Origin of the sequence: Bradyrhizobium barranii subsp. barranii (assembly GCF_017565645.3) — a bacterium.
Taxonomy (GTDB): domain Bacteria; phylum Pseudomonadota; class Alphaproteobacteria; order Rhizobiales; family Xanthobacteraceae; genus Bradyrhizobium; species Bradyrhizobium barranii.
Window position 1 is genome coordinate 5,036,754 of sequence record NZ_CP086136.1, and the last position, 52,788, is coordinate 5,089,541.

Annotated in this window: 69 protein-coding genes (2 of these 69 running past the window's edge); 42 read left to right on the forward strand and 27 right to left on the reverse strand. The window is 63.8% G+C overall.

From position 1 onward, the window contains the following. Nucleotides 1-492 carry the start of an IS1380-like element ISBdi2 family transposase gene (locus J4G43_RS23950; protein ID WP_208084195.1) on the reverse strand. 852 nt of this gene lie to the left of the window's left edge, so the window shows 492 of its 1,344 coding nt (coding positions 1-492); the start codon lies at nucleotides 490-492; its stop codon lies beyond the left edge, outside the window. Between the two features lie 768 nt (nucleotides 493-1,260). On the opposite strand from J4G43_RS23950, the gene J4G43_RS23955 reads away from it, so the two are divergent. The 3 genes from J4G43_RS23955 to J4G43_RS23965 all read left to right on the forward strand — a co-directional run bounded on the left by J4G43_RS23955 (nucleotide 1,261) and on the right by J4G43_RS23965 (nucleotide 4,553). Beyond that, complete coding sequence (locus J4G43_RS23955; RefSeq protein ID WP_225005054.1) at nucleotides 1,261-2,415, forward strand: acyltransferase family protein; 1,155 nt, start codon at nucleotides 1,261-1,263, stop codon at nucleotides 2,413-2,415. Between the two features lie 166 nt (nucleotides 2,416-2,581). Further along, the gene (locus J4G43_RS23960; protein WP_166352935.1) at nucleotides 2,582-3,067 is read left to right on the forward strand and encodes a hypothetical protein; all 486 of its coding nucleotides are present in this window, start codon (nucleotides 2,582-2,584) and stop codon (nucleotides 3,065-3,067) included. Nucleotides 3,068-4,328: 1,261 nt separating this feature from the next. Beyond that, nucleotides 4,329-4,553: a hypothetical protein gene (locus tag J4G43_RS23965; RefSeq protein WP_038945789.1), complete on the forward strand. Its 225-nt coding sequence runs from the start codon at nucleotides 4,329-4,331 to the stop codon at nucleotides 4,551-4,553. A 6-nt stretch (nucleotides 4,554-4,559) separates the two neighbouring features. Here J4G43_RS23965 and J4G43_RS23970 read toward each other — a convergent pair whose 3' ends face one another. Then, nucleotides 4,560-5,054, reverse strand: a complete 495-nt coding sequence (locus J4G43_RS23970) for a hypothetical protein (RefSeq protein ID WP_157790362.1) — start codon at nucleotides 5,052-5,054, stop codon at nucleotides 4,560-4,562. Nucleotides 5,055-5,155: 101 nt separating this feature from the next. Then, entirely contained in the window at nucleotides 5,156-5,578 is a 423-nt protein-coding gene (locus tag J4G43_RS23975) for a helix-turn-helix transcriptional regulator (RefSeq protein WP_157790361.1), read from the reverse strand. 122 nt (nucleotides 5,579-5,700) lie between these two features. Here J4G43_RS23975 and J4G43_RS23980 point away from each other — a divergent pair, with 122 nt between their 5' ends. The 7 genes from J4G43_RS23980 (at nucleotide 5,701) to J4G43_RS24010 (ending at nucleotide 8,621) form a co-directional block, all read left to right on the forward strand. Then, on the forward strand, nucleotides 5,701-5,883 hold the full coding sequence (locus J4G43_RS23980; protein ID WP_038945786.1) for a hypothetical protein: 183 nt from the start codon (nucleotides 5,701-5,703) through the stop codon (nucleotides 5,881-5,883). Between the two features lie 191 nt (nucleotides 5,884-6,074). Beyond that, nucleotides 6,075-6,272 carry a hypothetical protein gene (locus J4G43_RS23985; RefSeq protein WP_208086518.1) on the forward strand — a complete coding sequence of 66 codons (198 nt, stop codon included), beginning with the start codon at nucleotides 6,075-6,077 and terminating at the stop codon, nucleotides 6,270-6,272. Further along, nucleotides 6,265-6,570, forward strand: coding sequence for a hypothetical protein (locus J4G43_RS23990; protein WP_038945784.1), 306 nt, complete (start codon nucleotides 6,265-6,267; stop codon nucleotides 6,568-6,570). Before J4G43_RS23985 ends, J4G43_RS23990 begins: the two co-directional genes overlap by 8 nt. Next, complete coding sequence (locus J4G43_RS23995) at nucleotides 6,567-6,734, forward strand: hypothetical protein (RefSeq protein WP_157790550.1); 168 nt, start codon at nucleotides 6,567-6,569, stop codon at nucleotides 6,732-6,734. The genes J4G43_RS23990 and J4G43_RS23995 overlap by 4 nt, the downstream gene beginning before the upstream one ends. Then, nucleotides 6,731-6,934, forward strand: coding sequence for a hypothetical protein (locus J4G43_RS24000; protein WP_208086519.1), 204 nt, complete (start codon nucleotides 6,731-6,733; stop codon nucleotides 6,932-6,934). The genes J4G43_RS23995 and J4G43_RS24000 overlap by 4 nt, the downstream gene beginning before the upstream one ends. Continuing rightward, nucleotides 6,931-7,395 carry a DUF2493 domain-containing protein gene (locus J4G43_RS24005; protein ID WP_208086520.1) on the forward strand — a complete coding sequence of 155 codons (465 nt, stop codon included), beginning with the start codon at nucleotides 6,931-6,933 and terminating at the stop codon, nucleotides 7,393-7,395. The genes J4G43_RS24000 and J4G43_RS24005 overlap by 4 nt, the downstream gene beginning before the upstream one ends. Then, a complete protein-coding gene (locus tag J4G43_RS24010; protein WP_208086521.1) occupies nucleotides 7,305-8,621 on the forward strand; it encodes a hypothetical protein in 1,317 nt (438 codons plus the stop codon). Before J4G43_RS24005 ends, J4G43_RS24010 begins: the two co-directional genes overlap by 91 nt. On the opposite strand, the gene J4G43_RS24015 is transcribed toward J4G43_RS24010, so the two are convergent. Further along, nucleotides 8,596-8,814 carry a hypothetical protein gene (locus tag J4G43_RS24015; protein ID WP_155257990.1) on the reverse strand — a complete coding sequence of 73 codons (219 nt, stop codon included), beginning with the start codon at nucleotides 8,812-8,814 and terminating at the stop codon, nucleotides 8,596-8,598. The genes J4G43_RS24010 and J4G43_RS24015 overlap by 26 nt on opposite strands. A gap of 233 nt (nucleotides 8,815-9,047) precedes the next feature. Continuing rightward, complete coding sequence (locus tag J4G43_RS24020) at nucleotides 9,048-9,209, reverse strand: hypothetical protein (protein WP_157790359.1); 162 nt, start codon at nucleotides 9,207-9,209, stop codon at nucleotides 9,048-9,050. On the opposite strand from J4G43_RS24020, the gene terL reads away from it, so the two are divergent. From terL to J4G43_RS24120, 20 genes are all read left to right on the forward strand, one after another. Further along, nucleotides 9,208-10,653, forward strand: coding sequence for a phage terminase large subunit (terL, locus tag J4G43_RS24025; RefSeq protein ID WP_208086522.1), 1,446 nt, complete (start codon nucleotides 9,208-9,210; stop codon nucleotides 10,651-10,653). The genes J4G43_RS24020 and terL overlap by 2 nt on opposite strands. Continuing rightward, complete coding sequence (locus tag J4G43_RS24030; protein WP_208086523.1) at nucleotides 10,650-12,746, forward strand: portal protein; 2,097 nt, start codon at nucleotides 10,650-10,652, stop codon at nucleotides 12,744-12,746. Before terL ends, J4G43_RS24030 begins: the two co-directional genes overlap by 4 nt. Nucleotides 12,747-12,970: 224 nt before the next feature. Then, nucleotides 12,971-13,843: a hypothetical protein gene (locus tag J4G43_RS24035; RefSeq protein WP_208086524.1), complete on the forward strand. Its 873-nt coding sequence runs from the start codon at nucleotides 12,971-12,973 to the stop codon at nucleotides 13,841-13,843. A 36-nt stretch (nucleotides 13,844-13,879) separates the two neighbouring features. Continuing rightward, nucleotides 13,880-15,067 carry a phage capsid family protein gene (locus tag J4G43_RS24040; RefSeq protein WP_166352957.1) on the forward strand — a complete coding sequence of 396 codons (1,188 nt, stop codon included), beginning with the start codon at nucleotides 13,880-13,882 and terminating at the stop codon, nucleotides 15,065-15,067. A gap of 71 nt (nucleotides 15,068-15,138) precedes the next feature. Further along, on the forward strand, nucleotides 15,139-15,564 hold the full coding sequence (locus J4G43_RS24045; RefSeq protein ID WP_208086525.1) for a hypothetical protein: 426 nt from the start codon (nucleotides 15,139-15,141) through the stop codon (nucleotides 15,562-15,564). Nucleotides 15,565-15,633: 69 nt separating this feature from the next. After that, complete coding sequence (locus J4G43_RS24050; protein ID WP_208086526.1) at nucleotides 15,634-15,897, forward strand: hypothetical protein; 264 nt, start codon at nucleotides 15,634-15,636, stop codon at nucleotides 15,895-15,897. A gap of 67 nt (nucleotides 15,898-15,964) precedes the next feature. After that, nucleotides 15,965-16,372 (forward strand): hypothetical protein, encoded by a 408-nt coding sequence (locus J4G43_RS24055; protein WP_208086527.1) that lies wholly within the window; start codon nucleotides 15,965-15,967, stop codon nucleotides 16,370-16,372. Continuing rightward, nucleotides 16,372-16,713, forward strand: coding sequence for a hypothetical protein (locus tag J4G43_RS24060; protein WP_208086528.1), 342 nt, complete (start codon nucleotides 16,372-16,374; stop codon nucleotides 16,711-16,713). Before J4G43_RS24055 ends, J4G43_RS24060 begins: the two co-directional genes overlap by 1 nt. Then, a complete protein-coding gene (locus J4G43_RS24065) occupies nucleotides 16,713-18,131 on the forward strand; it encodes a packaged DNA stabilization protein (protein ID WP_208086529.1) in 1,419 nt (472 codons plus the stop codon). Before J4G43_RS24060 ends, J4G43_RS24065 begins: the two co-directional genes overlap by 1 nt. Beyond that, nucleotides 18,128-18,370 (forward strand): hypothetical protein, encoded by a 243-nt coding sequence (locus J4G43_RS24070; protein ID WP_028152237.1) that lies wholly within the window; start codon nucleotides 18,128-18,130, stop codon nucleotides 18,368-18,370. The genes J4G43_RS24065 and J4G43_RS24070 overlap by 4 nt, the downstream gene beginning before the upstream one ends. 1 nt (nucleotide 18,371) lies before the next feature. Continuing rightward, nucleotides 18,372-19,184: a hypothetical protein gene (locus J4G43_RS24075; protein WP_038945233.1), complete on the forward strand. Its 813-nt coding sequence runs from the start codon at nucleotides 18,372-18,374 to the stop codon at nucleotides 19,182-19,184. Nucleotides 19,185-19,194: 10 nt separating this feature from the next. Beyond that, a complete protein-coding gene (locus J4G43_RS24080; protein ID WP_028152235.1) occupies nucleotides 19,195-21,168 on the forward strand; it encodes a hypothetical protein in 1,974 nt (657 codons plus the stop codon). 2 nt (nucleotides 21,169-21,170) lie between these two features. After that, nucleotides 21,171-22,727, forward strand: coding sequence for a hypothetical protein (locus tag J4G43_RS24085; protein ID WP_208086530.1), 1,557 nt, complete (start codon nucleotides 21,171-21,173; stop codon nucleotides 22,725-22,727). A 33-nt stretch (nucleotides 22,728-22,760) separates the two neighbouring features. Continuing rightward, nucleotides 22,761-23,738 (forward strand): hypothetical protein, encoded by a 978-nt coding sequence (locus J4G43_RS24090; RefSeq protein ID WP_208086531.1) that lies wholly within the window; start codon nucleotides 22,761-22,763, stop codon nucleotides 23,736-23,738. Between the two features lie 6 nt (nucleotides 23,739-23,744). Further along, nucleotides 23,745-24,086, forward strand: coding sequence for a hypothetical protein (locus J4G43_RS24095; RefSeq protein ID WP_038953507.1), 342 nt, complete (start codon nucleotides 23,745-23,747; stop codon nucleotides 24,084-24,086). Beyond that, nucleotides 24,083-25,264: a hypothetical protein gene (locus tag J4G43_RS24100; RefSeq protein WP_038953506.1), complete on the forward strand. Its 1,182-nt coding sequence runs from the start codon at nucleotides 24,083-24,085 to the stop codon at nucleotides 25,262-25,264. Before J4G43_RS24095 ends, J4G43_RS24100 begins: the two co-directional genes overlap by 4 nt. 380 nt (nucleotides 25,265-25,644) lie before the next feature. Then, nucleotides 25,645-26,289: an SGNH/GDSL hydrolase family protein gene (locus J4G43_RS24105; protein WP_225005755.1), complete on the forward strand. Its 645-nt coding sequence runs from the start codon at nucleotides 25,645-25,647 to the stop codon at nucleotides 26,287-26,289. Beyond that, complete coding sequence (locus J4G43_RS24110) at nucleotides 26,286-27,089, forward strand: hypothetical protein (protein ID WP_208086533.1); 804 nt, start codon at nucleotides 26,286-26,288, stop codon at nucleotides 27,087-27,089. Before J4G43_RS24105 ends, J4G43_RS24110 begins: the two co-directional genes overlap by 4 nt. A gap of 15 nt (nucleotides 27,090-27,104) precedes the next feature. Continuing rightward, nucleotides 27,105-28,007, forward strand: a complete 903-nt coding sequence (locus tag J4G43_RS24115) for a hypothetical protein (protein WP_157790282.1) — start codon at nucleotides 27,105-27,107, stop codon at nucleotides 28,005-28,007. A gap of 8 nt (nucleotides 28,008-28,015) precedes the next feature. Then, on the forward strand, nucleotides 28,016-28,249 hold the full coding sequence (locus J4G43_RS24120) for a hypothetical protein (protein WP_038943588.1): 234 nt from the start codon (nucleotides 28,016-28,018) through the stop codon (nucleotides 28,247-28,249). Between the two features lie 56 nt (nucleotides 28,250-28,305). Here J4G43_RS24120 and J4G43_RS24125 read toward each other — a convergent pair whose 3' ends face one another. Beyond that, nucleotides 28,306-28,887: an ATP-dependent DNA ligase gene (locus tag J4G43_RS24125; RefSeq protein ID WP_225005057.1), complete on the reverse strand. Its 582-nt coding sequence runs from the start codon at nucleotides 28,885-28,887 to the stop codon at nucleotides 28,306-28,308. Between the two features lie 128 nt (nucleotides 28,888-29,015). Here J4G43_RS24125 and J4G43_RS24130 point away from each other — a divergent pair, with 128 nt between their 5' ends. Together J4G43_RS24130 and J4G43_RS24135 are read left to right on the forward strand one after the other, a co-directional pair. Next, nucleotides 29,016-29,351, forward strand: coding sequence for a hypothetical protein (locus J4G43_RS24130; protein WP_208086535.1), 336 nt, complete (start codon nucleotides 29,016-29,018; stop codon nucleotides 29,349-29,351). Between the two features lie 626 nt (nucleotides 29,352-29,977). Continuing rightward, a complete protein-coding gene (locus tag J4G43_RS24135) occupies nucleotides 29,978-30,241 on the forward strand; it encodes a hypothetical protein (RefSeq protein WP_028182107.1) in 264 nt (87 codons plus the stop codon). On the opposite strand, the gene J4G43_RS24140 is transcribed toward J4G43_RS24135, so the two are convergent. The 11 genes from J4G43_RS24140 to J4G43_RS24190 all read right to left on the reverse strand — a co-directional run bounded on the left by J4G43_RS24140 (nucleotide 30,242) and on the right by J4G43_RS24190 (nucleotide 35,962). After that, nucleotides 30,242-30,529: a hypothetical protein gene (locus J4G43_RS24140; protein ID WP_208086536.1), complete on the reverse strand. Its 288-nt coding sequence runs from the start codon at nucleotides 30,527-30,529 to the stop codon at nucleotides 30,242-30,244. Next, nucleotides 30,526-31,350 carry a hypothetical protein gene (locus J4G43_RS24145; protein WP_208086537.1) on the reverse strand — a complete coding sequence of 275 codons (825 nt, stop codon included), beginning with the start codon at nucleotides 31,348-31,350 and terminating at the stop codon, nucleotides 30,526-30,528. Before J4G43_RS24145 ends, J4G43_RS24140 begins: the two co-directional genes overlap by 4 nt. A gap of 16 nt (nucleotides 31,351-31,366) precedes the next feature. Continuing rightward, entirely contained in the window at nucleotides 31,367-31,714 is a 348-nt protein-coding gene (locus J4G43_RS24150; RefSeq protein ID WP_208086538.1) for a helix-turn-helix domain-containing protein, read from the reverse strand. Nucleotides 31,715-31,745: 31 nt separating this feature from the next. Then, nucleotides 31,746-32,069 (reverse strand): hypothetical protein, encoded by a 324-nt coding sequence (locus tag J4G43_RS24155; protein ID WP_208086539.1) that lies wholly within the window; start codon nucleotides 32,067-32,069, stop codon nucleotides 31,746-31,748. Nucleotides 32,070-32,085: 16 nt separating this feature from the next. Next, nucleotides 32,086-32,427, reverse strand: a complete 342-nt coding sequence (locus tag J4G43_RS24160) for a helix-turn-helix domain-containing protein (RefSeq protein WP_208086540.1) — start codon at nucleotides 32,425-32,427, stop codon at nucleotides 32,086-32,088. A gap of 27 nt (nucleotides 32,428-32,454) precedes the next feature. Continuing rightward, the gene (locus J4G43_RS24165; protein ID WP_208086541.1) at nucleotides 32,455-32,748 is read right to left on the reverse strand and encodes a hypothetical protein; all 294 of its coding nucleotides are present in this window, start codon (nucleotides 32,746-32,748) and stop codon (nucleotides 32,455-32,457) included. After that, nucleotides 32,726-32,935, reverse strand: a complete 210-nt coding sequence (locus J4G43_RS24170) for a hypothetical protein (protein ID WP_028180804.1) — start codon at nucleotides 32,933-32,935, stop codon at nucleotides 32,726-32,728. The genes J4G43_RS24165 and J4G43_RS24170 overlap by 23 nt, the downstream gene beginning before the upstream one ends. Beyond that, nucleotides 32,935-33,192 (reverse strand): hypothetical protein, encoded by a 258-nt coding sequence (locus J4G43_RS24175; RefSeq protein ID WP_208086542.1) that lies wholly within the window; start codon nucleotides 33,190-33,192, stop codon nucleotides 32,935-32,937. The genes J4G43_RS24170 and J4G43_RS24175 overlap by 1 nt, the downstream gene beginning before the upstream one ends. Then, nucleotides 33,189-33,572: a helix-turn-helix domain-containing protein gene (locus J4G43_RS24180; RefSeq protein ID WP_225005059.1), complete on the reverse strand. Its 384-nt coding sequence runs from the start codon at nucleotides 33,570-33,572 to the stop codon at nucleotides 33,189-33,191. Before J4G43_RS24180 ends, J4G43_RS24175 begins: the two co-directional genes overlap by 4 nt. 255 nt (nucleotides 33,573-33,827) lie before the next feature. Continuing rightward, nucleotides 33,828-34,226, reverse strand: a complete 399-nt coding sequence (locus J4G43_RS24185; protein ID WP_208086543.1) for a helix-turn-helix domain-containing protein — start codon at nucleotides 34,224-34,226, stop codon at nucleotides 33,828-33,830. 329 nt (nucleotides 34,227-34,555) lie between these two features. Then, nucleotides 34,556-35,962 (reverse strand): tyrosine-type recombinase/integrase, encoded by a 1,407-nt coding sequence (locus J4G43_RS24190; RefSeq protein WP_166352995.1) that lies wholly within the window; start codon nucleotides 35,960-35,962, stop codon nucleotides 34,556-34,558. Nucleotides 35,963-36,269: 307 nt separating this feature from the next. On the opposite strand from J4G43_RS24190, the gene J4G43_RS24195 reads away from it, so the two are divergent. From J4G43_RS24195 to J4G43_RS24205, 3 genes are all read left to right on the forward strand, one after another. Then, the gene (locus J4G43_RS24195) at nucleotides 36,270-37,253 is read left to right on the forward strand and encodes a DUF2778 domain-containing protein (RefSeq protein WP_208089400.1); all 984 of its coding nucleotides are present in this window, start codon (nucleotides 36,270-36,272) and stop codon (nucleotides 37,251-37,253) included. A 64-nt stretch (nucleotides 37,254-37,317) separates the two neighbouring features. Beyond that, nucleotides 37,318-37,575 carry a hypothetical protein gene (locus J4G43_RS24200; RefSeq protein WP_014495671.1) on the forward strand — a complete coding sequence of 86 codons (258 nt, stop codon included), beginning with the start codon at nucleotides 37,318-37,320 and terminating at the stop codon, nucleotides 37,573-37,575. 177 nt (nucleotides 37,576-37,752) lie between these two features. After that, on the forward strand, nucleotides 37,753-38,844 hold the full coding sequence (locus J4G43_RS24205; protein WP_028151794.1) for a TRAP transporter substrate-binding protein: 1,092 nt from the start codon (nucleotides 37,753-37,755) through the stop codon (nucleotides 38,842-38,844). Nucleotides 38,845-38,973: 129 nt separating this feature from the next. Here the strand turns inward: J4G43_RS24205 and J4G43_RS24210 are convergent, their stop codons facing one another. From J4G43_RS24210 to J4G43_RS24235, 6 genes are all read right to left on the reverse strand, one after another. After that, nucleotides 38,974-39,756, reverse strand: coding sequence for an ABC transporter ATP-binding protein (locus J4G43_RS24210; protein WP_208086544.1), 783 nt, complete (start codon nucleotides 39,754-39,756; stop codon nucleotides 38,974-38,976). Beyond that, complete coding sequence (locus J4G43_RS24215; RefSeq protein ID WP_208086545.1) at nucleotides 39,744-40,799, reverse strand: dihydrodipicolinate synthase family protein; 1,056 nt, start codon at nucleotides 40,797-40,799, stop codon at nucleotides 39,744-39,746. The genes J4G43_RS24210 and J4G43_RS24215 overlap by 13 nt, the downstream gene beginning before the upstream one ends. A gap of 6 nt (nucleotides 40,800-40,805) precedes the next feature. Next, complete coding sequence (locus tag J4G43_RS24220; protein WP_208086546.1) at nucleotides 40,806-41,627, reverse strand: GNAT family N-acetyltransferase; 822 nt, start codon at nucleotides 41,625-41,627, stop codon at nucleotides 40,806-40,808. After that, the gene (locus J4G43_RS24225; protein WP_208086547.1) at nucleotides 41,614-42,651 is read right to left on the reverse strand and encodes an NAD-dependent epimerase/dehydratase family protein; all 1,038 of its coding nucleotides are present in this window, start codon (nucleotides 42,649-42,651) and stop codon (nucleotides 41,614-41,616) included. Before J4G43_RS24225 ends, J4G43_RS24220 begins: the two co-directional genes overlap by 14 nt. Before the next feature lie 30 nt (nucleotides 42,652-42,681). Then, nucleotides 42,682-43,452 carry an ABC transporter permease gene (locus J4G43_RS24230; RefSeq protein WP_208086548.1) on the reverse strand — a complete coding sequence of 257 codons (771 nt, stop codon included), beginning with the start codon at nucleotides 43,450-43,452 and terminating at the stop codon, nucleotides 42,682-42,684. Nucleotides 43,453-43,536: 84 nt separating this feature from the next. Continuing rightward, entirely contained in the window at nucleotides 43,537-44,184 is a 648-nt protein-coding gene (locus J4G43_RS24235) for a TetR/AcrR family transcriptional regulator (RefSeq protein ID WP_063983595.1), read from the reverse strand. 100 nt (nucleotides 44,185-44,284) lie between these two features. On the opposite strand from J4G43_RS24235, the gene J4G43_RS24240 reads away from it, so the two are divergent. After that, nucleotides 44,285-45,301 carry an ABC transporter substrate-binding protein gene (locus J4G43_RS24240; RefSeq protein ID WP_208086549.1) on the forward strand — a complete coding sequence of 339 codons (1,017 nt, stop codon included), beginning with the start codon at nucleotides 44,285-44,287 and terminating at the stop codon, nucleotides 45,299-45,301. Nucleotides 45,302-45,419: 118 nt separating this feature from the next. Here J4G43_RS24240 and panB read toward each other — a convergent pair whose 3' ends face one another. Then, nucleotides 45,420-46,241 (reverse strand): 3-methyl-2-oxobutanoate hydroxymethyltransferase, encoded by an 822-nt coding sequence (gene panB / locus J4G43_RS24245; protein WP_208086550.1) that lies wholly within the window; start codon nucleotides 46,239-46,241, stop codon nucleotides 45,420-45,422. Between the two features lie 227 nt (nucleotides 46,242-46,468). Between panB and J4G43_RS24250 the strand changes: the two genes are divergently transcribed. Beyond that, nucleotides 46,469-47,644, forward strand: a complete 1,176-nt coding sequence (locus J4G43_RS24250; RefSeq protein ID WP_208085346.1) for an IS481 family transposase — start codon at nucleotides 46,469-46,471, stop codon at nucleotides 47,642-47,644. Between the two features lie 166 nt (nucleotides 47,645-47,810). On the opposite strand, the gene J4G43_RS24255 is transcribed toward J4G43_RS24250, so the two are convergent. Next, entirely contained in the window at nucleotides 47,811-49,154 is a 1,344-nt protein-coding gene (locus J4G43_RS24255) for an IS1380-like element ISBdi2 family transposase (RefSeq protein WP_208086551.1), read from the reverse strand. Between the two features lie 350 nt (nucleotides 49,155-49,504). Between J4G43_RS24255 and minC the strand changes: the two genes are divergently transcribed. From minC to J4G43_RS24275, 4 genes are all read left to right on the forward strand, one after another. After that, nucleotides 49,505-50,203, forward strand: coding sequence for a septum site-determining protein MinC (gene minC, locus J4G43_RS24260; protein ID WP_063983592.1), 699 nt, complete (start codon nucleotides 49,505-49,507; stop codon nucleotides 50,201-50,203). 21 nt (nucleotides 50,204-50,224) lie between these two features. Beyond that, complete coding sequence (gene minD, locus J4G43_RS24265) at nucleotides 50,225-51,040, forward strand: septum site-determining protein MinD (protein ID WP_063983591.1); 816 nt, start codon at nucleotides 50,225-50,227, stop codon at nucleotides 51,038-51,040. Further along, on the forward strand, nucleotides 51,037-51,318 hold the full coding sequence (gene minE / locus J4G43_RS24270; protein WP_063983590.1) for a cell division topological specificity factor MinE: 282 nt from the start codon (nucleotides 51,037-51,039) through the stop codon (nucleotides 51,316-51,318). The genes minD and minE overlap by 4 nt, the downstream gene beginning before the upstream one ends. 212 nt (nucleotides 51,319-51,530) lie before the next feature. Beyond that, nucleotides 51,531-51,716 (forward strand): hypothetical protein, encoded by a 186-nt coding sequence (locus J4G43_RS24275; RefSeq protein ID WP_028161169.1) that lies wholly within the window; start codon nucleotides 51,531-51,533, stop codon nucleotides 51,714-51,716. A 16-nt stretch (nucleotides 51,717-51,732) separates the two neighbouring features. Here J4G43_RS24275 and J4G43_RS24280 read toward each other — a convergent pair whose 3' ends face one another. Both J4G43_RS24280 and J4G43_RS24285 read right to left on the reverse strand, forming a co-directional pair. Continuing rightward, nucleotides 51,733-51,981: a hypothetical protein gene (locus J4G43_RS24280; protein WP_208086552.1), complete on the reverse strand. Its 249-nt coding sequence runs from the start codon at nucleotides 51,979-51,981 to the stop codon at nucleotides 51,733-51,735. Between the two features lie 111 nt (nucleotides 51,982-52,092). Next, nucleotides 52,093-52,482: a hypothetical protein gene (locus J4G43_RS24285; protein WP_208086553.1), complete on the reverse strand. Its 390-nt coding sequence runs from the start codon at nucleotides 52,480-52,482 to the stop codon at nucleotides 52,093-52,095. 2 nt (nucleotides 52,483-52,484) lie between these two features. Here J4G43_RS24285 and J4G43_RS24290 point away from each other — a divergent pair, with 2 nt between their 5' ends. Then, nucleotides 52,485-52,788, forward strand: partial view of an SDR family NAD(P)-dependent oxidoreductase gene (locus tag J4G43_RS24290; protein ID WP_225005061.1) — the 5' end (the start) only. 467 nt of this gene lie beyond the right edge of the window; the window shows 304 of its 771 coding nt (coding positions 1-304); it begins with the start codon at nucleotides 52,485-52,487; its stop codon lies beyond the right edge, outside the window.

A 52,788-nucleotide genomic window follows, 5' to 3' on the forward strand; every position in this document is an offset into this window, starting at 1 on the left:
GCCGTGGACGACGTCGCAGGTATCATCGATGTCGAGCGTGACGGATGCCGGCTCGTGGGGGTAGCTATCCATCCATGCGTCGACCAAAATGTAGGTCAGCCGGATCACGTCGCGCAGGCGCGGAGCATTCTCCAGCCGCGACAGCGTCGGCTGGGAACACAAATCCCGGCCCGTGTCCGGCAGCCGTCCGCAGGCCAGTTTGAATGCCGGATCGGACCTCAGATGATCGAGGTCGTCGGCGTCCTCGTAGCCGCAGCAGATCGCGAACATGCGAGCGCGGAGCATATCGACCAGGCTGTGCACGACCCGCGTCGGATCGCGCCGATCCGGGAACACCCGGGCCAGATTGTTGGCCAAACCGAGACGCCGCTCGGCCATCGCCAGAAGCATCACGCCCCCGTTCGAGGTTAGGCGCCCACCATCGAAGGCAGCTGTGACTTTCTTGGCGTGAACGGCTGGAAACGAGAAGGGCGGAATCGTATCGTCGGTCATGGCGGGCGTGGCGTTCGCGGTTGGAGGTGATGGGGTTGGCTTCGCAACCGAATCCTACGCCGCATCAGCGCTTTACCCCTCAGGCGCACTCTTACGAATAAGACGGGTTAAGTTGAAGAAAGATTGAGTGACTCCCGATCATTTCTGTGCCGAAACGTGGAGTCGCGGTCGTGCCGCGTCCAAAGAAACCGGCGCGAGCGGCCTATTAGACGCGGTAGGTGATCAGCCTCCGAAACGAGACTATCAAGCATGAAGAGATCGAGCGCGAGGCAGAGGTTTTATTTGTGTTGAATTCTTGCTTCTCGATAGTGGTCTGAAATCGTATCATCGGTCATGGCGGGCGTGGCGTTCGCGGTTGAAGGTGATGGGGTGGCTTCGCAACCGAATCCTACGCCGCATCAGCGCTTTACACCACGCTCGCCAGCCTCTCAGGCGCCCTCTCGCGAATAAGACGGGCTAGGCCGAGACCGGAGCGGCCCTGTTTCTGGGTCGAGACGCGGATGTAGGCGACGGCGGTCTTCATGGGGCTCCTCAGGTGGAGCCTTCTTATAGGAAGTAACTTCCTATGCTGTCAAGTTAATGAGGAAAGGATGCTTCCTGGCCTGGCAAGCGCTAGCTAAAAAACGCACTCTCGCGAATAGGACGGGCTAGCAGTTGACGGTGCTCAGACCGTGTACCGGCACACGGTATATGCAAGTATACGCTAGTATACGCAATTATATGCAAAGAAAATGCGACAGATGCGTTAATAGAATCGCAGAATCTTACATGTCAAACGCGATGCTCAAATCCAGCTACGACCTCCCGAATTTACCGCCCCCCAACGCCTTTCCCGAAGACCCCGGGTCGCTGGCTGCCAAAGAGGTCGCGCGACTGAGCATTCTTGACGGCATGCGGGGAATTGCTGCCATCTGCGTCGTCTTTTTACATTTTTATGAACCCTTTCAGTTCGGTCCTCAGAACTGGATTCCTCGCGGTTATCTCGCTGTGGATTTTTTCTTTTGCTTGTCAGGGTATGTAATGGCATTTGCCTACGACCCTTTTCGCGTAGAATTGTCACCCACAGAACTTATTAAACGGCGTCTTATACGACTGCATCCGCTGGTCGTAATTGGCACCTTGTTGGGCTTCGTTGTGGTTGTAATCGGACGATTCTACGCGCCTGTGGCTGCCGCATTATTCAATTTTAGTGTCACGGAGTTTTTTATTCTCCTCACCTGCAGCGCACTTCTATTGCCGCACTTATTTCACAGCGATCCCAGCTTTCCTATTTTTCCTTTAGTCGCTCCCGCCTGGTCATTGCTTTGCGAGTATGTGGCGAACCTAACGTTTGCTCTTTTTCTGCGCCAACTATCGCTTCGATGGTTGCTAGCGATGCTCGCCTTCGCCGCGGTTGCAACGGCATACACGTGCTACGATTTCGGAAGCCTAAACGGCGGTTTCGACCGCAGAACCTTCTGGATTGGCTTTGTACGGGTAGGTTTTTCATTTATCGCGGGCGTTGTTGCTTACCGTATTGGCAGGCAACCGCTGTTGCCACGGGCAGCATATTACCTTCCACTTATTCTGCTTGCGACCTTCTTTTGGCCCTTCCTTTGGAAGCCCTACGATTTCCTGATCGTCACAATCGTATATCCGCTCCTTGTTTGGCTGGGCGCTAATGCAATCGGGAGTCCGTCGATCAACCGTTTTAGCGAGTTTATCGGAGATCTTTCATATCCGCTTTATATGACCCACTACGTTCTACTCATGCTATTGTTCGGCGGAACTTCGGCAGGTTGGGTTGCGCAGAATCATGCAGCGCTAGCGGTACCAACCATGACGCTAGTTGCAATCGCTTTTAGCTTTCTTGTTAAGCGATATCTCGACGAACCGATCCGAGCCACTTTGCGTCGCAGATCATTTGAGCACCTCAAAGGCTAATGCAGGGCACTGCCGCAGGTATGCACGGATGGCCTCGACGGCCGCTGGAATATCGGCGTAGGCGTTACGCAGAAAGTGCCCGGTTTCGCGGGCCGCTTCGTGGCGGTCCGGGCGGCGGACGGCCCTGATCGTCGCAACAGTGCTGCAGGATGACCTTCGGAACACCATGGCACCCTTCAAGCAGACCACGCTCCCAGCCCACTACAGGGGCGACCAGACCTTCGGCAGGCCGAGTGGCTACCGACCGGAATACGGTGACATGCTGATCGATGCGACGAACAACGAGGGCATCAGCCTCACCGCCTTCGCCGGGCTGATCGGGGTGAGCCGGGACACGGTGTACAGGTGGATCAGGGAGCACAGCGACTTCTCCGACGCGGTGTCTCGCGCGCGGCCTGCTCGGGTGCTGTTCCTGGAGCGCAAGCTGTTGCGGGCGCGCAAGGGCGCGGAGACCAGCGCTGCCGTGTTCGCACTGAAGAACGCAGACCCTGAGGAGTGGCGCGACGTGCGCTCGGTCGAGCATGGGCACAGGCTGAAGGTCGAAACCCTCACCGATGCCGAGCTCTACGCCATCGCAAGCCAGAAGGCGGGGGCGCATGGCACTGTGATCGATGGGGAATACACCCGAACTGCCGACGAACCGACACAGTGAAACGGACGTTTCAGTGTTGCAGCCGCCTCGGGGCTGTGACGTAGTGTGGTTGCGTCCCGGTGACGTGACCAGCTCGCATCAGGTACGACACATGCGAACGCATCGAAATAGGTGAGTGATCCCAAGAGGGAGGGGGCCGTGCCCCTCTGCCAGGGGGACCGGGGGAGGAAAAATCTGGTCAGGGAAGCATGCTTTTATTGACATGCCTCTCCACATCACCCTCAACTAAAAAACCGTCTAGCGCCTACTCAAGAAGATCACCGATTGGTCATCGAGTTTCGCCGATCCTCAATTACGGACCGGTTCGCATCGGGGGCAGGCGCCGTCGGCTGCCCGCCCAAGTTGGCATGCGATCTCCTCGATCAGGTCGTCATGATCCCAGCACGTACCGTCGGTTCTGCTTATGGCTTTCGCCCGATTATATGCGTGAGTCTCGGCGTTAGAGTCGCCGACTCGAACAATTACATCCGGGTGGAACGGACAAGCGGCTGTGGCCCGCGTCGTCAGCAAAGCGTAGCGCACAAGTGATTCAAGATTGTCCGCATCGACCGACATCAGAGCTTACCGATCCGAGCCCAAACGAACATCTAAAGGGGCGCTGAGCAGCGAGGGGCCTACCTAGCAGGCGGGTGCTCGTGACCGTAACAACCTAACTCGATGTCGCTCGGTACGTTGATAACGCTACTCCCAGCGCGGAGGTTCGCTTTGCGCTAAGTCAAATCGGGAAAAGTTCGCGCAATGGCAGCAGCGATCCTGGCAACCGCGTCACCCGAGGGAGGAAAAGTTCCCTAGCAAGCATGCTTATTTCAACACCCCCCTCCATGTCACCGCCACCTCCAGAATTCGCAGTCACGCCGTGGGCGTGTGCAGGGGGCCTCGGCCCCACGGGACCAGCGGGCGGTGTCCCAGTCGGACGAACAACACCCGCAGCGGCGGCACCGGGTGCCTTTCCCCGGTGGCCGCCGCACCTTCGACATGGTTACGCTGTAACCAGCAAATCGTAACCAGTGTAACCAGCCCATGGACATCCAGACTGTCTTGCTGATTGCCAGGCTTCGACGGACCTTCAGCCGCCAGCCAGATGTGCTGAACGCCTGTTGCGAGTTGGAGCGGCTCGACCGACAGGTCGCTGACTTGGAGACGCGCGGGCAGGACGCCAGCCCGGCAGCTGAGTGTGCTGGTGCCGGGAGGGCGTCCGCCAGCATGACAAAACCGAAGCGGGACCGCGCCGCCTACATGCGCGACTATCGGAGACGCAACCATGGCTGAGTTCTTCAGGCTGAGTTTTGTTTTCAAGGGCACGCGGGCAGAAGCCAAGGCGCTGCTAGACGAGCTGCGCAGGAAGCACGGCGTCCGCAACGCCAAGATCGGCAAGCAGCTCACGGCAGATGAGGCCGCGCTGCTCGCCGGAGCCTATGACGAGGCGCGCGGCGCGCTGCGCAGCGTCGGCCAGACCAAGGGCTTCGCCATCGTACCGCTGGAATAAGCCGGACTACTGATCCTCGGGGACCGGTTCGCCCCACTTCTCGATTATGGATTGCTCGTAAGCGGTAAAATTCCGCACGCGGCGCATAATGCGCAGCACGTTGAACATTTGCAGCATGCTGGTCGCAGCGAGTGCTGCGGCCCCTATCGTGCAGATGATGAACACCACCGCTGCGGTTCTGCTGTGCAACACTTCGGTCTTTTGGCCGACGTAGGCGAAGAAGCCAATGGAGAGCATCATCATGTAGTAGAGACCGGCGAACACTGCGCCGTGAATGGCATACGATTGCCGAAATTGGAGATCGGCGAGGACTTGTCCGCTGCCTGCCATGATGTGTCGAACGTACCAGTACCGCCGAAGCTCTCGGTCCCGCGTCTGGTTCAACTTCGCAACTTGCCGGTTGCCCAAATACCCGCGAACCGGGTCAGTCCATAGATTGGCTGCTATCGAGAAGGGTATGCCGACCACCGCCGCACACAAAATCCCCAGCCAAAAACTCAAGTCCATTTCCACTTCCCCCAGTTGCGTAAAAGCTAGCAGCTCCCCTCAAAGTGGTCGAGCTAAGTGGCGGGTTTTCCCCGCCTTTGCCTTCGCCCCGTGGCCTATTTGACTGTTCCTGGCGCGCCCCTCTTTTTACCGACGGGCTTTCTGCGCTCCTCGCGATGCCGCTTGATTTCCCGCTTTAATTCGCGGGCCGCTTCGTCGCGGTCGCGCTGCGCCTGCCTTTGCCGCTTCGCCTGTTCCTGCAGCTCAACGACGCTCGGCAACGGGCCGTCGTCGGGTTCAAGCCCCAACGCCACGGCGAAGGTGTTTCGCTTCCGTGTCTTGATGTTCTCGAACGCGATGTCGAGGTCGTAGCGATCCCAGACCACCATGCCGTCGATCTTGATCCCCGATGGAAAGCGGCCTTCACTGACGAGCCGCAGGAACGAACTCTCCGACATATCAAGATAGCGGGCCGCTGTTGGCGCCCGCATCCCGCGCGGCGCGTAGTTGATGAGCCGTTCTTTTCGTGGTCTGCCCATGGTCCTCTCCAGTCGCGGACGTAGCTGGCCATGAGTCGGGTAGGGCCTGCGGCCCGGTCACAGATATTTTTCGCTTCCGATGCCCCCTATGCCCCCATGCCCCCTATGCCCCCATGCCCCCTATGCTCCAGATCACCGCGCCGCACTTCTGTGCCGGGCTCATCGTCGAGGACGGCAAGGTCACGGAGGCCGCGCCGATCCTCAAGTGGGCAATCGGGAAGACGGATAACGAGCTACGCGCATACTGCGCTCGTAAGAGTTGGCGCGTGCGCGAGATTTCTGAGCATCCGGCCCAAAATCGCTAAGTCGAACTCTTTACGACAGGGGCGAATTGTGCGTAGTTTTCGGCAAGCCCCGACATACCGCTTCTGGCCGCCCCTGAAGCGGTGTCATCGGGGCCTTGTCGGGCAGTGCAGCCTCAGCCCCCCAGCCCAATCTGCACTGACCCGGCTCCAATCATCGAGGACAGACGATGATGTGCGAGCGTTGCGAAGCGATGGAAGACGGACTGCAGTCGATTGTGCAGTGGTCTGAAGCCTATCCCCTCTCTGTTTTCCCCGAACCCGATCTGAAGAAGGCGCGCGCCGCGCTGGAAGCTGCAGGCATCAGCCTCGACAGCATCTCAGCGCATTGCATGCGCCACGTCATCACGTCGGTCGGAGAAATCGCGCGGAGGGCATTGGGTGATGACTGACCGCAGCCAGACCAACGCCCAGATCGCCCGGCTCGAGGCCCGCGTCGCGGTGCTGGAGCAGGTGATCTTCCAGCTCAACCCGTCCGCGCTCCGTCCGAACATCGACAGCGTCGAGGCGGTCAAGAATTTTCTGCGCAAGCATGACATCGACAAGCTCTCGCCGCACGTCGCGCGGTTTCTGAGCGATCAGCTGCCTGTCGATTGGCGCGCGCTCGCCAACAGCGCGGGCGCAATCCAGACCTTCAAGCTGCTCGCGCAGAACGTCTCGATCATCGACGCGCGCAAGAGGCTGTCGTGAGCCGTGACGATCTCATCGACATCATCCGCGACGAGCTGAAGCGCCAGCAGCGCGACCGCAAGGTCTCTCTCGTGCCGGTCGAGACGCCCGACAAGTTCGATGTGATCGGCATCATCGATGTCCACGCGCTCGCCGACGCCATCGCGCGCGAGCTGCCGTCATGACCGAGTCCGCGCACGACCGCGACCTGCGTCTCGTGTGCGACTTGCGCAAATATCGCTCTGCGCAGGAGCAGAAAGTGATCGACCTGCTGTTCGCCAAGCTGATGCGCGGCGACAGGCGCGGCTTCGAGCACTCCTTGCGCAGCCGCACCGCAGCCGCTCTGCGCCGACGTGGCGTGATCAAGGTGGAGCGGGCGCAATGAACGTCATCGTTTGCGGCGGGCGCACCTTCGAAAACTACGCGGCGGTCAAGAAGTATCTCGACATGCTGCACGACCTCCACCGCTTCACGCTGCTGATCCATGGCAGGGCGAGGGGCGCGGACACCTGCGCGCATCGCTGGGCGGGCGAGCACAAGGTGCCGGTCGAGATGTTTCCGGCGCACTGGCGGCTGCACGGCAACAGCGCCGGGCCCATCCGCAACAAGCAGATGCTGGCCGAGGGCAAGCCGCAGCTCGTGATCGCGTTTCCTGGCGGCGACGGCACCGCCGATATGTGCAGGCAGGCCCGCGCTGCGGGCGTCACGGTGATTGATCTGAAAGATGAGCGCACGAGGGCAGAGGTAACGCAGCGATGGCGGACGAGGAGCCAAGGCGCGACTACAAAAGCGCCGCAGACCTCCTCCGCGACCGATACGGCGAGTTCAGGCCGCTCGGCGAGCTGAAGCGCACGCCCAGCATTTCCGACAAGCTGCTCGCGCTGGCGACCGCGCCAGCAAAGACGGCGGTCAAGATCGTCTCGGGGCTGGCCGATCTCGGCACGCTGCCGATGCGCGCCATGGACGCGAACCAGCGCTACATGGAGACCGGGCAGTACGATCCGGCCCCGTTCGTCGAGGCTGCCATGCTGCCCACGGGCGCGGGTGCGTTTGCCGGTGTGCCGCGCGCCGCAGGCGAGACCGTGCTCGGTGCCGGTGCCGTGCGCGATCCTGCCATGTGGCACGGGCTCTCGGAGGTGAAGCTGCGCAAGCCGCTCGCCGAGATGGAGCGCACCATCGTCAATCCGCGCGCCTCGACAGAGCGCGTGATCTCGCCAGAGCAGCTGCAGGGCAACGTGCTGCTGCCAGCGCTCGGCGACCGTGCGGCGATTGGTGGTCAGGTCAGCAGGATCGGTGATGTGCCAATCAGCAACCCGGTCGATCTGCAGGGCGGCCACGGCTTCATGTCAGCCGAAGGCCCGCACGCCTGGGCCTCCGAAAAGGGCCGCATGACCACCATGGCGAACCGCGTGCGCAGGCTGCAGGACGAGTACGGCAACGTCTACGCGCCTTACACGGCGATGGGCGAGCGCGCGGTGGACTTCTCGCACCACATGAGCGACGCGCTCAGCGAAATGCTGAAGCACGCGCCGGTCACCGGCAAGGGCGCGGCCGAGTTCGATGCGCTGATGCGCGCGCCGCGCGGCAAGGACTTCCCGGCAGCAGAGAGCTGGCCGGGTGTCACGTCGCCCGATCTGCGCGATTATCTGATCAACGCGCCCGGCGTCATCCGCGCGAAGTTCGCCAAGGAAATGGACAAGGCGCGCTTCGCAAAGGAGGGCTTCCCCGACGTTGCGGAGGCCCGCTTCGCAGTTACTGATCCGCGCCTGCTCAACACGCCGTCGATGGCGTCGGGCCTGTCGATCTCGCGGCTCGACCCGGTGACCTCGGCGTCGCCGCATCGCACGTATTCGACTGGCATCCACGGTGACTATGTCGGCGGCTTCGGCCAGTCGATCCCGAAGGAGGTGATGTTCCCCGACATCGCTGCAGCCTATGCGGAGCAGGGCTACAAGCCGCAGCAGTTTAACTACCTGCTGGAGCGGGGCACCGCCCCGGTCTATCAGGAAACGAACCAGCGCTGGCTGGACACGGTGATGGATTACATCAATCGCGGTCGTGCCGAACCTTGATCGGCAGGCTGGTCTCGCGCGACAGGCGCTCGGCCAGCTCATGCGCCTTGTCGGCGGCGTCCTCGCCCTCGATGCTTTCGAGCAGGCTGAGCATCTCGCCATCGGCGTCGAGCGCGCAGACGTGACACGCCTCGTCAACGAGGCGCAGGCAATCCACCTCGATGGTGGCGGTGTTGGGCGGGATCGGTCTCATGGCGCGATGATAGCGCACAAACCACGACGGGAGCGAGTGAAAAATTCGCGCAACTACCCCTGATCGCCCTCGCACTTTTTGCGCCTGTCAAGCCGCGATGCGGTCCATGCGACTTCTGCACCGGTCGTATCGTAATTGTTGCGAGTTTGTAATGTTTGGCGTTTGATGGTTCTCCCTTGGGAGGGGAGCCCGCAATGTCACAAGAAAAAGAGCGGCACCACTTTGCGCTTATGTCAGTGGTCGATGCGTTCACTGACATCACCGGGATGTCGGCCGAGCGGCTGGGGCGCTTGATCGGGATGCCACATTTTGTATCCCACGTTCATGATGGCGTGACGAACGAGCAGGAAATCAGGGCGGCCTTCGATCTGATGGGCCGCTTCTTCAGCAATCATGATCTCGGCGGAAGACGCCGCAGGGGAAATCCTCCGGCGAAAACTGCTCCGCGCGTCCCTCGCGGAGTGGTGCATCGCAAACGGCTACACGCCAGCCCGTCACCATCTGCTGCTGATCGAAAAGCTGGAGGCCCTTGCGCGGGGTGACATCCCGCGCCTCGCGGTGTTCATGCCGCCGGGCTCCGCGAAATCCACCTACGCCTCGGTGCTGTTTCCGCCGTGGGCGATGTCGCAGTTTCCGAAGGCGCAGTTTCTCGCCGCCTCGCACACCACGGAGCTGGCAGAGCGCTGGGGGCGTCGCGTCCGCAACCTGATCGCGGAGCACTCCTCGATCCTCGGCATCACGCCCGATGACCAGAACCAGGCGGCGGGCCGCTGGGCGATCAAGGAAGGCGGCGAGTATCTCGCGGCAGGCGCGCGCATCGGCATCGCCGGTTTCCGCGCGCTGTTCGGCGTGATCGATGATCCCTTGCGCAGCAGAGAGGACGCCGACAGCGAGGCGATCCGCGAGCGGCTCTGGGAGTGGTACCTCTACGACTTCCGGCCCCGCCTGATCCCCGGCGCGCGTCAGCTGCTGATCCAGACGCGCTGGCACGAGGACGATCTCGCGGGCCGCTGCCTCAACCATCAGCCGTGGGAAGTGATCTCGCTGCCCGCTGAGGCGAAGGCGAACGACCAGCTCGGCCGCGCGCCCGGCGAGTTCCTGTGGGGCGACGATGCCTACGGCTACGGCGAGCAGCTGCGAGAGCTGAAGGAGACGACGCCGCCGCGCGTGTGGTCGGCGCTGTACCAGCAGGCGCCGGCTCCCGACGAGGGCGACTTCTTCAAGACCCAGTGGTTCAAGCCGCTCGACATCGCGCCATCGCATACCTTGATGCGCTGCTACGGCGCGAGCGACTACGCGGTGACCGACAACGGCGGCGACTTCACCGTGCATGTGGTGATCGGCGTCGATCACCTGAACAATCTCTATCTGCTCGACATCTGGCGCGGTCAGAGGACGACCGATGTCTGGATCGATGCGTTCTGCGATCTGGTCGAGAAGTACAGGCCGCTCGCATGGGCTGAGGAGACCGGCCAGATCAAGGCTTCGGTCGGGCCGTTCCTTGAGCGTCGCATGCGCGACCGCCGCGTGTGGGTCAATCGTGAGCAGTTTCCGACGCGCGGCGACAAGGCGGTGCGCGCGCGCTCGATCCAAGGGCGGCTCGCGCTCGACGGCATCTTCTATCCGAAGAACGCGCCGTGGGCGGCGGACTTCTTCGCGAAAGTTCTCAACCTGTGGGTTGGCAAGCACGACGACCAGGGCGACGCGCTCGGCCTCGTCGGCCAGCTGCTCGACAAGATGGTGAAGGGCCGCGTCGGCGCAGCGCCGACCGTCAAGCTGCCGGATGACGGCTACCGCTCGGTGAAACGCAACAACAATGTGGATGCCATGACGCTATGATCAATCTCGACACGGCTGTCGCAAACTACGCGAGCTACGAGAGTCCCAGCGACACAGCCACCTCGAAACTGATCATCCGCCGTCGTGAGTTCGAGGACTACTGCTCGGCGAAATCGCGCGAGATCGAGGAGCAGCGGCAGTCGTGGCGCTACTATCACGTCGATCAGTGGACGCCAGAGCAGCTCAAGGTGCTGCGCAAGCGGCACCAGCCGCCGATCACTTTCGACCGCACCGGGCGCAAGATCGACAGCCTGTCGGGCACCATCCGCCGCCTGCGCACCGACCCGAAGTGCTATCCGAACACGCCGAACGGCGAGCAGGGGGCTGAGGTCGCGACGCAGGTGATCCGCACCATCAACGACGCCTCGTTCGCCGAAGACCTTGAAGTGGAATGCTGCCGCGACGCGCTGGTGCATGGCATCGGCATCGATGAGCTGATGCTGGTGCCCGGAGACAAGGGCGACCCCGATCTGCGCTTTGTCTATGTGGACCCGCGCACGTTCTTCTACGACCCGCGCAGCTTGCGCTCCAACTTCGGCGACAACCGCTTTCACGGCGTCTACAAATCGGCGGACATCGACGAGCTGGACGCGCTCGCCGACGGCGCGTCGGAGCTCGTCAAGGAGCATCTCGACAGCGACGGCGGCTACTGGACCGCGTTCGATACCGACCGCGAGAGCCTCTGGGTCGATAGCCGCCGCCGCGTGCGCCTGATCGACCACTGGTACAAGCGCGGCGATCAGTGGCGCTGGTGCCTGCACACGGGCAACGTCGAGATCATGAGCGGCGAGAGCCAGTTCTTCAACGAACGCGGCCTGTCGATCTCCAAGTATCACGCGTTCGCCAACATGATCGACATCGACGGTGATCACTACGGCTTCGTGCGCCGCCTCAAGGGACCGCAGGACGGGCTGAACCAGCACCGCTCCAAGGCGATCCACATCATGAACACGCGGCAGCTCAAGATCGCGCAGGGGGCCGTTGACGACATCGAGGTGACGCGGCGCGAGGCTGCGCGGCCTGACGGCGTGCTGGTCTACACCGGAGACCCGAAGGCGCTGGAGGTGCTGCAGCCGGAGCAGGAGTTCCTGCAGCAGACCAAATACTACGAAGACGCAAAAACCGAGATCGACAGCTTCGGCCCGAACCAGCAGCTGATCCAGGAATTTGGCCAGAATGTCTCCGGTCGCGCGGCGAACATGCTGCAGCAGGCCGGGCTCGCGGAGCTGGGGCCGTTCCTGAAGAATTTCCGCATGTGGAAGCTGGAGCGCTACCGCGCCTGCTGGGTCGCCGCGCAGCATTACTGGACTGGCGAGCGTTTCCTGCGCGTGACCGGCGACCAGAACGTCGCGCAGTTCATGCAGATCAACGGCGTCGAGCTGGACCCGTATGGCCGCCCGATGCTGGTCAACGTGCTCGGCAACATCGATGTCGAGATCAAGGTCGATGAGGGCCCGGACACCGAGACGGTGATGGGCGACATCTTCGATCTCTTGATGTCGCTGAACCAGAACAACGTGCCGGTGCCGCCGCAGCTCATCATCGAGGCGTCGAACCTGCCGCCGTCCGAGAAGAAGAAGCTGCTCGGCATGCTGGCGCAGCCCGACCCTGCGAAGCAGGCAGCGCAGAACGCCATCATCCAGAAGACCATGGCCGAAGCTGCTCTCGCCAACGCGCAGGCTGGCAAGGCGCAGGCCGACGCAGGCAAGGCGCAGACCGCAGGCTTCCTCAACATCGCCAAGGCGCGCACCGAAGGCATGCCGGACGGTCCCGAACCGAAGACGCCGCTCGACTACGCGGAGCAGCTCGCCAACATCGCGGAGACGCAGGCGACCGCGGAGCACAAGCGCGCCTCGGCCGAAGCGTTGCGCAACAAGGACCGCGTCACGCCGCTGCAGCTGCTCGCCGACCACGCGCAGCGTCATGCTGATCGCTTCTCGCAGTCCATCGAGCAGATCGCCAGCCGTGGCATCGAGACCTATCACCGCAATCTCGACCGGCGCGTGGATGACTTCCACCGCGCTGAAGATCGCGACAGCCGCGAGCGCGTCGCGCGCTTCGCTGCCGCGCGTCGTCAGACCGCACAGAAATAGAAAACCGTCATCGCGTAGCCCGTCGTTATGCGGCAGGCCGGTGACGGGCGGGCGCGGCCTGTCCCCGCGCCCGCAACATCCTTCGTCCGCGTGAACGAAATCACGCACACGCCTGATGCGAGCGAGATCGCATCACCCAGCGAGAGGGATGTCTCGCCACGCCGCTCGTCGCGATAGCCGGGCCACGTTTGCCGGAAACGACATTCCGGGGAGACCACAAGGCAATGACTGACGTAACGCAGGGCGCTGACGCGCTCGACGAGAATGCTTTGTTCAATGCGGCTGTCGAAGCCGAAACGCTCGACAAGTTCGAGAACCCGCCACCCGTGAAGGAGCCGGACAAACCGGCCGCCCTGGCACCGGACGGCAAGACCGAACCGAAGCCCGAACTGAAGCCTGAAGCCAAGACCGACGACAACGCGCCCGTTCCGCCGGGTCGCTTGCGCGAGGAGGCTGAGGCGCGGCGCAGGGCCGAACGTGAACGCGACGATCTGCGGGCGCAGATGCAGCTGCTGGCGCGGCAAGCGCCGCCACAGCAGCAGCGCGAGCAGCCCAAAGGCATCGACCTGTTCGAGAACCCCTCGGGGTTCGTGCAGCAGGAGCTGAAGCCGTACCTCGAAAACATCCACACGCAATTCCAGATGCAGCGCGAAGCGATGTCTCTGGACTTCGCCCTGCAGCGGCATGGCGAGGAGAAGGTGGGCTCCGCACGGCAGGCTCTTGAACAGGGCATGCAGCGCGGTGATCCGCACGCGTGGAGCACCTACCAGCGCGCAATGGGTTCGCACGATCCCTACGGTGTCATCGTCAAGTGGCATCAGGACGGCGAGACGCTGCGCAACATCGGTGGTGATCTCGACGGGTACAGGAAGCGCATTCTCGAAGAAGCACTGGCCGATCCCGAGTACCGGGCTCGCGTCATTGAAGCTGCGAAAGGTCAAGCGGCAGCGACAGGTCAACACGTCGCTCGCCCAGTCAAGCCTGCGGTCGCCTCTCCATCGCTCGGCAACATCGGTGCCGGTGGAGGTGACGCACAAACCGTCGAACCCTCCGACGCTGAACTGTTCCGGGCCGCAACTCAGGCAAAGCGGCGCTGAAACGACGCGCCGCGCATCACCCAATGGTGAGCGGCTATGCTTACGTCCAACCACGTAAATAACGAGGTCATCAAGTTTCGCCGTCAGGTGATCTCGGACTTCCTGCGGCGCTCGCGCTTCGATCCGTTCATGGGCGACAGTTCCACGAACGTCATCGTGCGCCTTGCCGATCTCGAAAGCGATGGCAAGCAGGTCAACGTCCCGCTCGTCAACCAGATGTCAGGTGACGGTGTCGGCGCTGGCACGCTGCGCGGCAACGAGGAAATGCTCGACAGCTACGGCTTCCCGCTGTGGGCGGACTGGGCCCGCAACGCGGTCGCCAACAACCGCGCGTCGAACAAGGAGTCCTCGTTCAACGTCCGCTCGACCGCGCGCGATCTCCTGCGCGGCTGGGCACGCCGTGTCGTTCGTGATGACATCACGGACGCGCTGCTCTCGATCCCGACCTCTGCCGTGCAGGCGAACCGCTTCGGCGTTCCCGGCAACCGCGTCAACGGGATCAAGTGGTCGGCTGCGACCGCAGGCCAGAAGGACAGCTGGATGAACGCGAACCTCGACCGCGTTCAGTTCGGCACGGTGGCCGCCTCGGCGGTGCCATCCACCTTCGCGGCGGCGGCGCTGCTGCTCGACACCACCGCCGACATCATGACGGCGGCTGTGGGCTCGCTTGCCAAGCAGAAGGCGAAGCAGTCGGGCGTCTCCTCGGCCAATCCGGGCGTCTACAACGGACGCCCCAAGATCACGCCGTGGGAGATCGAGGAGCTGGACGAGGAAATGTACGTCTGCTTCCTCGGCGACGGTGCGTTCCGCAGCCTGCAGAACGATCCCGTCATGTACCAGGCCAACCGCGACGCGCGTGCGCGTGAGGGCAACCCTACCAGCACCAACCCGATCTTCACGGGCGGCGCGCTGCTGTTCGACGGTGTTCTCTACAAGAACATTCCCGAGATCACGCAGCGTCTCAACCTCGGGCTGATCGGCACCGCGTCGGCGAACGTCGAGCCGTTCTTCCTGTGCGGTCAGGCCGCGCTGGCCTATGCGACCGGCCAGATGCCGCGCCCGACGCAGCTGGAGGACGGCGACTACGACTTCGTCACCGGCCTCGGCATCGAGGCGCAGTACGGCGTCGGCAAGATCGCCAAGGCACCGCTCACGGCGTCCGGCGCGACGGTCGGCGATCTTGTCGATTGGGGCATGGTCACCGGCTTCGTCGCCACGACCTGATCTGACACGACCCACAACACCGACAGCGTGGACGGACCCGCCCGCGCTGATTTTTCTCGAACGATGAGATCATGACCATGGCTCCTCGCACTGCATACCGTCAGCCGCAGGCTGGCGGTCAGGGTTTCGCCCGCACCAAGAAGGTGTTCGGCGGCCCCACCATCACGCTCGTTGCCGGTGACGTTGCGCTCAACGCGCAGACGGCCATCGCCCGTGTCCCCAAGGGTTTCATCCTGCAGTCCATCGGCGGCTCGGTCGGCGACCTCGATACCGGCGCGGCCCTGATGGTGGCGCTTGGCGATGCGGGCAACAACGCGCGCTTCTTCGCCGCCAACGCGATTGGACAGGCGGGCGGCGCGATGCCTGCACTGGTCGCCGGTTCGGTCGGCTACGAGTTTCCCGACGACACCGACATCCTGTTGACTTCAACGGTGGCGGCAGCGGGTCTCGGCCCGACACCGACGATCAACCTGCTGCTGGAAGGCTACATGAAGTGAGGGAACGCCGGGCTTCGGCCCGGCGTTTTTTCCGTTTCATGTGGAACGCACACCGTAAAGGGAAACGCGATGAAGAAAGCAACTGTGACGTACACCGCGCCGAAGGGCGAGGCGAAGACGCTGGACATCGGCGGCACCACGCTCGTTACCGGCAAGCTTGACACCGTGATCTGCGAGGACGCCTTGATGGCGCGCCTGGAGAAGGCGGGCGGCATGCTCAAGGTCGAGGGCGTGAGCGACTACACGCCGCCGAAGGAGGTCTCCAAGGGTGATGAGCCCAAGGAGGGCCCGAAAACGGAAGCCAAGGACGAGCACGGCAAGGCGCACCGCTAAGCCGAACGCGAAGAAGAAGGTGAAGAAGGGCCGCCGCTGAGCGGCCCTTTTCATTGGGGAGGGACGGATGGCGGTTCTACCAAGCGGCAATGTCATGGTTATCAACGGGCCGGTGATCGCGGCAGGCGAGAGCGTCTCCGACGCGATTGATGTCACCATGGGCCGTATCGTGCGGATCACGATGCCCGCCGACTGGCTGAACGCGCCGCTGACGTTTCAGGTCTCCAGCGACGGCGCGTTCTTCAACGACCTGTTCGACAGCAGCGGGCACGAGGTCACGTTCATCGTGCAGCCGGGCGTCGGCGTCGTCGTGCTCAGCGAAAACTCAGTGTCGTTTGGTTTCGTCAAATTCCGCTCGGGCACGCGCGAAAGCCCCGTGCCGCAACCGGCGCAGCGCGAGTTCGCCGTCGCTGTGCTGGACTACAGGGTGCCTACCATCGAGGCGTTCTCGATCCCGATCAAGCTGGTGACGTGATGGCAGAGACGCACAGCTCCGAGGAGCTGATCAACAAGGCTGCAGCGATCCTCGGCAAGTATGTTCCGGGTGAGGCGCTCGGCGATGTCGAGCACGCGACCATCGACCGCTGCATCGACGACGTGATCGCCGAGATCAACAAGATCGTCGCCATCTTCGACCGCAACGAAATCCCCAACCTCGTGTTCGAGACCATGGCGCGCCTCGTCGCGATCTACGCGGCAGCCGAGTTCTCGAACCAGCCGCTCGATCTGATGGCGGTGCAGCAGCACGAGCAGCGTCTGCGCTACCTGATCGCGCAGACGCCGACCTACGAAGTGCTGGCGGTGAATTACTTCTGATGAGCGATGTCCCGTTTCCCCTCCTGACAGCGCCGGGTCTCAAGCCGCAGGCCGCAGGAGGCCGCGTGCTCAACTGCTACCCGGAGAAGCTGCCCGAGACCGCTGGCAAGCCGTATGGCTGGTTCAGGGTGCCGGGCCTCAGCGCGTTCGGCACAGCGCCGAGTGGCCGCTTCCGTGGCGGCGTGCTGGTCAACAACAGCTTCTATGGCGTGTTCGGCACGTCGGTCTATTCGTTCAATTCGGCGGGTGGCGCGGGGACGGTGCTGCCGGGCACGATGCCGGGCTCGGGCATCGTCTTCGCCGCCCGCAACAGCGCCGCCAACCCCGACGTGGTGTTCGTCTCGCCCGGCGACGGCGCGTTCTGGATCAATGGCAGCGGCGTGGTGGTCGCCTATCCCGATGTCAATATCGGCCAGCCCAATTCGGTGGTGTTTCACAAAGGGTTCTTCGTCTTCACCTACGGCAACGGCACCACGCGCACCTCGAACGTCAACGTCACCACCATCAACGTGCTCAACTCGGCGACGGCCGAGAGCAAGCCCGACACGCTCTATCGTCCGGTGCCACTCGCAAACGGTCAGCTGCTGTTGTGCGGCTCGACCTCGCTGGAAGTGTGGGGCGGCGCGAACGACAGCGGCTACCCGTTTTCCTACATCGCGACCATCGGGCGCGGCCTCGTTGGGCCCGCCGCGATTGCTGGTAGCGAGGACGGGTTCGGCAAGGGCATCTTCCTCGTCGGCGACGACTACCGCGTCTCGCGCCTCAACGGTTACGACTGCGTGCCGATCTCCAACTCCGACATCGACACGCTGATCGAGCGCGAACCGGTCAAGAGCAACATTCGCGTCGGCGTCTTCAACTCGCGCGGCCACGGCTTCGTCGTCGTCCAGGGCGCCGCATGGTGCTGGATTTTCGACACCACGCTCAACACATGGCACGAGCGGCGCTCGTACCTGCAGCAGTATTGGCGCGGCCTCTATCCCGTGCAGGCTTTCAACAAGTGGCTGTGCGGCGACAGCGACGGCGCCAACTTGTGCGAGATCAGCGCGCAGGTGCGCAAGGAGCTGGGCAACCCGATCAGCATGCGGATCGAGACCGGCCCGTTCGGTTCGTTTCCCAACGCGGTGCGGATCAACGCCATCGAGCTGTATTTGACCAAGGGCGCGAGCGACGCGACCGGTCACGACCCCGACGAGACCAATGTCGAGATCGCGATCTCGATCTCCCGCAACGGCGGTCAGAACTGGTCGAACCCGCGCAACGTCAAGATCGGGCGGCAGGCGATCACCAACGGGCGGGTGCGCGCCTCGATCTGGGGACAGGCCGAAGTGCAGGGCGTGCGCTGGCGGTTCGAGGAGAGCGCGGGCGTGGACTTCGCGTTCATGGGCGCTGACATGCTCGGGGACAAGCTGCGATGAGGACGAAGTTCTCGTTGCCCGCGCAGAACGTGCCGATCCTTTTGCCTGACGGCACCATGAACCCGACTTGGTACGAGAAGCTCAAGGTGATCGAGAGCTTCGTCAATCTGTTCGGCTACATCGAATTTTCGCGGCCGACCTCTCCACCCGCATCGCCGCCGACCGTCACCTCGATTGCCAACAATCAGGTGCTGATCTGGGACGCGACACAGGGCCAGTTCAAGGCTGGAGCAAACTGACATGGCTGGTTTCTTTGACACGCTGTTCGGCGGTGGTGCCGAACGCGAAGCTGCGGAAGCCAACCGGCGGCTCGCGGCCCAGTACCAGACCTCGTCGCTTGATGCGCTCAACAGCACCTACGGCGAAGGCACCGCCGCGATCAACAAGGGCATCTCGGCTTACGACCCACTCGCCGCGCTCGGCACCAAATACAACGCTGCAGGCGATGTCTGGATGAATGCGCTCGGCGTCAACGGCGCCGACGCCGCGAAGGGCGCGCAGTCCGTCTTCCAGACCACGCCCGGCTACGAGCTGACGCAGAACGCCGCGCTCGATGCCATCGACCGCAGGCGCGCCATCGGCGGCATGTACGCGAGCGGCAATGCCGACATCGACACCGGCAACTGGATCACCAAGAACCTCTACGAGACCCAGTATCAGCCGTGGATGGCGGGCCTGCAGGGCGCCGCTGGCATGGGCGGCCAGTACACGGCGGCGGCGGCACAGGGCCAGCAGGGCGGCTACACCAATCTCGCAAACCTTGCGCAGACCTACGGCCAGAACCAGACCAACGTCTACGGCAACAACATGAACACCAACGTCGCGGCGAACAACCAGCAGGCAGCGGGCGAGGCGGCGGGCGCGAAGAACCTGCTCGGCGCGGGCCTGTCCATCGCGGGCGCGGCGTTCGGCATGCCGGGCCTCGGCTCCAGCTTCACAGGCGGCGGCGGTGGTGGCGGCGGCGGTGCCTACTCTGGCGGCTCCTACAACTTCTCAGGCTCGCCGCTCGGGCAGGGCCTGAGCAAGTTGGGCGGCATGTTCGGCTTCGGCTAGGAGACCGGCGATGGCGATCAACCCCGTCCGGTATGACATGCCGGGCTCCTTCATCGGCGAGATCGACTGGTCACCGCTGGCGCGCATCGGTGAGACGCTGCGGAAGAACCGCGAGGAGGAGGAGGCCGCGCGCCTGATCGCGCAGCTCTACGGCTCGGGTCAGCAGAATGGCCCCCAGCAGAATGGCCCTCAGGTGACTCAGCCGCCGCCCGTGGGGAGTCCGCCGGGCGCGGCGACTGCACCGCCCCCCGCCGCTGCCGCGCCACCGCAGGCGCTCGCTGGCCCGGTCCCGATGCCCCGGCCGCGACCGCAGGAAGCGAACGGTGTGCCGGGCCCGCAACTGCCCGCCGGGGCGCCCCCGCCGCCCGCCTGGTTCGATCAGGCAGGCGCCCAGAATTGGGGTCAGTACCCGCTGCGAGGCGGCACCGCGCCCGTGCCGACCACCCAGCCGCCGCCGTGGCCCGGCGCAGACGCGCCGGTAGCGCAGGCATCTCCGCAGGCTTCGCCCGTGGCGGCTCCCGCAACTCCTGCTCCTGCAGCGCCTGCGGCCTCGCCCGGTCTCGCAGGCGATCCCATGGCGCGCTACGCGCAGGCAACGTCCGCCATCGAGAGCGGCAGTCCGCAGGGCAACTACCGGCTGGTCGGCCCGCAGACGAAGACCGGTGACCGCGCCTTCGGCCGCTATCAGGTGATGGGTGCGAACGTCCCCGAGTGGACGGAGCGCTATTACGGCCAGCGACTGACGCCGCGTGAGTTTCTGATCAATCCGCAAGCGCAGGACGCGGTCTACAAGGGCGAGTTCGGGCGCCTCGTCGATAAGTACGGCCCGACCGGCGCAGCCAAGGCGTGGTTCGCTGGCGAGCGCGGCATGAACAATCCGAACGCGCGCGACATCCTCGGCACGTCGGTGTCGAGCTACGCGGATCGCTTCAACCGCAACCTCGGCCTGCCGCCCGAGATCACGTCGGGGGCGTCGCGCGGCGCGCCGCAGAGCAACGCGCTCGCCTTCAACGAGGTGCGCAACGGCGCGGTCGGCGCGCTCGTCAGCGACCAGCCGCAGGCCCCGGCGGTCAGCCCGGAGCAGCTGGCGGCGCTCGCCCGCAATCCGCTGACGCGACCGCTCGCCATCGGCCTCGTGCAGAAGCAGCTCGATCCCGGCACCTACGACTTCAAGATCGTCGGCGACAATCTGGTGCGGACCAACAGCCGCACGGGTCGCTCCGAGATCATGATGCGCGACGTGAAGAACGATTTCGAGGTGAAGACGGTCAAGGATGACGACGGCAGCGAGCGTCTGGTGCGCGTCAGGAAGCAGGGCCCTGAAGGGCCCATCGATACCGGAGGCAGCGCCTCGCAGGCGAACACTGGCAAGCTGCCGCCGAACCACCGCTGGATCGATCCGAACGACAAGAGCAAGGGTGTCGAACCGATCCCCGGCAGCGAGGCCGCCAAGGTCGGCGACGAGATCGTTGCGCGCGTCGGTCTTGCGCGCTCCTTCATCGGCACGTTGTCCGATCTCAAGGCCCGCGTCGCGCGCGGCGATGTCGGCATCGACAACTGGCAGAACCACACGCAGGCGATGGCGAATGTCGGCGTGCCCGGCGAGACCAAGCGCATGCTCGACGCAGGCGTCGAGGCTCTCACGCGCATGCTGACCGGCGCTGGCATGAACATCGACGAGGCGAAGCGTCAGGCACAGCAGTACAGCATCACCGCGCGGGACACGAAGTGGACGATCAACTCCAAGATCGACGCCCTCACGCGCCACCTCGACAGCATCGGCGAAGACCTCGGCCGCTCGCGGGGCGGCGGCAATCTGCTGCGTCGGCCGATCCCCGGCAGTGACGCACCGGCTGCGCCTGCCGCCACACCGGCAGCGGCTCCGCAGGGCGCGAAGCGGATCACGACCGACGCCGAGTATGACGCGCTGCCGCCCAACACGCTGTTTGTCGGGCCGGATGGCAAACCGCGAAGGAAGCCGTGAACATGGGCTGGCAGGACGCACCCGTCGTCACTGGCGGCGGTTGGCAGAGCGCTCCACTTGCCAACGAGGCACCGCCCGTTGCTGAGCCCGCTGTTCCTGAAGGGCCGCTGTCGTGGTCGGACGTGCCGGGTCTTGCACTGCAGAACGCGCCGTCGAGCATCGGCAACTTCGTCTCCGACATCGTGCAGCCGATCCTGCATCCCATCGACACCGCGACCGCGATCAAGAATGTCGGGCAGGGCTATCTCGAAAAGGGCGGCCTGATCTCGGGCGACCAACACACCCAGTACGCCGACGCGGTGAACCAGTATTTCGCCAACCGCTACGGCTCGACGGAAGGCTTCAAGCGCGCCCTGGCGGAAGACCCTGCCGGTGTGTTCGGCGATCTCTCGACCGTGCTGACGGGCGGCGAGACTGCGCTGGCGCGCCTGCCGGGTCTCGCTGGCAAGGCCGCGAAGGTCGCGGGCACGGCGGGGCGTTTTGTCGATCCCCTCAATTTGGTGACGAAGCCTGCGGCTGGTGCGGTGAAGATGGCCGACTATGCCCTCGGGGTCACGACCGGCGCGGGCCCTGATGCGATTGCAGCGGCCCGGCAGGCGGGGCGCGAGGGCGGTGCCGCATCGGAGGCATTGACCTCGCAGATGCGCCGCAACGCGCCCATCGACGAGATCGTCACCGACGCGCGCGCTGCCGCCGACCAGATGAAGCGCGACGCGCAGGCGACCTATCAGCGCGAGATGGCCGCGACCCGCGCCAACCCGACGCAGCTGCAGTTCAACGACCTCGACGCGGCGGTGAACCGCATCGACAACATCGTCAATTATCACGGCAGGCCACGTCAGGAGCTGCTGCCGATCCGCGACAAGCTGGTGGGCCTCGTGAACGAGTGGAAGGGCCGTGACCCCGCCTTCTTCCACACGCCCGCAGGTTTCGACGAGCTGAAGAAAGTCGTCTACGAGGACGTGCTCGGGAAGATCCCGTTCGAGGACAAGGCGGCACGCAAAATCGCTGGCGATCTCTATGACGCAGTCAAGGGTACCATCGTCAAGCAAGACCCGACCTATGCGAAGACGATGGCGAACTACGAAAAATATTCGACCGCGCTGCGCGAGATCGAGCGCACGCTGATCGGCAAGCCGAACGCGCCGGTCGATGCGGCGCTGCGAAAGCTGACCTCGATCATGCGCAACAACGTCAACACCAACTTCGGCAAGCGCGCCGACATGGTGCGCCAACTCGAGGCCGCAGGCGCGCCGCAACTCACCGACAAGATCGCGGGCGCCTCGCTCAATTCGCTGGCACCTCGCGGGCTCGCGCAAGCGGCGAGCGGCGTCGAGCTGTTTCACGCGCTCGGCGATCTCGCCAGCGGCCACGTCGGCTCGCTCGCAATGATCCCGGCGACGCTCGCAGCGGGCTCGCCGCGTCTGGTCGGGGAGGGCTCGCACGCGCTCGGCGTTGCGCAGCGCTACATGGATCAGTTCGGCTATCCGGCGCTGGAGGCGTCGCGGCAGATCGGCCGCGTCCCGCGACTATACGTTTCACCAAACCGCGATCAGTAGCCCGCCTCTGGCGGGCTTTTTGTTGAGGCACAGATGGCAGGCACCATCCCGCTCTCGCTCACCCAGCAGTTCGACGAGTTCGGCAAACCGCTGTCGGGTGCGCTGCTCTACATCATTCAGGCGGGCCCGGTGAGCACGCCGCAGCAGCCCTATCAGGATGCGTCACTGACCATCCTGCAGCCGAACCCGATCCAGCTGGACGCCGCAGGGCGGGTGCCGCAGTTCTTCCTGGCGGACGGCTACATCAAGGTTCGGCTTGACGACAAGTTCGGCGTCACCCAGCTCGCGCGCGACGGCGTCCTCGTGATCGGCCCCAGCGCGGGCGGTGGCGGTGGCGGCGGCGTTGATCCGACCACGCTGATCCAGACCGGCGCGATCCAGCCGTTCTATGCAACGGGCGTGCTCGCCGGTTTCGTCCGCATGAACGGGCGCACCATCGGCTCGGCCACGTCGGGCGCCTCGGAGCGCGCCAACGCGGACTGTCAGGCGCTGTTCAATTTCCTCTGGAATGGTGACAGCACGCTTCCGGTGGCGCCGTCTCGCGGCGCGTCGTCGGCGGCGGATTGGGCGGCGAACAAGACGATTGCGACGCCTGATTTCCGGGGTTGTGCGATCTCGGGCCTTGACGACATGGGCAACGTCCCGGCGAACCGTTTGACCGCAACCTATTTCGGCGCGTCCGGCCTCACACTCGGCGCATTCGGTGGCGGTGAGAGCATCGCCCTGACTATCGGGCAGATGCCCTCGCATTACCACGCCGCAGGCATTTATGACCCGACGCACGGGCATCCCGCTTTCGGCGCCGCCGTCACTCAGAACACTTTCCAGACCGGCACCGCGCCCAATCCCTGCACTTACTCGCCCAATCAAACGATTGGCATCGGCGCGGCTGCAACCGGCGTTCGCGTCAATAGCTCGAATGGCATTGACACCACCTACAGCGCGGGTGGCGGCGCGGCATTCCGCACCCTCGGCCCGCGCAAGCTCTGCACGCTCTACATCAAATTGTGAGGCGCCATGTACACCGGCTATTTCGCGACCGCCTCCAATCGCGGCGACTGGTCGGAAGCCATCGTGCTCACCGACGCCGAGAGCGGCGACACCATCGACATCACCGGTTGCCGGGTGACGCTGAGCGTCGCTGATGAGCAGGGCGGCGTGCGGCTGAAAGCCTCGACCGACGACGGCTCGATCACGCTGCCCGATGTCGGCACTTTCCAGTGGGACTTCTCTGACGATCAGATGAGCGGCCTGTGCCCTGGCGCCTACCACGTCGGCGTCCGCATCTCGCGCGACGACCGCACGGTGCAGCTCGTGATCGGCAACGTCAACGTGATGGAAGGTATCGACCAGCAATGAGCGACGCCATCAAGCTGAAGGTTCTGCCGCAGTTTCCATCGAGGCTGACCGGGCGCGCTGGCATCGACGTGACCAAGGTGAGCGGGGAGTATTTCCTCGATCTCGACTACAGCGATTTTCCGGTCATCAGTGCGGTGCCTGCGGGTGCGACCTACGCGCTGATTTTCGATCCCGCGACCGGACGATATGCGCAACTGCCGATCTCGCTGCTTGGCGGCGGTGCCGCTCCTGCAACCGCGACACCGCTGGTTGAGAGTGGCACGGGGTCGGTTGGTCTTTCCGTAAAATATGCGCGCGAGGATCACGTTCACCCAGCCTTTGGTGGCGGCGGTGGCATTTCCGACGCACCGAATGACGGCACCAGCTACGGGCGTAAAAGCTTGGCGTGGGCCAAGGTGCTCGATCCCGTCAATAATCTTGCGGACGTTCAAGACACCGCCGCATCCTATCGCAATCTCGGCGGCCTCGACCTTTCCACGGTGGTCAATCTCACCGCTGCCTCGACCCTGACCACAGCGGCATTCGGCAAGCTGCATTTCATCACCGGCACGGCGGCGTTCACGACGACGCTGCCGACGCCGGTTGGCAACGCCGGAAAGATGTTCGCCTTCTTGGTCGGCAATGCCGCCAATGCGACAAAACTGTTCACGCTGACGACACCGGCCGGTGCCATCGGTCGCAGCGGCGCCAGCATTATCATGTGGGCTAACGAGAGCGTGCTGTTGCGCTCGAACGGCACCGATTGGGACGTGCTTCAATCGAAGCAAATTCCGTTCGCTGGCACATTTACAAAGAGCACAAATCAATCGATCACCACCGGTCCTACATTCCAGAACGTCACGTTTGACAGTGCGTCCGGCGACCCGGCAGGGCTGAATTTAGCCTTTGCCAGCAACGTGTTCACGGCCCCGCGAAAATCGGTCTACGTCTTTACTGCCTACGTTTACATGACAGTGAGCGGCGGCCCGACCTATTGCCAGTGCCAATTTTCGTTCAACTTCGCCTCTATGGCAAATCTCGGCTCATTTGCCAGCGCCACCTTGACCAATTTCGGGCAGGCGCTGATCAACGCTGGCTCGACAGCGACAATTCAGGTTCGCTCGGACGGCGTTCCCACTGTGGCGGGCGCTACTCTTCCCAGCTATCTCAATTTCAACGAAGTGGCACCATCATGGTGATGATGGCACTAGCTTCGCAGCGCATGTCGGTCACTGGCGGCGGCTCGGAATATCCGCCGGTCCCCGGTCTCTATCTCGCCAATGACCCGCTGATCGCCTACACCGATTGCGTCGCGCCGTCCTACATCGTCGGCTTCATGCGGTTTCAGCGGCCAATCAATGATGCTGGCAGCGACTATCAATATTGTATGCCGGGAGCACGACAGCGCTTTCGCTCCAATGCCGCATCGGTCGCGGTGCAACTCCGCTGGAACGGTCTCGTAACGCGGACGGACTCTCGCAACCTGATCGGCCACATTTTCGTTGATGGTGTCTTCAACAGCAGTTTTCAAACTCCAGGTTCGATCAACCAAGTGGTGACTTCAACCGTCACCATCAACATGGGTTCGGCCGCCGACCGGCTCTATGAAATTATTTTGCCCTACGCCGATGGTGTCGAGTTCGGGCCAATTCAGGTCACGCCGCCGTCCGTCATCACCGCTGCGGCGAGCCGCACCGGGCGGTTGCTGGTGCCTTACGGCGACAGCATCACGCAGGGGTTTTCTGGGACCGATTTGCGCCGAACGTGGCCGTTCATGCTGGCGCAAAACCGGGGTTTTCGCTGCCTCAACATGGGTTATGGCGGGCGCGTGGTGGTGCCCTCGGACGGCACGGCTTGCGTCAACCTCGCACCCGACCTGATGATTGTGATGACGGGCACCAACGAATATCTGAGCCAAATTCCGGTCGCGAATTATCAGTCCAATTTAACCGGCTTCCTGCAAGCCGTTCACGCCATCAACCGCACCGTGCCGGTCTACCTCTGCGGCACGATCTACAATGCGGCCAGCCTGCCGATCCCGTTGACGAGTTATGCCAATGTCGCGGGCACCGTTATCGGCGCGCTCGGCTACCCGCAATTGATCGGGGTGGATCGTGCAACGCTGATCACCAATCCCGGCACACAAATGAGCCCGGACGGCACCCATCCGAACGATGTCGGAGAGGCGCAGATGGTAACGGGTTGGAGCGCCGCAATCGCATGAGCATTCCGTTCCTTAGCGTCAAGCCCCGCGCCATCAAGCTGAAAGTGTCACCGCGTTTCCCTGCCCAGGTGATCGGCCGCGCCGGTATCGATGTCACCAAGCAGAACGGCGATTATTTTTTTGATCTCGACTACAACGATTTTCCGACCATCGGCGCCGTACCAGCGCAGGCCACCAACGCGCTGATCTACAATCCCGCGACCGGGCAATATGCACAATTGCCAATCTCATTGCTCGGCGGTGGCATCCCGGATGCGCCCAGCGATGGCACGATCTACGGGCGCAAGAATGCGGCATGGGTCGCCGCTGGCAGCACGGTCTACATCAGGGACACGCCGCCCGTTGGCGCCGCCGACAATTCGCTATGGTGGGAAAGCGACACTGGCGCGCTTTACGTCCGGTACAATGACGGCAATACGGTGCAGTGGGTTGCCGTCGCGCCGGGTAACTCAACCGACAATTCGGCGTGGACGCAGACCATGCCAGTCGTCACCGCAACCAGCGGCGCGTTCACGTCGGCGTCCTGCGCCTTCCGCTACAAGCTCATTGGCAAATCGTGCCTGTTTTCGTTCTCGGTCTCGATGCCGAATGCAGGTACGGCGGCAGGAAACATCCAGTTCGATATGCCGGTGACGCCGATAGGAACTAATGCTGGTGGTGGCAAGGAGATTGCGGCTGTTGGTTACCAATGCAATTGGCAGACCTTCGGCACGCAAATGATCATCGCCAAATACGACAACACAACGATTATCGGCAGCGGTCGGACTGTTGTTGCAACTGGTGTTTTCGAGATCGCTTAGAGCGAGGCGAATGACGTGGCACATCTTGATTTCCCGGCGAGTCCGATAGTTGGCCAAACCTATTCTGTTGTGGGCTCGCCAATCTACACATGGGACGGCGAAAAGTGGACCGCGAGCGGCGGAGCCGCGCCACTTGTCCGCGAAATGCTGACGGCGGCGCGCACCTATTTTGTCAACGCATCCACCGGCTCGAATAGCAACGACGGGCTGACCAGCGCTACGGCGTTCCTGACACTGCAAAAAGCCTATGACACCGTTGTGCAGAAACTCGACACTGCGGGGCAGGCGATCACCATTCAAGGTGCTGGCGCGTTCACCGCTGGCATCAGTATGGCGAGCCCGTGGGTCGGCGGCGGATCGATCCTGATTGATCTTGGCGGTGGCTCGATCAACGCGGCATCGGGTAACGCGCTTGCATGCTCGTGCGCGCTACCCGCTATCGTGACAATTCAGAACGGGACGGTCGGAACGGGCGCGGGCGGCCTCGCGGCAATCAGCAATGGCGGTGTCGGAAATATCATCATTGGGGCCGGCATCACGTTCGCTAGCGTCGGCGGCGGCAACCACATTCATATGTACGCGTTTGGTCAAGGTGCCAAGATCACGGCCGGAACCAATTACAGCATTTCGGGGAACGCTGCGCAGCACCTCCTTGGATCGGAGGGCGGGGCGGTTATTGCGCGCAACATCACCGTGACGATCTTGGCAAATCTGGCGATCACCACTTACGCCTATGCTGAGCGGCAAGGGTTTATCTCCGCTCCAACCTGCACGTTCGCGCTTGGCGCATTCACGGTGACGGGCACGCGCTACCTCGCAACGGCGCTCGCTTTGATCTACACCTTCGGCGGCGGCGCCAACTACTTCCCCGGCACTATCGCAGGTTCGGCGCCGACAAGCGGCGCGCAATATATCTGAGGCGACAGATGATCGCGCTTACCGTGGTGCTGCACTTCATTGTGCTGCACAGCGTTGACGGTCATGAAGTGTCGATCAACCCTCGGGCCGTCACCAGCCTGCACGCCGCCAAGCCGGATCAGTCGAACAAGCTTTTCACGGAGGATGTCAACTGTGTGGTGGGCCTCAGTGACGGCAAGTTCGTCACGGTGGCGGAGCGGTGCGCCAGCGTTCGACAGAAGCTTGAGGAGCAGGGCAAATGACCGCAAAGTAAGTGCCCTCTAGAACTGACGTGCCCCTGTGCCACACGGCACAGGGGCTATTTTTTTTGAGTCGAGACGATGTCTCGAACGCGGTGAAAGGCCGGGTGCTGCCGGTTCTTGACCTTGATCCAGTGGTCGCATCGCCCGGCGCGATAGGCGCGGTCGGCGTGCTTCGACACCATGCCCTCCAGCCCGTGCAGGCAGGCCTGCCGGAACAGCTCGGGGCCGATCTCGCCCTGCTCATAGGGCGCAGCGCAGATGCCCTCGGGGCGGCGCGCCGGCAACCGCGCGAGGTGGGGCTTGCGCAGCTTCAGCGGCAGGCTCCGGTAATCGTCGCCGTCGCCCGCCAGGATGTCGAAGGCGTAGAGCTGGACCTCGTCGTCGTGCCTGCGGGAGTGCAGGGCGTTGAAATCGGGCAGGCCGGTCATGGTCAGCACCACGGCCTCGCCGTCGATCACGAAGTGCTTCTGCCGGTTCTTCAGGGCCGCCTCGACGATGCGCGGGTAGCGCGCGGCCCAGTCGTGGCCGTTCTTGGTGAGCAGCCGCAGGCGCTCATTCTCCCGCACCACGATCAGGCGGTAGCCGTCATACTTGATCTCGTGCATCCAGTCGGCGCCGGTCGGGACCTTGGTTCCCATGACCGGCAGCGCGGGCTCAAAAGGTTTCAACATATCGGCGCAGATAGGAACGAGCAGGGGCCTTGTCGAGTCCTTGACGGGCGGGTGGCGAGCGGCTGGAAGGCCGCAAGCCCGCCGGGAGATTAGTAATGCGTTCCTCGCCGTCGATTGCCCCCGCTGCAGAGCCGGACATCTACATGGTGCTCGATGACTACGGCCAGCCGCTCGGCCGCGCGTGGCCCGAGATGGACGAGGCCCACACCGAACGCGAGACCCTGCTGCGCCATCTGATGGAGGGGCAGTACCACAACCCCGTCAGGATCGTCAGCTTCAACCCCGGCGCAGGCTGGGCTCAGGACGCGTCTGACGAAATTGCGGTTGAGCTGCGCCAGCGCTGCGCGGAGCGTGGTGAGGTCCCGCCGTCGCTTGAGGGCTTCCTCGACCGGCACGGGCACCGCGTCGATATACAGCTACCGCTGTTCTGACGCGCCGGGAACATCGCGACATTTGCCGAGTTTTCCCAAGCCCTCAAGCTCGTGAGGGCAAAACTGAAGGTCCCGGCTCATGCCCTAACGTGGGCTGGGGCCCTTTTTAATGGCTTGACCTCTTATGGTCCCGGCCGTGGGCACAGCCAATCCAGTTGCTCACCTGCAAAGAGGGGCACGATAACGCCCGTCATGACAGCTCTCACCAGACGCCGCAGTGACAACGAGCAACAGGAGACTTGGCACGTCTACTTCGGCGACGTGCACGTCGGATCGATTGGCGTGCGCTCTGGCGTACCGACCGGCGCCGACTAATGGGGCTGGCGCGTCGGCTTCTATCCCGGCACGGAGCCGGGCACGCATCGATCTGGCTCTGCCGCGACGTTCGACGAGGCCCGCGTTGCGTTCGAGGGCGCGTGGCGGCAAGCGGAGCCGACGCTCACTGAGGACAATTACGAGGAGTGGCGGCTCAGCCGCGACTACCATGCGTGGAAATATTGCATGTGGGCTGAGGGGTGTCGCATGCCAACGCTGAACCAGAACGGCCAGTCAACGTGCTTCTGCGGCGCGCCGATCTCGATCAGTTGCGAGGAGCACATCTACACGGTTCACCGGGGTATTGGCGCATGAGACACGTTGAACAGCGGCCCTACGCCGACCCGGAAGCCGCCGCCCGCAAACTGATCGAGCTGGCTGCCAGCATCCCGCCGGTTCAGGATGGCCGCATCCACATCGAGAAAATCAACGCGCCGTTCCTCTACACGCTCAAGGGTAGGGGTGCGGAGTTCGGGGCTGGCATCGATTACGCCGTCGAGAAGGGCTGGCTCGAATTGCACGAGAGCGGCACCTATGTGCGTCTGCTGGCACCGGGCCAAGACCTGCTCAAATAGTCACGTCGGTCGGCCGATCTTCCAGCCGACAATGAACACGGCGCACTTGGGCGCGTCGTCCCATTCGACCCAGTAGACGTAGTCGGCGCTCATTCGCTTTGCGAAAGCTGCATCGACCTCGCGCGCGTCGATGGAGCCGAGAACGGTGCCAAATGCCCCCACGGCGTTTATGTCGCGCGGCTCGGCCCGCGTCTTCATGATCCGCGAACCGTTGGGGATTGCGCCTCTGGCCTGATGCCGGGAGAAGCCTCCGATCCAGCCCGGCTCGTTCGCCATCTCCAGCTTCATGTCGCGGTGGCTCCGTTGAGGAACGCGGGCACGACGACGGCGCTGCTGGTCTTCGGTCCCTTCTTCTTCGCGGCCACCTTGGCAGGTTTCTTTGCTGCCGCCTTCTCCTTCGCCGCCCGCTCGGCTTCCTCGCGCGCGATCTTCTGCGCGGTCTTCCAGTGGAGTTTCTTCGGCTTCACCTCGTCCTGCTTCGGCGGCTTCAGCTTGACCTGTCCCCGGAAAATCTCAACCTCGTCGTGGGTCTTGAGATATTGCAGCTTCAGCTTGATCTGCTCGGGCTTCAACCCGGTGTCGCGCGGCAGGGTGTCGATGTTCGTCCAGCGGTCATGCGCGAGGTACTCGACCAGCTTGATGCTGCGCGACGAGGCTGGTGCCAGTTTGACCTCCACGGGTTTCGGCACGTAGGTCGAGATCGTGTCGCGCACGCCCGTGACGATCTTGACGAGGCGCACGACCAGCTCGGCGAGGTCGGCCATCTCGCCACGCATCGCGGCGACCTGATCGGGGATCGGCAGCACCTCGACCGGCAGCGACAGCGCCTGCTCGACCTTCAGCTTCTCGGGCTTCTTCGGTTTGTCGGTGGACATCTTCAGCGAAACATTGTCGGCGCGTAACAGGCGGCGCACGTCCGCCCGTGTATTCATGCGTGAGCGCCAGTCACTGGTCGTCTTCGCAACGACAATCTTGCGCACCTCCTTCTCGGGGACGACCTGCCACGCGATCTCGATGTGGCCGCCGTTGGTGTCGCGTAGTTGCGGCCGGATGCCGTGCGCCTTCAGCTCGTTGATTGCGACCTCGGTGAGTTCGTTCTGATAGGCCATGGTTCTCATTCCTCGTTCAGGACTGGTAGAGAAGGTGCTGGTGCCGACGCGCCGCCTCGAAGCGTTCGAGGTTCATCAGCTGCGTGCGGAAGTGGTCTGACAGGTTGCCGGTCTTGCCGAACCAGAGCCACTCGATGCTCATGCCGGGGATGCGGTCCATGAGCTGCAGCGCCATCGCGCGGCCCATCGGATAACCCTGCTCGTAATTGTTCCAGCGTGCTGTGCTGACGCCGACGCGGCGGGCGAAGTCTTTCTGGTTCTCGCCGCTGACCATCTCGCGCAGGAGGCGCAGGCGGCGGACATAGGCCTCGGTGCCGAACCCGAGAGCCTCGTCGTTCTGCTTGCGGCGCGGCAGCGTGCCCATCAGGCATCCTTGGTCTGCGGCAGGAGCGGGCTCATGACTTGCCCCGGATCAGGAGACGCATCGCGTCTTGCCCCTCGGGGCTCTTGGCCCATTCGTCGCTCTCCTCGGCCGAGGCGTCGAAATCCCCGTTCATCGCGCGGTCGCGCAACACGACGATCTCGCGGAAGCGGGTGGCGTCGTTCGCTTTTCCGGCGTCATCAGCCGCCAGGGCGAGATCATGCATGAGCTGAATCTCGGGCAGATCGAGCGGCGACAGGAAATCGTGGTAATAGCCCCTCGCGGCCTTGTCGGCCATCTTGGCGAGACCAACTTCGCGCAGCGCTGCCGCCAGCTTGTCCTTGGTGTGCTCAGTCATGTGCGTGCTCCGTGTTCTAGCGTTTCGCCCGGCGCAGGGTGACCGAAGGGAGTTCACCAAATTCGTCTTTGTAGTAGTTGGTAAAATCCGGTGCCCGCCTGAAGCCGTATTTGCGCGCGGCGTCTTGGACGAAGACATCGCCGGTCTGGATCATCTTGCGCGCCGCACGTAGGCGGTAGGCGCGCGCCGCTTCGATGGGCGATCTGTCGTAGCGTTCGACGAAGATGTGGAGCAGCGCGCACCGGTTCAGCTTGAACACGCGGCACAGATACTTGATCGAGGTGGGTTTGGTGATGCGCTCGGCCAGATGCTGGTCGATCTGCTTTGCCAGTTTGCGGTTCTTCTTAGGCTCGTTCATTATTATTCCCCTGTTGTTTGCGAGATGTCACAGCCACGTCTCCACGATCTTGGCGTCGTCCTGGGGGGAGCGGCGCAGGCAAGTGAGACCGGCCATGCGCAGCATCATGCGCAGGCTGGTTAGCGTGCTGGCGGTGATCCAGTTGTTGGTCGGCCCGCTTTCGCCCTTCATCACGACGTGGCAGCGCGCGACGAATTTGTCGGGGATGTCGGTCGGGTGGTCGTACACAGTCCACATCGGCAACATGCCTTGCGCTACGGCTTCCTGCTGAATCGTCATCACGTAGATGATCGGGTCGTCATTCTGGTGCTGTTCGGACAAGGCTGTTGCGCTCCTCCTCCAGAACCCAGTCGTTGAGCACGCGCTGCTGGTCGATGAACCCGTGGAGCGCAATCGTCATCAGCCGCATGACCATGATGTGGCGCGCCATCGTGATGATGTTCGCCAGCAGCACGAAGCTGACGAACAGCATCAGCACGATGAACCACATGGTCACGGTCTCGCTCATCAGTGCTTCCCCGCGATGAACACGATCTCGTCCGGTGAGCAGAATCGCAGCATGCGGATGTTGACACCGTTCTCGGTCGCGATCTCGCGTGCGTGCTCGACCATCATTTCGGCGATATGGCGCTTCGCCGCCATCAGCGGCATGTTCTGCGGGCCGCCCACAACAATTCCGTCGTTGCCCTTGCCGTCGTTCGAAATGAAGACGTACAGCTCGTTGATCGGCCCCTCGTCGGGCTTCATGCGGACGACGTTGCTCACGCGACCAGCTCCACGATGCCGTTGAGCAGCTTCAGCACGAGCGGGCGCAGCAGCGCCGGGATTTGCATGAACACCTGCGCCAGCTTGTAGACCTCGGCGTCGATGATCGCCGCGCTTTCGGTCTTGTCCCAGCCCAGCAGCTGGTGCGGCGTGGTGTCGAGCGCCTTGCTGAACTGGATCAGCCGGGAGCCGGACATGCGGTTGGTGCCCTTCTCGTACTTCTGTATCTGCTGGAAGGAGAGGCCGAACTGAGTAGCCAGTTGTTCCTGGCTCATGCCCTTCGCGAGCCGCGCCAGTCGCAGACGCGTACCAAATTCCCGTTCAGTGTCGGCGTTCACTTTTGTCGGGCCCAGCTTTGCCGCCCGCTTTTTCTTCGCCACAGTCCCCGTCCTCCTGTTGGTGTCGCGATGTTTGCGACACAATCGCCTTCTCAGTTTTCAACCGGGGCGCGATTGTTAATCAACATTCGAATCCCCCCGGAGTCAACAGGGCGTACAGAGTACGACCGAAATGAGGCGAGCGGTACATGTCGCATCGTCTACGGACTATCGCATAAGGTGCGAAGTAGCGCCGGTCGGAGAACTTCTTCCGCAGAACTCGCGGACACGCAAAAAGATTTTGCTGCATCGCTAAAATCAACTGTCCATTTCGGACAGGATCGGCGCGATCTCCTTGAAGCCCCTTGCCAGGATCAGTGTGAATATGTCCCGGTGTGGCACCTGCGCCGCGCGATGTGGCTCAAGATAATATCTGCCCTTGATCCGCTGCAGCAGGCCCTGTTCCCGCAACACTTTGAGCCGTCGCATAACGGACGTGCGCGGCATGCGGAGGCGGACAGCGATCTCGCTGGCGTTCATCGGACGACCTTCGGCGTGACCCAGCATCGCAGCAACAGCGACCAACGCGCGGTTGGCATCGGTCTCGCCCGGCTCCTGATCCAGCGGCACCGTGGTGGCGTGAAACGCCAAGCAAAGGTCGATGAACATTTCCGCCAGCGCACGGCGCGCCTGCGACAGTCTTAGCGGGATCGGCATCTCACGCTCTTGCACAGCGCGGAGGTAGTTGTTCTAAGCGGGCGATCCAGTGACAATGTTGCGAGCGGCTGTTGCGCTGGCACGAACTGCATAGTGGAGCAGGGCGCAGCTATGCCCAGTGTTGTGCGTACAGCGGGGTCGAGATGCAATTCGCATTAAAGGAAGACAGCAAACGCCGCGCGATTGCTGCTTAAGCAGGCGGCATCACGTTGGATGGCTAGGACGCGGCTTCATCGCGGCGTTTCGCAATTGTATGGACGCGATCCATACAATCCTGAAAAGAAAGACCCCGCCGTGGCGGGGTCTGGCTGGTGAGCGATTGTTGACGTTTAGGCGGCCTCGACCAATTGCGGCGCTGACGACAGGCCGAGTATTTCGCGCAGAGCGGCATCGAGGTCGTCGAGTGCCTTGATGCGCGGGTCAACGATCTGGCGCTCGATGATCTTGACCGGCACGAGATAGTGCCTGCGGGTGACCGGGGCGGCGTTCTTGTCCGGCGCCTTGTGCGTCATCACCTTGCCGATCTCGGCGTCGCTGTACCCCAACTGCTCAAGGATGCAGGCCCCGGTGCGGCGCAGATCGTGCGGCGACAAGCCTTCGGGCAGGCCGAGATACTGGTTGATCCCGATCTGGCTGCGCTCCTTGTCGCGGCATCCGCGACGGCGTGTCATGATTTGGAGTGAACACTGCGCCATGTAGCGCTTGTTGGCGGTGGCGGCCTTCCTGGACTTCCGGCCGCCGCGCGCTTTCGGGAATGCATACTCCCGCATCGGGTCGCCAATGGAAAAGACCTGACCGAGTATCTCGCGCGCCAGACTGTTGAGCGGCTGCACGAGGTCGCGCGCCTTGGGCGAGCGACGCCCCTTGGTGACGGCGAGCGGGATCGTCACCGTGTCGGGCCCGATCCCTGCGCGCGGGATCGCGCAGCATTCCCCGGTGCGCAGCAGTGTCACAAGCGACAGCTTCAGCGCCAGCTTGGTGAGCGGCGAGCCGGGGCAGTTCGGGTCGTCGAGACCGAACCAGAATTTGCGCAGCTGGTCGGCGGTGAGGACGAGACCATCCTCGATGTCGCCGACTTCGGTCGCGCGGTCGTCACCCCTCAGCGTCGGGACCGGGTTGACAGTCACGAAGGCGCGGTCGGGATGCTTGCCCCATGTGAACATGGTGCCAAGCTGTTGCAGGACGTTGTTGGCTTGGGCCGGGTGCTTCTCCGTGACGTAGCTGCGGTACAGCTCCATGATCTCTTGGCTGGTGATCTCGCTGGCGACCCGGTCGCCCCACCATGCCAGCGGGCGGCTCAGCGCCGAGCGGATGCCGTCGTGGCTCTCCTTGCGGGGCACGGTGCCCCAGCGGCGCAGCACCGGCTCCTCGCAATAGGCCATGTAGGCGTCGTGCATCTGCCGGAAGGTGCGGCCGGTGGCGCGGGACAGGACGAGGTCGCGGGCGCGCTCAGCGGTGATGCTCTTCCCGCTCGCGACCAGCCCGGCGAGGGCGGTGGCTTCAGCGCGGGCGCGTGCAATCGTCCACACCGGATGCTCGCCGATCAGGTGCCACTCGCGCACCGGCTTGCCGGTCTCGGGATGCAGCCGTTTCTTGTTCAGGTACTGGTAGTAGAAGCTGAACACCCCGTTGGGGGTGGTGCGCAGCACGAACCCCTTCTGGCCCTTCACGGGGCAGTCGCTGATGCTCTGGCGGGTGTCGGAGGCCTTGAGATGGAGGTCGGTGATGTACGGCATTTGCCCCTCAAAGTTGATAGGTTGGAGCGTAGCCCCGGCTAACCGACTCGCCGGAAAAGTGGGGCCAACGCTTGAAAACGTGGCCCGGAGTGTTTGCCAAAAACCCTTATTTTGTAAGGGCTTCCATCTTTTCTTTACCGAGCCACAATTCCATCATAGAGCTGGCTCCCAATGCGATAGCTGGTATAGAGTCTCCGGACGGGGGTTGGGCCCCTCCGGGGGTTGATTTGGGGATCTGATGGTTTCCGACCGCGCAAGCGCCGAAAGGCTGTTGTCGCGCCGCCGTATTGGGCGAGCGGAGACGATACTGCTATCTTTGGCAGCCGTCGCGCTGGCACTGGGGGCGGCCGCCTGGGTCGCAGACATGGGCGATTCGACGCCGCTGGTCACCGCCTCACTGCCTCCGGCCACCGCACTGCCTCCGGCCAATGGCCCTTCGTTTGACGACCGTTTCGCTTCGGCAGCCAGCAGCCCGCCAACCCGTGACTTCGGCCTGCGGACGCTGGAGCGCTCCGCGGTGAGCGCGGTCCAGCTCAAGCTGCGCGACGCCAAGGCGATGCTGGCCCAAAAACTCCAGGGCGACGACTGGCGCTCGACCCTGACCGGCTCGACCCTGACCGATGACGACCGGCACGTGGTTGACGAGACGAGGCCGTCGCAGCGCGCGGACGCCATCCCGGTGCCGCGCTCGCGCCCGGCCCAGGCAGACCTTGCGTCCCAGATCGCCTCGAGCCAGGCCTATGCCGAGACCAACCCCAGGGTCGACAACCGCAACTTCTTCGAGAAGTTCACCGACAAGATCAAGCTGGCCTCGCTGACTCCCGGCGACGGCCTGCTCAGCAGGGCGCCTGATCTCGCCGCGCTCGGCTACGATTCACGCACGGCGGTCTATGACATCAAGGCCAAGGCGCTTTACCTGCCGAGCGGCATCGCGCTGGAAGCGCATTCGGGCATGGGCGCGCTAATGGACGACCCCGACCATGTCGACCAGCGCATGGTTGGCGCGACCCCGCCGGCGACCTACGATTTGAAGCCGCGCGAAAAGCTGTTCCACGGCGTCCGCGCCCTGCGCTTGACGCCGACTGACGGCACCAGTGCGCTCGGCCGCGTCGGCCTGCTCACCCACAACTACATGCTCGGGCCACGCGGCGACTCCAATGGCTGCGTCTCGATCAAGGACTATGATCGCTTCCTGAAGGCCTGGGACAATGGCGAGTTCAACCGCCTGGTCGTCGTGCCGAACCTGCGCGGATCGGCGACCGCCTCGCAGCGGGCGAGCACCGACTCCTGATATTTGCTGGACGGCGGGGCTGCCGTTTCCCCTTCGTTAAGCCGACCTCGTCCAGAAGCAGCCCATGAGTGATCCCCAGAGTTCCGAGACCCCGCTGCGTACGACGTTCAAGATCAAGCTGAACGGCGACACGCTGGCGATTGCGACCGTCGGCCAGGCCTATCAATTCCTCACCAACTTCAAATCGGTCGAGTGGATGGAATTCCGCTCGCTCCATGAAGAGGCGGTCGCGGCGCTCGAAGGCGCCGCCGACAACGCCATGCTCGCGGTGCAGGCGACCAACGCCGTGCGCGCGCTGTTCGTGAGTGCGAAGCTGCTCTGAGCGGCCCTTCAATGCGCTCTCGTCGCCCGGATTGCGCTGCGCTCCGTCCGGGCTATGGACGCCAGCAGGCCTTCCGCTCCCAGCTTGAACTCCGCTATAGGAACGGGCAAACGGTCCGCGAAGACCGTGGCCAGACGCCGATATGTTTGAAACTTACTTCCAGGGAGAGACCCCAACATGAAACGCCGTACATTCCTCAAGGGCGGCGCGGTCGCCGGCGCGACGACGCTGGTTGCTGCACCTGCGATTGCGCAAGGCGCGCCCGAGATCAAATGGCGCCTGACCTCGAGCTTCCCCAAGTCGCTCGACACCATCTACGGCACGGCGCAGACCTTCGCGAAATACGTTGCGGAAGCCACCGACAACAAATTCCAGATCCAGACCTTTGCGGCCGGCGAGCTCGTTCCCGGCCTCCAGGCGCTCGATGCCGTCAGCGTCGCGTCCGTCGAGATGGCGCAGACGCCGCTGTATTTCTACATCGGCAAGGAGCCGGCGCTGGCCTACGCCACCGGCGCGCCGTTCGGCATGAACCATCGCCACCAGGAATCCTGGTGGTATTTCGGCGGCGGCGCCGATCTCACCAACGAGGCGCTGAAGCCGTTCAAGACGCACGCCATCCTCTGCGGCAATTCCGGCACCCAGATGGGTGGCTGGTTCCGCAAGGAGATCAAGACCGTCGACGATCTCAAGGGTCTCAAATTCCGCATCGCCGGCATGGGCGGCCACGTGCTGGCCAGGCTCGGCATCGTGCCGCAGCAGCTCGCCGGCGGCGACGTTTATGCGGCGCTGGAGAAGGGCTCGATCGACGCCGCTGAATTCGTCGGTCCCTATGACGACGAGAAGCTCGGTTTCCAGAAGGTCGCCAAGTACTATTACTTCCCCGGCTGGTGGGAAGGCGGCGCGATGCTGCACATGATCGTCAATGACGAGAAGTGGGCGAGCTTGCCGAAGCAGTACCAGGCGATCGTCAATCAGGCTGCCTCGGCGGCCGGTGCCTGGATGCTGGAGAAATACGACAGCGTGAATCCGGCAGCGCTGAAGCGGCTGATCGCCAACGGCGCGGAGCTGAAGGCGTTCCCGCAGCCTGTGTTGGAAGCCTGCTACAACGCGACCCAGGAGCACCTGAACGAGCTCGCCGCCAAGAGCGACCTGTTCAAGCGCACCAAGGAAAGCCACGACGCCTATATGAAGGAGCTGCTGTTCTATACGCAGATCGCGGAAAACTTCTACGACAACTATCTGCTCAGCAAGATGCGCAACAAGACCTGAATGTGAAGGGGGCGTGGTGGTTACGCCGCGCCCCGCTTCCGTAGCCCGGATGGAGCGGAGCGAAATCCGGGATCTCGCACGTCAACGGCACCGCCCCGGATTACGCTTCGCTCCATCCGGGCTACGGACTCAAGCCGCACCCAGCCCCAGCTTCGCATAGATGCGCCTTGCATAGGCGCCGAACGCGTCGGTCGTCTTGAGCGGAAGGTCGCGCGGGAAGGGCAGGTCGATCGGGAAGTAGTCGGCCATCTTCGCAGGGCCCGCCGTCAGCACGGCGCAGTGCGAGGACAGGAACACGGCTTCCTGGATCGAGTGCGTGACGAAGATGATGGTCTTGCCGCTCTCGCGCCAGATCCGCAGCATTTCCAGATTCATCTGCTCGCGCGTCAGGGCGTCCAGCGCCCCGAACGGCTCGTCCATCAGGATCAGTTTTGGATCGTGAATGAAGGCCCGCGCGATCGCGGTGCGCTGCTGCATGCCGCCGGAGAGCTCTCGCGGATATTTCTGCTCGTAGCCGGCAAGCCCGACCAGGTTGAGCAGATCGCGCGCCCGCTCGCGCGCGGCCTTGATCGGCAGGCCAACGATCTCGGCCGGCAAGAGTACGTTGTCCAGGATGGTGCGCCACTTCAGCAGCAGCGCCTGCTGGAACACCATGCCGATGTCGCGGGTCGGATCGAACGGGCTTTTGGCATTGCCAATTCTGACGGTGCCGCCGTCGGCGCCGTGCAGGCCGGCCAAGATCTTCATCACCGTTGTCTTGCCGCAGCCGGAGGGGCCAACCAGCGAGACGAGCTCGCCTTCCTGCACGTCCATCGTGACGTTGGACACCGCCAGGAACTCGGCGCCGCCGCTGCGATAGACCTTTCGGACGCCGCTCAGGCTGATGAAGGGCTCGGCGCTCATGCCAGCCATTTGTCCAGATTGGAGGCGACGAACGCATCGTCGCCGAGGTCGGCGTGCTCGCGATAGACGCGGTCGATCTCCTCTTTCTGGCCGGGGCTGAGGCCTTCATTCGGGTCGAGGCACCACAGGCCCTGCATCAGGCCCTGACGCCGCAGCACTTCGTGGCAACCGGCGATGCAGCCGTGAAAATTGTTGGCAACGTCGAAGAAGGCGCTGTTGCAATCGGTGACGCGGGCATCGAGCGCGAGCAGATCGGCCGGCACGGCCTCCTTGTGCCGCGCCGCCTTGCAGCGCTCGAACTGCTTTATGGCGCTCGCGGTCCACACCGACCAATGGCCGAGCAGGCCGCCTTTGAAGTAGGTGCGCGTGGTGATGCCGTTGTCGCGCAGATCGAACGGCAGCATCAGGTCGAGCAGGATGTGGTCGTCGTTGCCGGTGTAGAGCGCGACGCGGTCGAGCGCACCGGCCGCCGCGACGCCGCGCAGCACGTCGAGCGTGCGATAGCGGTTGAACGGCGCGATCTTGATCGCGATCACATTGTCGATCGCGGCGAAGCGCTGCCAGAACCGGCTCGACAGGACGACCCCGCCGACGGCCGGCTGGAGATAGAAGCCGACCAGCGGGATCTCGGCGGCGACCGCCGTGCAATGCGCAATGATCTCATCCTCGGAGGCGCTCTTCATCGCGGCGAGGCTGAGGAGCCCTGCGTGATAGCCGATATCGCGCGCGGTGCGGGCCTCAGCCGTTGCCTGGCTTGTTGGACCGGCGAGCCCCGCGACCATCGCCAGCGGACGCTTGGTCCAGTTCGCAGCGGTCTCGGCGGCGAGCTCGAGCACGGGACGGTAGAGGCCGACGTCGCGGATCGCAAATTGCGTGGTGTGGACGCCGACCGCAAGGCCGCCCGAGCCGGCGTCAATGTAGTAGCGCGTCAGCGCGCGCTGATGCTTTTTGTCGAGCTGGCGCTCCGCCGTGAGCGCGAGGGGGTGCGCCGGCAGCACGGTGCCGTCGGCGATCAGCTTGCGGACGTCGCTGTTGATCTGGCTGTGGTGCATGATGTCCTATCCGAATTCAGGGCCGGCGACGGCGAATGGCGTATCCTTGGCAGCGGTGGTGGCGGGGCCGAACCGCATGCGCTGGAACGGCCGCTCGATAGTCCAGCCCGAGGCGGTCAATCCGTCCAGGAATGCGGCTTGCGACGCGACGGCATCGATCAGAATCGGGCCGGTCTCGGAGCGCGCGATCGCATGAACCAGGGCCAGCGCCGGCGCGGCATTGTTGGCAAACAACGGTCCGATATGGCGCGCGGTTCGGCCGTCGCGAACCAGCGCGATGGCGCCATGCGCGGCGACGATGCGCGAGCCGGAGCGCAGGGCGATAGCGGAGAGGAGCGCGGTGCGGTCGAAACCGGTGGCGCGCCGGTCCCGCGCCCGCAGCGCATCGATGGTCGCCGATGAAGACGGTGGGGCTTCGGCTCGCCCGGATTTCACCAGCTTCAGCCGGCGCAATTGCAGCGTCGGCGTGAATCCGAGCGGGCCGTAGACGGCGGCGCCGTCGGGCGTCGCGTCGAGCCAGCTCGTCAGGCCGTTCTTGCGCGCGGTTTCCAGGCAGGCATCGACGAGACGGGTGGCAAGGCCGCGGCGGCGATGCGTGCCTGATACCAGCACCATGCTGATCCAGGCGTTGTTGCCGGAATAGGGCAGCAGCGCCGCGGTCGCGACCAGCCGTAGGCCGTCGCGAATACCGAACACCACGCCCTCGTGCAGGAAGATTCGCCAGTCCTCCTTGGTCTGGTTCCACTGCGCTTCTGTCGACAGCACCAGCCCGGCGATCGCGTCGTCGACGCCGAGCTTGAGGATGGGTGAACCGTCAGTAGCGTCCATCGCGCACCTCGTATTTGGTGGGCTTGCCGAGGCTTGGCATGGCGCGGGACACCCAGTCCGCGGTCCAGGCGATCAACTGCTCGGTGTCGACCACCGGCAGGCCGAACAGCTCCACGGCTTTCGACGTGTCGGTCAGCCAGGCCGTCGGCTCTTCCTTGCCTGTCAGCACCGGCGCGCGGCCGAAGCGCGCGCCGAATTTTGCCGCGAGATCTCGCACCGTCAAAATCTCGTGGCCGCTGACATTGATCGGCGAGGTCGGCGCGGTGCAATGCGCAAGGCACCGCAGCGCCTGCGCGGATGCATCGCCCTGCCAGATGAAATTGACGTGGCCGAGACTGACATCGATCGGCGTTCCCGTGAGCACCTTTGTGGCGATGTCGTGCAGCACGCCATAGCGCATGTCGATCGCGTAATTGAGCCGGAACAGGCGGCCCGGCGTTTCAAACTTGCGCGAAAAATACTCGAACATGCGCTCGCGGCCGACGCAGGACTGGGCGTATTCGCCGGGCGGGTTCGGCGCCATGTCCTCGGTCGCGCCTTTGCCGTCGACGGGGACGAAGGGATAGATGCAGCCGGTCGAGAACGCCACGATGCGCGACATCGGGAAGGCCTGTGCGACCAGCGCCGGGACATGCGCGTTCATCGCCCAGGTCAGCGACAGGTCGCCCTCGGCGCCGAACTTGCGGCCGGCCATGAAGACGATGTTCGGCGCCTTCGGCAATGCGTGAATCGCGCTCTCGTCCATCAGGTCGCAATTGATCGTCTCGACGCCGCGCGCGTGCAGCCAGTCCTTGACGCTCGCGTCGCTGAAGCGGGCGACGCCGATGACGCGGCGATCGGGGGCGGCGGCTTTCGCGAGCCCCGCCAGCGTCGGTCCCATCTTGCCGGCGACGCCGAGGATCATGATGTCGCCCTCGACCTTCTTGAGGTCGTCGATCAGCGCCTGGGTCGGCCGGCACAGGAGATCGTCGAGGGCTGCGATATCCGGGATCGTCTTCGGCAGCGTCTGGCGGGTGAGCAGCATGGATCGGTCCTTGTCGTTAGTTCTGCCGTTTCAAGTTTGCCTCGCATCGCCGACCACGAACATGCGTTCGAGGGCGAGGACAAGGCCGTAGAGAGCGACGCCGAGCAGGGTCAGCAGCACGACGGCCATCACCATCGCGGGCGTGTCGAGCGACGACTGCACCTGGATCATGAGATAGCCGAGCCCGCGCTCGGAGGCGATGAACTCGCCGACGATGGCGCCGGCCACCGCGAGGATCGCGCCGACCTTCATGCCGGAGAACACGTAAGGCAGCGATCCCGGCAACTGGATCTTGCGGAACAGCGTCCAGCGCGAGCCGCGCAGCGATTTGACGAGGTCGAGCAGGTCCGGCTCGACCTCGCGCAGGCCGCGCGCGGTGGTCAGCAGGATCGGGAAGAAGCAGATGCTGAAGGCGATCAAAATGTTCGGCACGATGCCGTAGGAGAACCAGACGATGAAGAGCGGGCCGAGCGCGACCTTCGGGATCATGTTCATCGTCACGAACAGCGGCAGCAGCACGAGGCTCAGCAGCGGTGCCCAGCTGAAGATCACGGCCAGCGCGACGCCGACGAACGCGCCGAGCGCGAATCCGCCGAGGATCTCGATCGCCGTGACGAGCGTGTTGGCGCCCCAGGCATAGTTCGCGGTGCCCAGCGTCTGCACCGTCGCGAGCGGGGAGGGCAGGATGAATTTCGGCACGTGGAAGGCATCGACCGCGACCTGCCAGAGCACGAGCACGGCGAGATGCACGATCAGGATGATCGCAAAGCTGCGCGAGGTGCGTGCGCCGTCTCCGGTCACCGGTTGCTCCCTGTCACTGCGGCGACGATGCCGCTGGAAGTTAAGCCTAGCCGGCCTTTCGGAAAGTTTCAACCAGTTGGTTGATTAGGGCCGGAGCGAATGCAGCAAGAGGTCGACGACATGCCTGCGGCGGGCGCGCCTTGCCGCCCGGCTCGACAGGTCCTTGCCGAAGATCGCCGACAGCGTCGGCGTGTTGGAGAGATAGAAATAGCTGAGGCCCGCGATGGAGATATAGAGCTGGATCGGATCGATCCCCTTGCGGAAGACGCCGGTGCGGACGCCCTCGTGGAGGATGTGGGAGACGCTCTTCACCAGCGGCGAATGCATCGCCTCCAGCCGCGTCGAGCCGCGGACGTGGCGGGCGCCGCCGCGGTTCTCGTCGTTCAGGAGCACGATGAAATCGGGGTTTGTTGCGAGGTAATCGAACGAGGCCTCGATCAGCTTCCGGATCGCCTTTTCCGGCGGCAGGCCTTCGAGGTTGAGCTGGCGCTCCTGCTCGCGGATATCGGCGTAGACCCATTCGAGCACGGCGAGATAGAGCGCATCCTTGTCGCCGAAGTAGTGGTAGACGAGCTGCTTGTTGACCCCCGCGCGCTCGGCGATCTCGTCGACGCGGGCGCCGGCAAAGCCGTGCCGGGCGAACTCCAGGCGCGCCGCGGTGAGCAGCTTCTTTCGGGTGGCGACGGGATCGCGCCGCTGCGGCACGGTGTCGCCTGAACGTTTTGCGGGCATTTCCAACCAGACAGTTGACAAGTCGAGGGCGGGCTTGTTGCATTGGTATCCTCACATGGGGAGAGCGACAAGCCGGGTCGCGGCAATGAGGAGGGATGCGATGAAGCGTTTGCAGGCTGCGGGCTCGGCTTTGGCTTTGGCCCTGATGCTCGGCGTGCCGGCGGTGCCGGCGAGCGCGGGCGAGGCGGTCAACCTGATCCTGAACTGGACGCCGACGGCCGACCATTCGCCGTTCTATTACGCCAGGGCGCAGGGCTGGTACGAGAAGGCCGGCATCGACCTGACCATCGAGGTCGGCAAGGGCTCCGGCGTCTCCGCCGCCAAGGTCGGCTCCGGCGGCTCGCCGTTCGGCATCGCCGATCTCGCCACCATGCTGGTCGCCAAGAGCAAGGGCGCCGACGACGTCGCGCTGATGAGCATCTACGCCAACACCGGCCAGACGTTTTATTGGCTGAAGAGCTACGGCGTGAATGGCGTCAAGGAGTTTCCGAGCCACAAGATCGGCAACCCGCCCGGCGACGCCTCGCGCGTGATGTGGCCGGCCTTTGCCAAGGCCGCAGGCATCGCGCCTGATGCCGTCAGCTTCGTCAATATCGGGCCGACCGCGAAAATCGCGGCGCTGAAGAGCCATACCGTCGACATCATCAGCGATTTCTACAACGAGCACGATCTGAAGGTGACGGAGTTCGGAAGCGATCTCGGCTACGTCAACTGGAAGGACATCGGGCTCAACCCCTACGGCAATTCGCTGATCGTCAATGGCGCCTATCTGCAGAAGAACCCGAAGCTGGTCGAGGAGTTCGTCCGCATCTCGCAGAAGGCCTTTGCGGCCTGCGTCGCCGACGTCACGCCGTGCCTGAAGGCGCTGCTCGACCAGGTCTCCGGTCTCGACAAGGAGAACCAGGAACGGCAGTGGGAGCGCATCAAGTATTTGATGACCGACGAGTTCACGACCACCAAGGGTCTCGGCTGGATCGACGGCGAGCGGATGAAGAAGGACTATGAGCTGGTCCAGACCTATCTCGGCATGGAGAAGCCGTTCGACGTGAACACGGCGTTCACGACGAAGATGCTGGATCCCGCCGTCAAGATGGATGCGAGCAAGGTGAAGAAGTAGGGCACCCGTACGCTTCCGCTTGTAGCCCGGATGGAGCGAAGCGCAATCCGGGAAACCTGCCGCTGAGGATGCGCTGTCCCGGATTTCGCTGCGCTCCATCCGGGCTACGGTGCTACCCTCAGCTTTTCTTCATCTCGTAGACGTGTTCGGGCCCGGGAAAGGCGCGCGACCGCACGTCGGCGGCATAGCCTTCGATCGCCGCTTCGATGGCCGGACCAAGATTGCCGTACCGCCGGACGAATTTCGGGGTGCGTGGCGACAGCCCGAGCATATCCTCGAGCACGAGCACCTGACCGTCGCAGGCAGCGCTCGCACCGATGCCGATGGTAGGGATCGCAATCGTCTCCGTAATCCTGCGCGCCAACTGTTCGGCCACGGCTTCGACGACGACCGAGAATGCACCGGCATCGGCGACGGCCTTCGCATCGTCCTCGATCGGGCCCCAGTCCACCTCGTTGCGCCCCTGGGCACGAAACGAACCGAGCGTGTTGATGGATTGCGGTGTGAGGCCAACATGCCCCATCACTGGGATGCCGCGCCCGGACAGGAATGCAATCGTCTCGGCCATGCGGACGCCGCCCTCAAGCTTCACCGCGCCGCATTGCGTTTCCTTCATGATCCGCACCGCGGAGTTGAACGCCTGCTCCCTGGAAGCTTCATACGAGCCGAATGGCATATCGACGACGACCAGCGCCTGCTTCGAGCCGCGCATCACCGCGGCGCCCTGAAGGATCATCATGTCGAGCGTAACCGGCACCGTCGTCTCGAAGCCATGCATGACGTTGCCAAGGGAATCGCCGACCAGGATGACGTCGCAATGCCGATCCACCAGTGCGGCCGTATGCGCGTGATAGGACGTCAGCATCACGATCGGCTCGCCCCGCTTGCGTGCACGGATGTCCGGCGCGGTCTTGCGCCTGATGGAAGACTGAATTGACATGATCGGCTCCGTCTGCGGGGGAGGCGGATCGAAACCAGATGCCATGAGCATGTCAATCCGGATGGTCGGGCCTGCGATCACAATGGACGGCGTGAGGGCCCACTGTCTCGACATTCTCAGTGTCATCGCCCGCCTTCTGTTTAGCCCGGACAGATCACTGACGGGTGTTCGGAGACATAGCTGACACATCAACATTGGCTGGATTGGTCCGATTCGGGAGGCCGTCCATGCCTTGGAGCGAGGTGTCAGTGATGGATCAGCGTCACGAGTTTGTGCGGCTGGCTTTGCAGGAGGGCGCCAACCGGCGCGAACTGTGCCGTCGGTTCAACGTCAGTCCTGACGTCGGCTACAAGTGGCTGGCGCGCTGGCAGGCCGGCGATCGGGAGCTGGCCGACCGCTCCCGGCGCCCGCATGCGATGCCCAAGCGGAGTGAGGCTGCGGTCGAAGTAGAAGTCCTGGCTGTACGCGACAAGCATCCGGCTTGGGGAGCACGGAAGATTGCCCATTGCCTGAAGCGGGGCGGGCAGACGGTGCCTGTGCCATCAACGGTGCACCAGATCCTGTGTCGGAACGGCCGGGTCAAACCGAGTGAGAATGCGCCGCCCAATCCGGGCCACCGGTTCGAGAAGGAAGCTCCCAATCTGCTGTGGCAGATGGACTTCAAGGGCCACCTGCCGCTGGCCGACGGGACACGATGCCATCCGCTGACCATCGTCGACGATCACTCGCGCTACGTGCTGTGCCTGAAGGCATGTGCCGACGAGCAGCGTCTCACCGTGCAGAATCACCTGTCGACGACGTTCCGCTGCTATGGCCTGCCAGAGGCCTTCTACACCGACAATGGCTCACCCTGGGGCGATACGTCCGGCATTCGTTGGACCGGACTGAAGGTGTGGCTGCTCAAGCTTGGCGTCAGGGTGGTGCACGCCAGGCCATGCCACCCACAGGCCCGCGGCAAGAACGAGCGCTTCCATCGCACCCTGAAGGCCGAGGTGTTTGCAATGCGCCGCTTCCGAACTCTCCCGGAAGTCCAGCGCGCCTTCGACGCCTGGCGGCCGGTCTACAATCTGGAGCGGCCTCACCAAGGCCTCGATATGCAGGTCCCTGCCGATCGCTTCCGGCCAAGTGCTCGCCCCATGCCGGCCCGCGTTCCGAACGTCGAATACGACAGCGGCGAGATCGTGCGCAGGGTCTCATCGACAAGACCCTACATCTCCTTCAAGGGACGCTTCTGGAAAGTTCCCCAGGCCTTCGCCCGCGAACGCCTTGCCATCCGGCCACTGGTTCGTGACGGCCACTACGGAATCTTCTTCGCCAGCTGGCAGGTCGCATCGATCGACTTGACCAATGGCCAACCTGTCAGTGATGTGTCCGAACAGGTGTCAGCCATGTCTCCGGACTAACCCGTCCTATTCGTGAGAGTGCGGCTTTTGGGCCCGATTGATGCGGCCGCACATCTTGTCTGACGAGGCGCACAGGATTGCCTTCGGCTTTTCGCCGCCTGACGACCGGTACTTTGCAACGCGCTTGAGGGATGGGTTGGGCGAACGGGGGCGGACGCCCCGCCGGTCAAGGACCGAGCGGCAGCAGCGCGCCGGGCAAGCCGCAGATCAGGTCGGCTTCGGGACATGCCGCGGCAAACGCAAGGCGAATGCGGCTCGTGGTCTCGACGACACGGGCGGCGATTTTCAAGAGACGAAGACGCAGCGTCGCGAACTCGGCAGCGGCCAATTCCCGGGCTTTGGGAATGGCGTCGCGCACGGTCAGCATCAGCCAATAAGCGGCCGTATGGAGCACGAGACGGACCTGGTTGGCGAGCGCCGAACGGCAGCTGGTGCGATCGGAGGCGAGCTGCGTCTTATGCAGCTTGATCAGATTCTCGGCTTGGCCGCGCGCGCAATACAGGCTGTCGTAGATCCACTCGGCCGAGCCGACATCGAGGCTGGTGACGACGAAGCGGATGTCGAGGCCGAGCATCGTCGCCTCAATACGGGCGACAGTGCGCCGTTCGCGATCCCAGGACTTTGCCTTGTGGCGCGTCTCGGTATAGCCACGCAGAACCGGCAGGTTCTCGATGGCGCGTCGCGTGCGGATGTCGTCGGCGACCTCGTCGACTTTTCTGGCGAGAGGCTTGGTGCCGGACAGACCGAAGATGTAGTCGATGCCGTTGGTCTCGCACCACGCCATGGCCTCCGGCCGGGCATAGTGCCCGTCGCCACGGAACGTAATTTGCGTGTTGTGCCATCGCGTCCGGATATGCCGTACCAGGCGGCGCAGATGGGCACGCACCTCGACGCCGCCCGGCGTCTTGCCGGGCCGCAGCACGACGGCCACGGGCCGGCTCTTCTCCGTGTCGTAGACGTGGATCGGCAGAAAGCAGCGTTCATCATAATGAGCGTTGAACAGCGAGAGCTGCTGATGGCCGTGGACGACGTCGCAGGTATCATCGATGTCGAGCGTGACGGATGCCGGCTCGTGGGGGTAGCTATCCATCCATGCGTCGACCAAAATGTAGGTCAGTCGGATCACGTCGCGCAGGCGCGGAGCATTCTCCAGCCGCGACAGCGTCGGCTGGGAACACAAATCCCGGCCCGTGTCCGGTAGGCGACCGCAGGCCAGCTTGAATGCCGGATCGGACCGCAGATGATCGAGGTCGTCGGCGTCCTCGTAGCCGCAGCAGATCGCGAACATGCGCGCGCGGAACATATCGACCAGGCTGTGCACGACCCGCGTCGGATCGCGCCGATCCGGGAACACCCGGGCCAGATTGTCGGCCAAACCGAGACGCCGCTCGGCCATCGCCAGAAGCATCACGCCCCCGTTCGAGGTCAGGCGCCCACCATCGAAGGCAGCTGTGACTTTCTTGGCGTGAACGGCTGGAAACGAGAAGGGCGGAATCGTATCATCGGTCATGGCGGGCGTGGCGTTCGCGGTTGAAGGTGATGGGGTGGCTTCGCAACCGAATCCTACGCCGCATCAGCGCTTTACACCACGCTCGCCAGCCCTCAGGCGCACTCTTACGAATAAGACGGGCTAAACAGTAGGCGGGCGATCCAGTATTCCAGAGGCCGTGCCATGATGCGGATAAGCCGCGGCGTACTGGATGCCCCGGTCAAGCCGGGGCATGACCGGAAGCGCTCGCCCAAGCCCTTCCGCAGGCCCAGCCCGTCCACACCCCCACGTGCCCTAGGATAAATTAACCAGCCATTAACCAAATTCGCCGCATCGTTAACCATTCAATAACAGGGATCGAGTCGGCCGCTATGGAGGCTGCAGCAAAAGTCCAACGCCAAATGGTTCGCCTGCGCGGGCGCTCCTACGTGGCCTTCGTGTTCGTGCCGACGGTTCCGATCCAGGACTGGCTGCAGGAGATCGACGCCACGATTGCGCGCTCGCCGGGTTTCTTCGCCGGCCGGCCCGTGGTGATCGATCTGTCCTCGGTCGATCTCAGCCAGTCCGGCATCGCCCATCTGCTCACGAGCCTCCAGGATCGCAACATCCGGGTGCTCGGGATCGAGGGGGTGGAGGAGGGCCGGCTGACGCCGACCATGCCGCCGCTGCTCTCGGGAGGGCGCAGCTGCGTGGTCGAGCCGAGCGCGCCGAAGAAGGCCGAGGCGAAGGCCGTAACCAAGCCGACCTCGCTCCTGCTCGATAGCCCGGTGCGCTCGGGCCAGACCGTGATCTTCCCGGAGGGCGACGTCACCATTCTGGGCTCGGTCGGCTCCGGCGCCGAAGTCGTCGCCGGCGGTTCCATCCACATCTACGGCGCGCTCCGCGGCCGTGCCATGGCGGGGGTCAATGGGCACACGAGCGCCCGCATCTATTGTCAGAAGATCGAGGCTGAACTGCTTGCAATTGATGGATTTTACCAGACTGCGGACGACATCGACGCCGCTTTGCGCGGCAAGCCGGCGCAGGCCTGGCTGCAGGGGAATACCATGCGAATTACAGCACTGAACTGACCAGCAAAGGAGACATTTCAGATGAGTAAGGTACTGGTCGTGACATCAGGCAAGGGCGGGGTCGGCAAGACCACGACGACCGCCGCGTTGGGGGCTGCGCTGGCGCAACGCGGCGACAAGGTCGTCGTCGTCGATTTCGACGTCGGCCTGCGCAACCTCGACCTCGTCATGGGCGCCGAACGCCGCGTCGTGTTCGATCTCATCAACGTGGTGCAGGGTGTCGCAAAGCTGCCGCAGGCGCTGATCCGCGACAAGCGGCTGGAGAATCTCTGGCTGCTGCCGGCCTCGCAAACCCGCGACAAGGACGCGTTGACGGAAGAGGGCGTCGGCAAGGTCATCGACGATTTGCGCGACCGCTTCGACTGGGTGATCTGCGACAGCCCGGCCGGCATCGAGCGCGGCGCCTCCATGGCGATGCGCTTTGCGGACGAGGCCGTGATCGTCACCAATCCGGAAGTCTCCTCGGTGCGCGATTCCGACCGCATCATCGGCATGCTCGATTCCAAGACGGTGCGGGCCGAGAAGGGCGAGCACGTCCAGAAGCACATTCTCATCACCCGCTACGATGCCTCGCGCGCCGCGCGCGGCGAGATGCTGACCATCGACGACATTCTCGAAATCCTCGCAACGCCCCTGCTCGGCATCATCCCCGAGAGCCAGGACGTGTTGAAGGCCTCCAATGTCGGCACGCCGGTGACGCTGTCGAACGTGGACGGCGCACCCGCACGGGCCTATATCGACGCGGCGCGGCGGCTGTGCGGCGACACCGTGGCGATGCAGGTTCCGGCCGAGCGCAGGCGCTTCATGGATCGTCTGCTGCGACGGAGGGCTGCATGAGCATGGGTCTGCTTCGGCTTCTCCGCGGCAAGAAGGCCTCTGCCCCGGTCGCTCGCGAGCGATTGCAGATCCTGCTTGCCCATGAACGCGGATTGCGCGGCCAGCCCGATCTGCTCGGCGTGCTGCGCGAGGAAATTCTTGCTGTCGTGTCCAGGCACGTCACGCTGGATCCGACCAAGGTCATCGTCCGGCTCGAGCGCGGCGACGAGGTATCGACCCTGGAGGTCGATATCGAGGTGCCGAACGATTTGGAGCGCAAGCGCGCGGCGGTCGGGTAGGGGATCCGGCCGGTACACTGCAAATTTGGGGTGGGTGAGAAGGCGGTCCGCTGGGCATAGCGGACCGCCTTTGTCTTGCTTGCTCGTCACGTCAAATTCCAGGCCTGCCGATGTGATCGGTCGTGGGCGGAACGGCACCTGCGGCGAAATCGTTGTCAGAGGCCGCGGAGCGCCAAGCCAGGCGCTGCGGTTTCCTGAACAGGAGAGCGCCCATGATATCCGAGATCCAGGTCCACACCATCGCGCGCCAGATGCTGGAAAAACATGGTTTCGCTGCGATTGCGAAGGCCGCCGAGCAGGCCCAGGCCTGTGAGGGCCGCGGCGAGGCCGATGAGGCCAAGGAGTGGCGTCACATCGAGGACGCCATGAAGATCATCCGCGGCCCGCACCAGAGCTGATCCGCGGCCAGCGCGCTCAGCGCTCCCCGCGGTCGGCGCCCGGCTGCGGAGTGCGATTTTGTGTCTGCGGCTGGGGACGCTCGCCTGTCTCTTTGCAGGGCAGCGGTTCCCACGAGCCGTCGGGCGCCTGCTGGTAGGCACTACAGGATGACGAGGTGGATTTTTCCTCGCCTTTCTGGGCATCGGAATTCTTCGCCAGGGCGGGCGCGGTCAGCACCGTGGCGGCCGCAAATGCGCCGGCGAAAACGAAATGGATACTCCGCATGTGGGCTCTCCTGTTCGAATTCGAAGAGGCCGCATGGTGTCGAGGATTATGACGATAGTTAGCCGCCGCGACGGTTCCGCCGCAGCGTGCTTAATGCCCGCGAGAGAGCGCCTAGCCGCCCTTGCTGCGGATCAGGCCGGCGAGGTTGGTTTTCTGGGCCTCGCACCAGCCGGGCATGCCGAGGCGGCGCTGGTCCATGTCGGTCGCCTTGGTCGCGACCGCGACCTCGGCCATCAAATCGTCGTCCTGCTTCTCGCCCATCTTGCCGCCGGTGTGCATCCAGGCGATCGCCTTGCGCACCTTCTCGGTGGTGCCGTCCGGCAGCTGCATCTGCTGCGCCTTCTGCACGAGGTCCTGATAGACGAGATCGGTGTTCGGACATTCCACCTTGGCGGCGAAGGCCTGCAAGACCATCGTCACATAGGTCGAGCGTGCACGGTCCGCCGCTTGGGCCGGCGCGGCGAGCAGTAACAGACCTGCGATCAGGAAACCGGTGCGCATCCTTGGTATCTCCTCCGTTTTTTGGGAGGCTAGCGTCCGGCAAGCCACTCCGCAACGGCATCGGCCGCGCGATTGCGCAGGCGCTGGTCGGCGAGGGCGTTCGGACCGTGTTCGCCGATGTGAGCCTGGAACGGGTGAGCGCGGCGATCGGCGCGAGCGGCAGGCCTGAACTGGCGGTGCCGTGGGTCGGCGATCTCGCCAGGTCAGACGCATGCGACGCCCTGCTGGCCGCCGCAGAGGCGCTCGGCGAGGTCTCGCATTTCGTGCACAGCGCATCGCCGCCGCGGCGGGAGGCCGATCATGCGC

Coding starts and splice junctions, on each gene's coding strand:
- J4G43_RS24200 (WP_014495671.1), top strand. CDS start 37,318: ATGAGTGATCCCCAGAGTTCCGAGACCCCGCTGCGTACGACGTTCAAG.
- J4G43_RS24220 (WP_208086546.1), bottom strand. CDS start 41,627: ATGGACGCTACTGACGGTTCACCCATCCTCAAGCTCGGCGTCGACGAC.
- J4G43_RS24215 (WP_208086545.1), bottom strand. CDS start 40,799: ATGCACCACAGCCAGATCAACAGCGACGTCCGCAAGCTGATCGCCGAC.
- J4G43_RS24125 (WP_225005057.1), bottom strand. CDS start 28,887: ATGGGAACCAAGGTCCCGACCGGCGCCGACTGGATGCACGAGATCAAG.
- J4G43_RS24140 (WP_208086536.1), bottom strand. CDS start 30,529: ATGAAGCTGGAGATGGCGAACGAGCCGGGCTGGATCGGAGGCTTCTCC.
- J4G43_RS24105 (WP_225005755.1), top strand. CDS start 25,645: ATGGGTTCGGCCGCCGACCGGCTCTATGAAATTATTTTGCCCTACGCC.
- J4G43_RS23955 (WP_225005054.1), top strand. CDS start 1,261: ATGTCAAACGCGATGCTCAAATCCAGCTACGACCTCCCGAATTTACCG.
- J4G43_RS24280 (WP_208086552.1), bottom strand. CDS start 51,981: ATGCGGAGTATCCATTTCGTTTTCGCCGGCGCATTTGCGGCCGCCACG.
- J4G43_RS24145 (WP_208086537.1), bottom strand. CDS start 31,350: ATGGCCTATCAGAACGAACTCACCGAGGTCGCAATCAACGAGCTGAAG.
- J4G43_RS24080 (WP_028152235.1), top strand. CDS start 19,195: ATGGCGATCAACCCCGTCCGGTATGACATGCCGGGCTCCTTCATCGGC.
- minD (WP_063983591.1), top strand. CDS start 50,225: ATGAGTAAGGTACTGGTCGTGACATCAGGCAAGGGCGGGGTCGGCAAG.
- J4G43_RS23980 (WP_038945786.1), top strand. CDS start 5,701: ATGCTCCAGATCACCGCGCCGCACTTCTGTGCCGGGCTCATCGTCGAG.
- J4G43_RS24130 (WP_208086535.1), top strand. CDS start 29,016: ATGCGTTCCTCGCCGTCGATTGCCCCCGCTGCAGAGCCGGACATCTAC.
- J4G43_RS23975 (WP_157790361.1), bottom strand. CDS start 5,578: ATGGGCAGACCACGAAAAGAACGGCTCATCAACTACGCGCCGCGCGGG.
- terL (WP_208086522.1), top strand. CDS start 9,208: ATGATCTCGGCGGAAGACGCCGCAGGGGAAATCCTCCGGCGAAAACTG.
- J4G43_RS24045 (WP_208086525.1), top strand. CDS start 15,139: ATGACCATGGCTCCTCGCACTGCATACCGTCAGCCGCAGGCTGGCGGT.
- J4G43_RS24040 (WP_166352957.1), top strand. CDS start 13,880: ATGCTTACGTCCAACCACGTAAATAACGAGGTCATCAAGTTTCGCCGT.
- J4G43_RS24170 (WP_028180804.1), bottom strand. CDS start 32,935: ATGAGCGAGACCGTGACCATGTGGTTCATCGTGCTGATGCTGTTCGTC.
- J4G43_RS24100 (WP_038953506.1), top strand. CDS start 24,083: ATGAGCGACGCCATCAAGCTGAAGGTTCTGCCGCAGTTTCCATCGAGG.
- minC (WP_063983592.1), top strand. CDS start 49,505: ATGGAGGCTGCAGCAAAAGTCCAACGCCAAATGGTTCGCCTGCGCGGG.
- J4G43_RS24005 (WP_208086520.1), top strand. CDS start 6,931: ATGAACGTCATCGTTTGCGGCGGGCGCACCTTCGAAAACTACGCGGCG.
- J4G43_RS24235 (WP_063983595.1), bottom strand. CDS start 44,184: ATGCCCGCAAAACGTTCAGGCGACACCGTGCCGCAGCGGCGCGATCCC.
- J4G43_RS24240 (WP_208086549.1), top strand. CDS start 44,285: ATGAAGCGTTTGCAGGCTGCGGGCTCGGCTTTGGCTTTGGCCCTGATG.
- J4G43_RS24060 (WP_208086528.1), top strand. CDS start 16,372: ATGGCAGAGACGCACAGCTCCGAGGAGCTGATCAACAAGGCTGCAGCG.
- J4G43_RS24055 (WP_208086527.1), top strand. CDS start 15,965: ATGGCGGTTCTACCAAGCGGCAATGTCATGGTTATCAACGGGCCGGTG.
- J4G43_RS24015 (WP_155257990.1), bottom strand. CDS start 8,814: ATGAGACCGATCCCGCCCAACACCGCCACCATCGAGGTGGATTGCCTG.
- J4G43_RS24190 (WP_166352995.1), bottom strand. CDS start 35,962: ATGCCGTACATCACCGACCTCCATCTCAAGGCCTCCGACACCCGCCAG.
- J4G43_RS24050 (WP_208086526.1), top strand. CDS start 15,634: ATGAAGAAAGCAACTGTGACGTACACCGCGCCGAAGGGCGAGGCGAAG.
- J4G43_RS24110 (WP_208086533.1), top strand. CDS start 26,286: ATGAGCATTCCGTTCCTTAGCGTCAAGCCCCGCGCCATCAAGCTGAAA.
- J4G43_RS23990 (WP_038945784.1), top strand. CDS start 6,265: ATGACTGACCGCAGCCAGACCAACGCCCAGATCGCCCGGCTCGAGGCC.
- J4G43_RS24205 (WP_028151794.1), top strand. CDS start 37,753: ATGAAACGCCGTACATTCCTCAAGGGCGGCGCGGTCGCCGGCGCGACG.
- J4G43_RS24085 (WP_208086530.1), top strand. CDS start 21,171: ATGGGCTGGCAGGACGCACCCGTCGTCACTGGCGGCGGTTGGCAGAGC.
- J4G43_RS23985 (WP_208086518.1), top strand. CDS start 6,075: ATGGAAGACGGACTGCAGTCGATTGTGCAGTGGTCTGAAGCCTATCCC.
- J4G43_RS24075 (WP_038945233.1), top strand. CDS start 18,372: ATGGCTGGTTTCTTTGACACGCTGTTCGGCGGTGGTGCCGAACGCGAA.
- J4G43_RS24285 (WP_208086553.1), bottom strand. CDS start 52,482: ATGCGCACCGGTTTCCTGATCGCAGGTCTGTTACTGCTCGCCGCGCCG.
- J4G43_RS24095 (WP_038953507.1), top strand. CDS start 23,745: ATGTACACCGGCTATTTCGCGACCGCCTCCAATCGCGGCGACTGGTCG.
- J4G43_RS24160 (WP_208086540.1), bottom strand. CDS start 32,427: ATGAACGAGCCTAAGAAGAACCGCAAACTGGCAAAGCAGATCGACCAG.
- J4G43_RS24210 (WP_208086544.1), bottom strand. CDS start 39,756: ATGGCTGGCATGAGCGCCGAGCCCTTCATCAGCCTGAGCGGCGTCCGA.
- J4G43_RS24255 (WP_208086551.1), bottom strand. CDS start 49,154: ATGACCGATGATACGATTCCGCCCTTCTCGTTTCCAGCCGTTCACGCC.
- J4G43_RS24225 (WP_208086547.1), bottom strand. CDS start 42,651: ATGCTGCTCACCCGCCAGACGCTGCCGAAGACGATCCCGGATATCGCA.
- panB (WP_208086550.1), bottom strand. CDS start 46,241: ATGTCAATTCAGTCTTCCATCAGGCGCAAGACCGCGCCGGACATCCGT.
- J4G43_RS24065 (WP_208086529.1), top strand. CDS start 16,713: ATGAGCGATGTCCCGTTTCCCCTCCTGACAGCGCCGGGTCTCAAGCCG.
- J4G43_RS24135 (WP_028182107.1), top strand. CDS start 29,978: ATGAGACACGTTGAACAGCGGCCCTACGCCGACCCGGAAGCCGCCGCC.
- J4G43_RS24120 (WP_038943588.1), top strand. CDS start 28,016: ATGATCGCGCTTACCGTGGTGCTGCACTTCATTGTGCTGCACAGCGTT.
- J4G43_RS24275 (WP_028161169.1), top strand. CDS start 51,531: ATGATATCCGAGATCCAGGTCCACACCATCGCGCGCCAGATGCTGGAA.
- J4G43_RS24185 (WP_208086543.1), bottom strand. CDS start 34,226: ATGCCGATCCCGCTAAGACTGTCGCAGGCGCGCCGTGCGCTGGCGGAA.
- J4G43_RS24000 (WP_208086519.1), top strand. CDS start 6,731: ATGACCGAGTCCGCGCACGACCGCGACCTGCGTCTCGTGTGCGACTTG.
- J4G43_RS24155 (WP_208086539.1), bottom strand. CDS start 32,069: ATGACTGAGCACACCAAGGACAAGCTGGCGGCAGCGCTGCGCGAAGTT.
- J4G43_RS24250 (WP_208085346.1), top strand. CDS start 46,469: ATGCCTTGGAGCGAGGTGTCAGTGATGGATCAGCGTCACGAGTTTGTG.
- J4G43_RS24035 (WP_208086524.1), top strand. CDS start 12,971: ATGACTGACGTAACGCAGGGCGCTGACGCGCTCGACGAGAATGCTTTG.
- J4G43_RS24020 (WP_157790359.1), bottom strand. CDS start 9,209: ATGATTGCTGAAGAAGCGGCCCATCAGATCGAAGGCCGCCCTGATTTC.
- J4G43_RS24150 (WP_208086538.1), bottom strand. CDS start 31,714: ATGGGCACGCTGCCGCGCCGCAAGCAGAACGACGAGGCTCTCGGGTTC.
- J4G43_RS24010 (WP_208086521.1), top strand. CDS start 7,305: ATGGCGGACGAGGAGCCAAGGCGCGACTACAAAAGCGCCGCAGACCTC.
- minE (WP_063983590.1), top strand. CDS start 51,037: ATGAGCATGGGTCTGCTTCGGCTTCTCCGCGGCAAGAAGGCCTCTGCC.
- J4G43_RS23960 (WP_166352935.1), top strand. CDS start 2,582: ATGGCACCCTTCAAGCAGACCACGCTCCCAGCCCACTACAGGGGCGAC.
- J4G43_RS24090 (WP_208086531.1), top strand. CDS start 22,761: ATGGCAGGCACCATCCCGCTCTCGCTCACCCAGCAGTTCGACGAGTTC.
- J4G43_RS23965 (WP_038945789.1), top strand. CDS start 4,329: ATGGCTGAGTTCTTCAGGCTGAGTTTTGTTTTCAAGGGCACGCGGGCA.
- J4G43_RS24070 (WP_028152237.1), top strand. CDS start 18,128: ATGAGGACGAAGTTCTCGTTGCCCGCGCAGAACGTGCCGATCCTTTTG.
- J4G43_RS24030 (WP_208086523.1), top strand. CDS start 10,650: ATGATCAATCTCGACACGGCTGTCGCAAACTACGCGAGCTACGAGAGT.